At 61.6% G+C, this 55,732-nt stretch carries 58 protein-coding genes, 1 tRNA gene and 1 pseudogene (2 of these 60 running past the window's edge); 37 read left to right on the top strand and 23 right to left on the bottom strand.

Annotation, left to right across the window (positions count from 1 at the left end; all coding sequences use genetic code 11):
- On the top strand, position 1 holds a 1-nt sliver of the coding sequence (gene nusB, locus AC1DIJ_RS19970) for a transcription antitermination factor NusB (protein ID WP_112389598.1). It extends 482 nt beyond the left edge of the window; only 1 of the gene's 483 nt is visible here; the start codon falls outside the window, past its left edge; its stop codon straddles the left edge of the window (only 1 of its three bases is visible, at position 1).
- A 202-nt stretch (positions 2–203) separates the two neighbouring features.
- Positions 204–2,345, top strand: coding sequence for a sodium-translocating pyrophosphatase (locus AC1DIJ_RS19965; RefSeq protein ID WP_112389599.1), 2,142 nt, complete (start codon positions 204–206; stop codon positions 2,343–2,345).
- A gap of 78 nt (positions 2,346–2,423) precedes the next feature.
- On the opposite strand, the gene AC1DIJ_RS19960 is transcribed toward AC1DIJ_RS19965, so the two are convergent.
- Positions 2,424–2,948, bottom strand: a complete 525-nt coding sequence (locus AC1DIJ_RS19960) for an outer membrane protein assembly factor BamE (RefSeq protein WP_112389600.1) — start codon at positions 2,946–2,948, stop codon at positions 2,424–2,426.
- 191 nt (positions 2,949–3,139) lie between these two features.
- Between AC1DIJ_RS19960 and AC1DIJ_RS19955 the strand changes: the two are divergent.
- The 6 genes and pseudogenes from AC1DIJ_RS19955 (at position 3,140) to AC1DIJ_RS19930 (ending at position 7,583) form a co-directional block, all read left to right on the top strand.
- A pseudogene (locus tag AC1DIJ_RS19955) lies at positions 3,140–3,729 on the top strand (ubiquinol-cytochrome C chaperone family protein).
- Positions 3,730–3,739: 10 nt separating this feature from the next.
- Complete coding sequence (locus AC1DIJ_RS19950) at positions 3,740–4,294, top strand: DUF177 domain-containing protein (RefSeq protein ID WP_112389602.1); 555 nt, start codon at positions 3,740–3,742, stop codon at positions 4,292–4,294.
- Positions 4,295–4,395: 101 nt separating this feature from the next.
- A complete protein-coding gene (gene plsX / locus AC1DIJ_RS19945; protein WP_112389603.1) occupies positions 4,396–5,442 on the top strand; it encodes a phosphate acyltransferase PlsX in 1,047 nt (348 codons plus the stop codon).
- Positions 5,443–5,461: 19 nt separating this feature from the next.
- Complete coding sequence (locus AC1DIJ_RS19940; protein WP_112389604.1) at positions 5,462–6,433, top strand: beta-ketoacyl-ACP synthase III; 972 nt, start codon at positions 5,462–5,464, stop codon at positions 6,431–6,433.
- 110 nt (positions 6,434–6,543) lie between these two features.
- Entirely contained in the window at positions 6,544–6,882 is a 339-nt protein-coding gene (locus AC1DIJ_RS19935) for an integration host factor subunit alpha (RefSeq protein ID WP_112389605.1), read from the top strand.
- Positions 6,883–6,992: 110 nt separating this feature from the next.
- Positions 6,993–7,583 (top strand): MerR family transcriptional regulator, encoded by a 591-nt coding sequence (locus AC1DIJ_RS19930; protein ID WP_112389606.1) that lies wholly within the window; start codon positions 6,993–6,995, stop codon positions 7,581–7,583.
- Positions 7,584–7,645: 62 nt separating this feature from the next.
- Here the strand turns inward: AC1DIJ_RS19930 and AC1DIJ_RS19925 are convergent, their stop codons facing one another.
- Complete coding sequence (locus AC1DIJ_RS19925; protein WP_112389607.1) at positions 7,646–7,963, bottom strand: DUF1236 domain-containing protein; 318 nt, start codon at positions 7,961–7,963, stop codon at positions 7,646–7,648.
- 66 nt (positions 7,964–8,029) lie between these two features.
- Complete coding sequence (locus AC1DIJ_RS19920; protein WP_112389608.1) at positions 8,030–8,251, bottom strand: hypothetical protein; 222 nt, start codon at positions 8,249–8,251, stop codon at positions 8,030–8,032.
- Between the two features lie 306 nt (positions 8,252–8,557).
- On the opposite strand from AC1DIJ_RS19920, the gene bcsN reads away from it, so the two are divergent.
- The 21 genes from bcsN (at position 8,558) to AC1DIJ_RS19815 (ending at position 33,888) form a co-directional block, all read left to right on the top strand.
- Positions 8,558–9,559, top strand: coding sequence for a cellulose biosynthesis protein BcsN (bcsN, locus tag AC1DIJ_RS19915; protein ID WP_112389609.1), 1,002 nt, complete (start codon positions 8,558–8,560; stop codon positions 9,557–9,559).
- 52 nt (positions 9,560–9,611) lie between these two features.
- A complete protein-coding gene (bcsA, locus tag AC1DIJ_RS19910) occupies positions 9,612–11,807 on the top strand; it encodes a UDP-forming cellulose synthase catalytic subunit (RefSeq protein ID WP_112389610.1) in 2,196 nt (731 codons plus the stop codon).
- Positions 11,807–14,374 carry a cellulose biosynthesis cyclic di-GMP-binding regulatory protein BcsB gene (locus AC1DIJ_RS19905; RefSeq protein ID WP_112389611.1) on the top strand — a complete coding sequence of 856 codons (2,568 nt, stop codon included), beginning with the start codon at positions 11,807–11,809 and terminating at the stop codon, positions 14,372–14,374. The genes bcsA and AC1DIJ_RS19905 overlap by 1 nt, the downstream gene beginning before the upstream one ends.
- Entirely contained in the window at positions 14,371–15,417 is a 1,047-nt protein-coding gene (locus AC1DIJ_RS19900) for a glycosyl hydrolase family 8 (RefSeq protein ID WP_112389612.1), read from the top strand. The genes AC1DIJ_RS19905 and AC1DIJ_RS19900 overlap by 4 nt, the downstream gene beginning before the upstream one ends.
- Positions 15,414–17,840: a cellulose synthase gene (locus AC1DIJ_RS19895; protein ID WP_112389613.1), complete on the top strand. Its 2,427-nt coding sequence runs from the start codon at positions 15,414–15,416 to the stop codon at positions 17,838–17,840. The genes AC1DIJ_RS19900 and AC1DIJ_RS19895 overlap by 4 nt, the downstream gene beginning before the upstream one ends.
- Positions 17,841–17,895: 55 nt before the next feature.
- Complete coding sequence (locus tag AC1DIJ_RS19890) at positions 17,896–18,936, top strand: trans-3-hydroxy-L-proline dehydratase (RefSeq protein WP_112389614.1); 1,041 nt, start codon at positions 17,896–17,898, stop codon at positions 18,934–18,936.
- 96 nt (positions 18,937–19,032) lie between these two features.
- Positions 19,033–19,647 carry an HAD family hydrolase gene (locus AC1DIJ_RS19885; protein ID WP_477831530.1) on the top strand — a complete coding sequence of 205 codons (615 nt, stop codon included), beginning with the start codon at positions 19,033–19,035 and terminating at the stop codon, positions 19,645–19,647.
- A gap of 87 nt (positions 19,648–19,734) precedes the next feature.
- Positions 19,735–19,811, top strand: a tRNA-Pro gene (locus AC1DIJ_RS19880).
- Positions 19,812–20,227: 416 nt separating this feature from the next.
- Complete coding sequence (locus AC1DIJ_RS19875; protein ID WP_112389742.1) at positions 20,228–21,679, top strand: DUF3300 domain-containing protein; 1,452 nt, start codon at positions 20,228–20,230, stop codon at positions 21,677–21,679.
- A 24-nt stretch (positions 21,680–21,703) separates the two neighbouring features.
- Entirely contained in the window at positions 21,704–22,666 is a 963-nt protein-coding gene (locus AC1DIJ_RS19870; protein WP_112389616.1) for a DUF2950 domain-containing protein, read from the top strand.
- Positions 22,667–22,694: 28 nt separating this feature from the next.
- Positions 22,695–23,879, top strand: coding sequence for a hypothetical protein (locus AC1DIJ_RS19865; RefSeq protein WP_112389617.1), 1,185 nt, complete (start codon positions 22,695–22,697; stop codon positions 23,877–23,879).
- A 33-nt stretch (positions 23,880–23,912) separates the two neighbouring features.
- The gene (locus AC1DIJ_RS19860; protein ID WP_112389618.1) at positions 23,913–25,373 is read left to right on the top strand and encodes a lytic transglycosylase F; all 1,461 of its coding nucleotides are present in this window, start codon (positions 23,913–23,915) and stop codon (positions 25,371–25,373) included.
- A gap of 147 nt (positions 25,374–25,520) precedes the next feature.
- Entirely contained in the window at positions 25,521–26,501 is a 981-nt protein-coding gene (locus AC1DIJ_RS19855; protein ID WP_477831525.1) for a formylglycine-generating enzyme family protein, read from the top strand.
- A 122-nt stretch (positions 26,502–26,623) separates the two neighbouring features.
- Positions 26,624–28,477: a sensor histidine kinase gene (locus tag AC1DIJ_RS19850; protein WP_477831524.1), complete on the top strand. Its 1,854-nt coding sequence runs from the start codon at positions 26,624–26,626 to the stop codon at positions 28,475–28,477.
- 13 nt (positions 28,478–28,490) lie between these two features.
- Complete coding sequence (locus AC1DIJ_RS19845; RefSeq protein WP_112389619.1) at positions 28,491–29,105, top strand: response regulator transcription factor; 615 nt, start codon at positions 28,491–28,493, stop codon at positions 29,103–29,105.
- A gap of 108 nt (positions 29,106–29,213) precedes the next feature.
- Positions 29,214–29,561, top strand: coding sequence for a response regulator transcription factor (locus tag AC1DIJ_RS19840; RefSeq protein ID WP_442208821.1), 348 nt, complete (start codon positions 29,214–29,216; stop codon positions 29,559–29,561).
- A 249-nt stretch (positions 29,562–29,810) separates the two neighbouring features.
- On the top strand, positions 29,811–30,245 hold the full coding sequence (locus tag AC1DIJ_RS19835; RefSeq protein WP_442208820.1) for a YidH family protein: 435 nt from the start codon (positions 29,811–29,813) through the stop codon (positions 30,243–30,245).
- A gap of 21 nt (positions 30,246–30,266) precedes the next feature.
- Positions 30,267–31,136, top strand: a complete 870-nt coding sequence (locus AC1DIJ_RS19830) for a bile acid:sodium symporter family protein (RefSeq protein ID WP_112389621.1) — start codon at positions 30,267–30,269, stop codon at positions 31,134–31,136.
- Positions 31,137–31,181: 45 nt separating this feature from the next.
- Positions 31,182–31,562, top strand: a complete 381-nt coding sequence (locus AC1DIJ_RS19825) for a DUF1622 domain-containing protein (RefSeq protein ID WP_112389622.1) — start codon at positions 31,182–31,184, stop codon at positions 31,560–31,562.
- A 260-nt stretch (positions 31,563–31,822) separates the two neighbouring features.
- Positions 31,823–33,331: an arylsulfatase gene (locus AC1DIJ_RS19820; RefSeq protein WP_112389623.1), complete on the top strand. Its 1,509-nt coding sequence runs from the start codon at positions 31,823–31,825 to the stop codon at positions 33,329–33,331.
- Positions 33,332–33,666: 335 nt separating this feature from the next.
- The gene (locus AC1DIJ_RS19815; RefSeq protein WP_112389746.1) at positions 33,667–33,888 is read left to right on the top strand and encodes a hypothetical protein; all 222 of its coding nucleotides are present in this window, start codon (positions 33,667–33,669) and stop codon (positions 33,886–33,888) included.
- Between the two features lie 13 nt (positions 33,889–33,901).
- Here the strand turns inward: AC1DIJ_RS19815 and AC1DIJ_RS19810 are convergent, their stop codons facing one another.
- Complete coding sequence (locus AC1DIJ_RS19810) at positions 33,902–34,135, bottom strand: DUF982 domain-containing protein (RefSeq protein WP_112389624.1); 234 nt, start codon at positions 34,133–34,135, stop codon at positions 33,902–33,904.
- A 176-nt stretch (positions 34,136–34,311) separates the two neighbouring features.
- Here AC1DIJ_RS19810 and AC1DIJ_RS19805 point away from each other — a divergent pair, with 176 nt between their 5' ends.
- The gene (locus AC1DIJ_RS19805) at positions 34,312–34,524 is read left to right on the top strand and encodes a hypothetical protein (RefSeq protein WP_112389625.1); all 213 of its coding nucleotides are present in this window, start codon (positions 34,312–34,314) and stop codon (positions 34,522–34,524) included.
- 3 nt (positions 34,525–34,527) lie between these two features.
- On the opposite strand, the gene AC1DIJ_RS19800 is transcribed toward AC1DIJ_RS19805, so the two are convergent.
- The 6 genes from AC1DIJ_RS19800 to AC1DIJ_RS19775 form a co-directional block, all read right to left on the bottom strand.
- Positions 34,528–34,677: a hypothetical protein gene (locus tag AC1DIJ_RS19800; protein ID WP_477831523.1), complete on the bottom strand. Its 150-nt coding sequence runs from the start codon at positions 34,675–34,677 to the stop codon at positions 34,528–34,530.
- A 64-nt stretch (positions 34,678–34,741) separates the two neighbouring features.
- Positions 34,742–35,035, bottom strand: coding sequence for a helix-turn-helix domain-containing protein (locus AC1DIJ_RS19795; protein WP_477831522.1), 294 nt, complete (start codon positions 35,033–35,035; stop codon positions 34,742–34,744).
- A 31-nt stretch (positions 35,036–35,066) separates the two neighbouring features.
- Complete coding sequence (locus AC1DIJ_RS19790; RefSeq protein WP_112389627.1) at positions 35,067–36,320, bottom strand: O-antigen ligase family protein; 1,254 nt, start codon at positions 36,318–36,320, stop codon at positions 35,067–35,069.
- A complete protein-coding gene (locus AC1DIJ_RS19785; RefSeq protein WP_112389628.1) occupies positions 36,317–37,876 on the bottom strand; it encodes an undecaprenyl-phosphate glucose phosphotransferase in 1,560 nt (519 codons plus the stop codon). The genes AC1DIJ_RS19790 and AC1DIJ_RS19785 overlap by 4 nt, the downstream gene beginning before the upstream one ends.
- 66 nt (positions 37,877–37,942) lie before the next feature.
- Positions 37,943–39,106, bottom strand: coding sequence for a glycosyltransferase family 4 protein (locus tag AC1DIJ_RS19780; RefSeq protein ID WP_112389629.1), 1,164 nt, complete (start codon positions 39,104–39,106; stop codon positions 37,943–37,945).
- A 6-nt stretch (positions 39,107–39,112) separates the two neighbouring features.
- Positions 39,113–39,688, bottom strand: a complete 576-nt coding sequence (locus AC1DIJ_RS19775) for a polysaccharide biosynthesis/export family protein (protein ID WP_112389630.1) — start codon at positions 39,686–39,688, stop codon at positions 39,113–39,115.
- Between the two features lie 191 nt (positions 39,689–39,879).
- On the opposite strand from AC1DIJ_RS19775, the gene AC1DIJ_RS19770 reads away from it, so the two are divergent.
- Positions 39,880–42,027, top strand: coding sequence for an exopolysaccharide transport family protein (locus tag AC1DIJ_RS19770; protein WP_112389631.1), 2,148 nt, complete (start codon positions 39,880–39,882; stop codon positions 42,025–42,027).
- 3 nt (positions 42,028–42,030) lie between these two features.
- Here the strand turns inward: AC1DIJ_RS19770 and AC1DIJ_RS19765 are convergent, their stop codons facing one another.
- Positions 42,031–43,269, bottom strand: a complete 1,239-nt coding sequence (locus AC1DIJ_RS19765; RefSeq protein ID WP_112389632.1) for a GNAT family N-acetyltransferase — start codon at positions 43,267–43,269, stop codon at positions 42,031–42,033.
- Between the two features lie 121 nt (positions 43,270–43,390).
- Positions 43,391–43,600, bottom strand: a complete 210-nt coding sequence (locus AC1DIJ_RS19760) for a DUF2842 domain-containing protein (RefSeq protein WP_112389633.1) — start codon at positions 43,598–43,600, stop codon at positions 43,391–43,393.
- 113 nt (positions 43,601–43,713) lie between these two features.
- On the opposite strand from AC1DIJ_RS19760, the gene AC1DIJ_RS19755 reads away from it, so the two are divergent.
- Together AC1DIJ_RS19755 and AC1DIJ_RS19750 are read left to right on the top strand one after the other, a co-directional pair.
- Positions 43,714–44,817 (top strand): COX15/CtaA family protein, encoded by a 1,104-nt coding sequence (locus AC1DIJ_RS19755; RefSeq protein WP_112389634.1) that lies wholly within the window; start codon positions 43,714–43,716, stop codon positions 44,815–44,817.
- A gap of 159 nt (positions 44,818–44,976) precedes the next feature.
- On the top strand, positions 44,977–45,384 hold the full coding sequence (locus AC1DIJ_RS19750; protein WP_112389635.1) for a DoxX family protein: 408 nt from the start codon (positions 44,977–44,979) through the stop codon (positions 45,382–45,384).
- Between the two features lie 2 nt (positions 45,385–45,386).
- On the opposite strand, the gene AC1DIJ_RS19745 is transcribed toward AC1DIJ_RS19750, so the two are convergent.
- The 4 genes from AC1DIJ_RS19745 to AC1DIJ_RS19730 form a co-directional block, all read right to left on the bottom strand.
- Positions 45,387–46,172, bottom strand: coding sequence for a sulfite exporter TauE/SafE family protein (locus AC1DIJ_RS19745; protein WP_112389636.1), 786 nt, complete (start codon positions 46,170–46,172; stop codon positions 45,387–45,389).
- A 57-nt stretch (positions 46,173–46,229) separates the two neighbouring features.
- Positions 46,230–47,153: an N-acetyl-gamma-glutamyl-phosphate reductase gene (gene argC, locus AC1DIJ_RS19740; protein ID WP_112389637.1), complete on the bottom strand. Its 924-nt coding sequence runs from the start codon at positions 47,151–47,153 to the stop codon at positions 46,230–46,232.
- 80 nt (positions 47,154–47,233) lie between these two features.
- Entirely contained in the window at positions 47,234–48,187 is a 954-nt protein-coding gene (gene speB / locus AC1DIJ_RS19735; RefSeq protein WP_112389638.1) for an agmatinase, read from the bottom strand.
- Positions 48,177–48,545, bottom strand: coding sequence for an antibiotic biosynthesis monooxygenase family protein (locus AC1DIJ_RS19730; protein ID WP_112389639.1), 369 nt, complete (start codon positions 48,543–48,545; stop codon positions 48,177–48,179). Before AC1DIJ_RS19730 ends, speB begins: the two co-directional genes overlap by 11 nt.
- A 165-nt stretch (positions 48,546–48,710) precedes the next feature.
- Here AC1DIJ_RS19730 and AC1DIJ_RS19725 point away from each other — a divergent pair, with 165 nt between their 5' ends.
- Entirely contained in the window at positions 48,711–49,088 is a 378-nt protein-coding gene (locus AC1DIJ_RS19725; RefSeq protein WP_112389747.1) for a VOC family protein, read from the top strand.
- 55 nt (positions 49,089–49,143) lie between these two features.
- Here AC1DIJ_RS19725 and rpsI read toward each other — a convergent pair whose 3' ends face one another.
- The 3 genes from rpsI to AC1DIJ_RS19710 form a co-directional block, all read right to left on the bottom strand.
- Positions 49,144–49,611 carry a 30S ribosomal protein S9 gene (gene rpsI / locus AC1DIJ_RS19720; protein WP_112389640.1) on the bottom strand — a complete coding sequence of 156 codons (468 nt, stop codon included), beginning with the start codon at positions 49,609–49,611 and terminating at the stop codon, positions 49,144–49,146.
- 2 nt (positions 49,612–49,613) lie between these two features.
- Positions 49,614–50,078: a 50S ribosomal protein L13 gene (rplM, locus tag AC1DIJ_RS19715; RefSeq protein ID WP_112389641.1), complete on the bottom strand. Its 465-nt coding sequence runs from the start codon at positions 50,076–50,078 to the stop codon at positions 49,614–49,616.
- A 221-nt stretch (positions 50,079–50,299) separates the two neighbouring features.
- Entirely contained in the window at positions 50,300–50,731 is a 432-nt protein-coding gene (locus AC1DIJ_RS19710; protein ID WP_112389642.1) for a PaaI family thioesterase, read from the bottom strand.
- A gap of 74 nt (positions 50,732–50,805) precedes the next feature.
- On the opposite strand from AC1DIJ_RS19710, the gene AC1DIJ_RS19705 reads away from it, so the two are divergent.
- Positions 50,806–51,639: an enoyl-CoA hydratase gene (locus AC1DIJ_RS19705; protein WP_112389643.1), complete on the top strand. Its 834-nt coding sequence runs from the start codon at positions 50,806–50,808 to the stop codon at positions 51,637–51,639.
- Here AC1DIJ_RS19705 and AC1DIJ_RS19700 read toward each other — a convergent pair whose 3' ends face one another.
- Together AC1DIJ_RS19700 and AC1DIJ_RS19695 are read right to left on the bottom strand one after the other, a co-directional pair.
- Positions 51,640–52,476 carry an EamA family transporter gene (locus AC1DIJ_RS19700; RefSeq protein ID WP_112389644.1) on the bottom strand — a complete coding sequence of 279 codons (837 nt, stop codon included), beginning with the start codon at positions 52,474–52,476 and terminating at the stop codon, positions 51,640–51,642.
- 446 nt (positions 52,477–52,922) lie between these two features.
- Positions 52,923–53,246 carry a hypothetical protein gene (locus AC1DIJ_RS19695; protein WP_112389645.1) on the bottom strand — a complete coding sequence of 108 codons (324 nt, stop codon included), beginning with the start codon at positions 53,244–53,246 and terminating at the stop codon, positions 52,923–52,925.
- A gap of 95 nt (positions 53,247–53,341) precedes the next feature.
- On the opposite strand from AC1DIJ_RS19695, the gene AC1DIJ_RS19690 reads away from it, so the two are divergent.
- Positions 53,342–53,770 carry a CoA-binding protein gene (locus AC1DIJ_RS19690; RefSeq protein ID WP_112389646.1) on the top strand — a complete coding sequence of 143 codons (429 nt, stop codon included), beginning with the start codon at positions 53,342–53,344 and terminating at the stop codon, positions 53,768–53,770.
- Between the two features lie 103 nt (positions 53,771–53,873).
- On the top strand, positions 53,874–55,157 hold the full coding sequence (locus AC1DIJ_RS19685) for an O-acetylhomoserine aminocarboxypropyltransferase (protein WP_112389647.1): 1,284 nt from the start codon (positions 53,874–53,876) through the stop codon (positions 55,155–55,157).
- An 18-nt stretch (positions 55,158–55,175) separates the two neighbouring features.
- On the opposite strand, the gene AC1DIJ_RS19680 is transcribed toward AC1DIJ_RS19685, so the two are convergent.
- The gene (locus AC1DIJ_RS19680; RefSeq protein ID WP_112389648.1) at positions 55,176–55,496 is read right to left on the bottom strand and encodes a hypothetical protein; all 321 of its coding nucleotides are present in this window, start codon (positions 55,494–55,496) and stop codon (positions 55,176–55,178) included.
- 184 nt (positions 55,497–55,680) lie between these two features.
- On the bottom strand, positions 55,681–55,732 hold the 3' portion of the coding sequence (locus tag AC1DIJ_RS19675; protein WP_112389649.1) for a class I SAM-dependent methyltransferase. 794 nt of this gene lie beyond the right edge of the window; 52 of the gene's 846 nt are visible here — the last part of the coding sequence; its start codon lies beyond the right edge, outside the window; the stop codon is at positions 55,681–55,683.

Here is a 55,732-nt window from a genome sequence, read left to right as displayed (position 1 = left end):
AGCTTCTTTAACCTCCATCGGACCAAATCGCTCAATCCATTGTGCTGCAAGGGTTTTAGCCTCTGCGGTCTTGACGTCGTGTTTTCCACCAAGCAATCTCCGCACGCAAAGCTAGAGCGTTTCTGAGGAGAGAAGACGATTCGGCTGCGTTCGTGGTCGGGGCGGAGAAGTGCACCGGCAGCACTTTTGGAGGAAAGAGCGAAATGAACATTCTTTTATGCGTAATCGCATGCGGTCTGCTCTCGGTGGTCTACGCCATCTGGACGACCCGTTCGGTGCTGGCCGCCGATCAGGGTAATAGCCGCATGCAAGAAATCGCGGGCTATATCCGCGAAGGCGCACAGGCCTATCTCACGCGTCAGTACAAGGCGATTTCGGTCGTCGGTATCGTTGTTTTCATTGCAGCATGGCTGCTTCTCTCCGGGACGGCCGCGATCGGCTTTCTGATCGGCGCCGTGCTTTCAGGCGCTGCCGGTTTCATCGGCATGCACGTTTCCGTCCGCGCCAATGTGCGCACGGCTCAGGCCGCCTCCCACAGCCTCGCGGCTGGCCTCGATATCGCCTTCAAGTCCGGCGCCATCACGGGTATGCTCGTTGCCGGTCTCGCGCTGCTCGGCGTGTCGATCTATTATTACGTCCTGACAGGCATTCTCGGTCATGAATCCGGATCGCGCGAGGTCATCGATGCGCTTGTGTCGCTCGGCTTCGGTGCATCGCTGATCTCGATCTTCGCCCGTCTGGGCGGCGGCATCTTCACCAAGGGTGCTGACGTCGGCGGCGACCTCGTCGGTAAAGTGGAAGCGGGTATCCCGGAAGATGATCCGCGCAACCCGGCCACGATCGCCGATAACGTCGGCGACAATGTCGGTGACTGCGCAGGCATGGCGGCCGACCTGTTCGAGACCTATGCTGTCTCGGTCGTCGCCACCATGGTGCTTGCCGCCATTTTCTTTGCCGGGGCGCCCATCCTGCAGTCAGCGATGATCTATCCGCTGGCGATCTGCGGCGTCTGCATCATCACCTCGATCATCGGCACCTTCTTCGTCAAGCTCGGCTCGAACGGCTCGATCATGGGCGCTCTCTACAAGGGTCTGATCGTGACCGGCCTGCTGTCGATCGTCGGTCTCGGTATTGCCACATCACTGACAGTCGGCTGGGGTTCGCTCGGCACCGTTGCCGGGCATGAGATCACCGGCACGAACCTCTTCATCTGCGGTCTTGTCGGTCTTGTGGTCACGGCGTTGATCGTCGTTATCACCGAGTACTACACAGGCACAGGCAAGCGCCCGGTCGTCTCGATCGCCCAGGCATCGGTGACCGGTCACGGCACCAATGTCATCCAGGGCCTTGCGGTCTCGCTGGAATCGACAGCGCTTCCCGCCATCGTCATCGTTGGCGGTATCCTGGCAACCTACCAGTTCGGCGGCCTGTTCGGCACCGGTATTGCGGTCACCTCGATGCTCGGCCTTGCCGGCATGATCGTCGCGCTCGATGCCTTCGGTCCGGTCACCGACAACGCCGGTGGCATCGCCGAAATGGCGCATCTGCCGCCTGAAGTGCGCAAGTCGACCGACGCGCTCGACGCCGTCGGCAATACGACGAAGGCCGTCACCAAGGGCTACGCGATCGGTTCTGCCGGTCTCGGCGCGCTGGTGCTGTTCGCCGCCTATGCCAACGACCTGCAATACTTCGCCGCCCATGGCGACCAGTATCCGTATTTCGCAGGCATCGGCACGATCTCCTTCGATCTGTCGAACCCCTACGTTGTCGCCGGTCTGCTGTTCGGCGGCCTGATCCCGTATCTGTTCGGCGGTATCGCCATGACGGCCGTCGGGCGCGCGGCGGGCGCCATCGTCGAGGAAGTGCGCAAGCAGTTCCGCGAAAAGCCGGGCATCATGCAGGGCACGGAAAAGCCGGATTACGGCCGCGCCGTCGACCTTCTGACCAAAGCCGCAATCCGCGAGATGATCATCCCCTCGCTGCTGCCGGTTCTGGCGCCCATCGTCGTCTACTTCGGCGTTCTCCTGATCTCCGGCTCCAAAGCCTCGGCCTTTGCGGCGCTCGGCGCCTCTCTGCTCGGCGTGATCATCAACGGTCTCTTCGTCGCCATCTCGATGACTTCGGGCGGCGGCGCATGGGACAACGCCAAGAAGTCCTTCGAAGACGGCTTCGTCGACAAGGACGGCAACCGCCATATGAAGGGTTCGGAAGCCCACAAGGCATCCGTCACCGGCGATACCGTCGGCGATCCCTACAAGGACACCGCTGGTCCGGCCGTCAACCCGGCGATCAAGATCACCAATATCGTCGCACTTCTGCTGCTTGCGATCCTCGCCGGCATGTAAGGGGAGGCGATAGTCTGAAACGAAGAAACCCGCCGGAGCGATCCGGCGGGTTTCTTAATTGTTCATGCAATATCAGTCTTACTTGATGCTTGCCGGGTTCTGAGGATTGCCATCCGGTGTGCCGAACAGGCTCTTTGCCGCGCTGCCTGCGCCGCCCGAGAGAACCTGCTGCAGGAAGGTGAGTTCGCGGCCGCCGGTCGGCGTGACGCGCGAGATCGTGTCGAACACCTTGCCGTCCTGGAGCGTGTAGTTGGCGCGCCGCGCCACGACGCCGTCCTTGTCGAAATAGATGGCGAGAACTGTCTGGTCCACCACCTTCAGCTTCTGGAAGGCGACGGAGCGCGTGCGGCGCTGCGAGATATAATAAAAGACTTCGTTGTCGAAGGTAGCGGTCGTCGAAGGCGTGCCGAGCGAAAGCAGGACCTGCTCGCGGCTGGAACCCTCGGGAACGAGGTTGAGCGACTCCGCATCGACGACATAGCCGCCGTTCAGCACGGTGCCGGTCTGGCAACCCGTCAGTCCCGCTGAAGCAATCATGATCGCAATGGCCGCGCTGCTGAAGAACTTTACGTCAGACTTGAAATACCGTTTCTTCAACGACATCTACTCCCCTTGAGTATCGGTAGGCGGCTTTGGGCCATGCTTGAGCACCGCTGATGCAAAACCTTTGTGGCCTTTCCGGGGTCGAATTCTCCCAATTCGCCGCGTCGCAGCCCTGAAAGGGCGCTGTCCCGAAAGTGGCCACCTTCGGCATTGCAATTCGCGCCTGCTTCGGTAAACCAGCTTTCGAATTCATGCAACACGGCCTACGCAACTCCGCGTGAAGAATGAGGCATTTCCGGAAAAAACAATGATCTTCGGGCTCTTTCGTAAGAAAAACAACAATCAGGCGATCGTCGAACGGCAGTATTCGACGCTGACGGCTGCGGCCCGTATGCCCGAATTCTATGAGACGATGAATGTGCCCGACACGGTCATGGGCCGTTTCGAGATGCTGTCGCTGGTGATGATCCTGTTCTTCCGCCGCACCCGGGCATCGGGAACCAGCGGTCAAGAGATCGCCCAGGAAATCGTCGATGCCTTCTTTCAGGATATCGACTATTCGATCCGCGAGCTCGGTATCGGCGACAACAGCGTGCCGAAGCGCATGAAGAAACTCGCCGGCATGTTCTATGGGCGCCTCGAAGCCTATTCGAAGGCGATGGACGCAGGAAATGGCGAGGAGCTTGCCACGGCATTGTCTCGCAATATCCACCCGAAGACGGAAGCCCCGGCAGATATGAGCGCACTGAGCGGCTGGATGTTCAAGGCCGAAGCTGCTCTGTCCGGACAATCCGAAGACCAGATCGCCACCGGCTCGGCAACGCTGCCGGAAGCGGTCTGAGGAGGACGTAATGAAACATCAGGATGACGCCATTCCCTTTTCCTACCTCGTGAAGGTTGGCCATGTCTCGGCCAACCCCGTCGAGGTTCGCCTTGAGGCAGACGAGAAGGAGCGTAAGGCGCTGGCCGAAAGCTGGGATATCCTGGCGGTCGACGAAATGCGTGCCGAGCTGCAGATCAACCGCTGGAAAAAAGACGGCATCCGCGTCAAGGGCAGGGTGCGTGCCAAGATCGTTCAGGCCTGCGTCGTCACGCTCGAGCCGGTGCCCTCAGATATCGACGAGCAGTTCGAGCAGATCTTCGTGCCTGAAAATTCCAAGCTTGCCCGCCGCCCGGCCAATGATGCCGGCGAGATGGTACTGGACCCGGATGGTCCCGATCTGCCGGAAGCCTTCGTCGGCGACAGTATCGATGCAGGCGCCGTGGTGACCGAATTTGCCGCCCTGGCAATCGATCCCTATCCCCGCAAGGCTGGCATCGAGTTTTCCGGACACATCGAAGATGACGGCCAGAAGGACAAGAAGCCTTCGCCCTTCGCTGCGCTGAAAGACTGGAAGAAGGACTGAATACCCGTTGGGTATTTGACATATTTGAGTTGTAAGCGTTACGAAAACCGGTATTTTGGCCGAAATTTCGCCTCCCCGGCGAAAAGAAGGATCAGGGACGCGTGATTAGAATTTCTCTCGACCTCATGGGTGGCGACTTTGGTCCCCAGGTTGTCATCCCAGGTGCCGCAAAGGCATTGGAGCGGCATCCGGATATCTCCTTCGCTTTCTACGGGTTGAAAGAGCAGTGCGATCCGGTTCTGGCGAATTTTCCCAAACTCCGCGACAAGTCTGTTTTTCATGACTGCGAGCTTGCCGTCCGCATGGACGAGAAGCCCAGCCAGGCGCTGCGCCGCGGCCGCTATGTCTCGACAATGTGGCGGTCCATCGAGGCCGTAAAGACCGGTGAGGCCGATGTTGCGGTTTCGGCCGGCAATACCGGCGCGCTGATGGCGATGTCGAAATTCTGTCTGCGGACGATGGCCAATATCGAGCGTCCGGCGATTGCCGCGATCTGGCCGACGTTGCGCGGCGAAAGCATCGTTCTCGATGTGGGCGCCACGATCGGCGCGGACGCGCAGCAGCTGATGGATTTCGCTCTGATGGGCGGCGCCATGGCGCGTGCACTTTTCGATCTCGAACGTCCGACGGTCGGTCTGCTGAATGTCGGCGTTGAAGAGGTCAAGGGTCAGGACGAAGTCAAGGAAGCCGGCCGTCTGCTTCGCGAAGCGGGCATCGAGTCGCTCGAATATTCCGGCTTCGTCGAGGGCAACGATATCGGCAAGGGCACGGTCGACGTTGTCGTCACCGAGGGTTTCTCCGGCAATATCGCCCTGAAGACGGCGGAAGGCACCGCCAAGCAGATCAGCACGCTGCTGCGCGAGGCGATGTCGCGCACGCTGATGGCCAGGATCGGCTATCTGCTTGCCAAGAGCGCCTTCGATCTCCTCCGCGAGAAGATGGACCCGAGCAAGGTCAATGGCGGCGTGTTCCTCGGTCTCAACGGCATCGTCATCAAGAGCCATGGCGGCGCCAATGCCGAAGGCATCGCTGCCGCGATCGAAGTCGGTTACGACATGGCCAAGAATGGCCTCAATCAGAAAATAGAAAACGATCTTAAGAAATATCACGCCAAGCGGCTGCCCCCGATCGGGCCGGAAGCTGCGTGAGCGACGGGGTTTAGCAAGTATGATCCGTTCAGTGGTTCGCGGGTTCGGATCCGCACTTCCGAAACGCGTAATGACCAATCGTGACATTGAGGACGTTGTCGATACGTCGGACGAGTGGATCGTCCAGCGCACCGGCATCCGCCAGCGTTATGTTGCAGGCGAGGGCGAGACGACGTCGTCGCTCGGCGAGGCCGCAGCGCGTGCCGCGCTTGACAATGCAGGCCTGACGCCTGCCGACATCGATCTCATCATCTGTGCCACCTCGACGCCTGATAACACGTTTCCGGCGACCGCGGTGAACATCCAGAACCGTCTCGGCATGAGCCATGGCTTCGCTTTCGACGTTCAGGCTGTCTGCACCGGCTTTGTTTATGCGGTGACGACGGCGGACGCCTATATTCGCGGCGGTCTCGCCAAGCGCGTGCTGGTCATTGGCGCCGAAACCTTCTCCCGCATTCTCGACTGGAACGATCGCACCACCTGCGTTCTGTTCGGCGATGGTGCCGGCGCGATCGTGCTGGAGGCCTCTGAAGGCGAGGGCAAGACCTCGGACCGTGGCGTTCTGACCGCGCATCTTCGCTCTGACGGCTCCCACAAGGACAAGCTTTTCGTCGATGGCGGCCCGTCGAGCACCGGCACTGTCGGCAAACTGCGCATGGAAGGCCGCGAGGTCTTTAAATATGCTGTCGGCATGATCACCGACGTCATTACCGCAGCCTTCGAGGCGACCGGCACGACGTCTGACGATCTCGATTGGCTGGTCCCCCACCAGGCAAACCGGCGCATCATCGACGGTTCGGCCAAGAAGCTGAACATTGCCCCAGAAAAAGTCGTCGTTACCGTCGATCTCCATGGCAACACCTCGGCGGCTTCCATTCCGCTGGCGCTCGCCGTTGCGGCCGGTGACGGCCGTATCAAGAAGGGCGATCTGGTGATGCTGGAGGCCATGGGCGGCGGCTTCACATGGGGCGCTGTACTGCTGCGCTGGTAACGGCATAAATCGCGAAAAACTGGCGACGAACAAGAGCTTGACCGTAAGGCACAAGACAAATAGTCTTTGTTCGCTTTCATAAGATATTTTGTAGTTTGGGCGGGGAAACCATGACCGGAAAGACAGTGACGCGAGCAGACCTGGCGGAATCGGTTTTCCGGAAGGTAGGCCTCTCGCGAACGGAATCCGCCGAGCTTGTCGAAACCGTGATCGACGAGATCTGCAACGCCATCGTCCGCGGCGAGACCGTCAAGCTTTCGTCCTTCGCGACATTCCAGGTCCGCGACAAGAACGAGCGCATCGGCCGCAATCCGAAGACCGGCGAAGAAGTGCCGATTTCACCCCGCCGCGTCATGACCTTCAAGGCGTCAAACGTCCTGAAGACCCGGATTCTCAAGGCGCATACGCTTCGCAAGGTGAAGCAGAAGCCCGTCAATCCGGCCTCCTGAGCCCATCCCGGGCACTGTGCATAATCGATAAATCATTGATGTCATTGCCCGCGATCTGTGGGAACGCGAAGACGTGACTTGAATTCGACGCTTCAAACCGTTGAAATATGATGAGTCGCGGATTGGACCGCCACCGAGGTCGCGTAGGGAGTAGGACGTTGGACAAGAGCCCTGATGCTTTTCGAACCATCAGCGAAGTTGCGGATGACCTTGATCTGCCGCAGCACGTCTTGCGCTTCTGGGAAACCCGTTTTCCGCAGATAAAGCCGATGAAGCGCGGCGGTGGACGCCGCTATTATCGTCCTGAGGATGTTGATCTGCTGAAGGGCATCCGGCATCTGCTTTACGATCATGGCTATACGATCAAGGGTGTGCAGAAACTCCTGAAGACCAATGGCAACAAGTTCGTGGTCTCGGTCGCCCATGGCGATCTGGCGAGCGTCGAGGCGCTGGCTGCGAGTTCCAAGGATGGAGCAGGGGCCTCATCCGAGCCGCGGGTCAGCATGGCCGACGAGGATCAGCTGGTCGGGCGCGCCAAAGCCCCGATTACGCGCCGCTTCTTCAATTTCGTGAGCGGCGAGGACGAACAGGCCGACGTATCGATCGGCAAATCCAGCGTCGGCAAGGAAGATCGGGCCCTGCTTCAGGAAGCACTCTATGATCTGCTGGAATGCAAGCGCCTGCTCGATCAGGTCCGCTAATCATTTAGATCCACGGAAGTCTAAAGCGCGGAAGCATCTGCTCCCGCGCTTTTCTGTAGGCGCTATTCGAGAACCTGGATGACGCGGTGCGTCTGGGGCTCCACGATCACGCGGCGATCGTTGATCACCGTATAGGCATAGCCATCTGCATCCGGAACGGTGTGGACTTCGACGGTGTCAGGCAGAGTCGTGCCGACGACGACATCGCCGTCATAGACGACCGACGGCACCTGCTGCTCCATCACATAGGTGCGGACTTGTCCTGGAAGCACGATCGCGCCTGTCGGCGCGGGATCGGTGACGATGACAGTGCTCTGCGCGAACGCGGCAGAACTGACCGTCAGAAGTACGGCGGCCGTGGCCAGCATGGTCTTGCGCATGGTGTGAACTCCTTTTCCTACCCAGCTGAGATCAAAACGCCGCTGGATATTCGTTGTTCCCCACACTCAGCCCGCCGCTTGCTCCGCACGCACCATGTCCAGCAACGTGTCGTGGTCGTGAATGCCGTCGAAGTAGAAGCGGATCACATCGCGGGCGACCTGAAGCGCATCGACGCTCTGCTTGTTGAGGCGCCGTTCCGCAATGATGGCATCGAAGACGCCCTGCAGCACATCGACCTCGTCAGGGGCGACCGGATCGTGCATCGCGCGTTCTGTGATCGCGTTCATGGAAACCTCCGCATCTCCTCCTGCATATGTGTCAATGTGCGTGCGGCGGCGGCGCATTTCAACCAGCAAGCGCGGCAATGGTAATTGAGGCGTTACTAAAAAACATTATTCGCCCGCAGCTTGGCGCTGTCCGAAATCGCCAGGGTAACTTCTCTCCATGCGAAGTCTGCGTATCCCATTAATAAGTGATTAACCATAAGCGTCGTTTACTCCATCCTGAATGCGGGCGGCTCGTTGATTCGAGAAACCGTCGCGCGAATCTCCCCGTCTGGGGAACAGGAAAGACGATAACGGCGGCTCCCTGACATGCGTTTGCTGAATCTGATATCGATCGTTGCGGTCGCGGGCGTCATGTCCGGCTGTACCTCGACGAGCGGCAGCGTCAAGCAGCCGTCGGCGCCCGAGGCCGTGGCCAGCGAAAAGGCGCTTGTTCTGCCGCCGCCGGGTGGCCCGTCGATCGTCAGCGTCATCGAGACCAAGCGCGGAAACGGTGTCGAGCAGACGCTGGCGCTCTTCACCTCGTCTTCCGTTCCCGGTCAGAACTTTCTCAAGGTTCAGTTTCTCGGCGCCAGCGGTTCCAATCCGGATACCGGCGGCGTCGGCTACAAGATGCTCGGCGAAACCGCGATGTCGCGCGAAGCCTTTGGCGCGGTGCCCGGTGTCGCGATGGCACGCAACACGACATTCCTGCAAAACAGCTACGGACCGTTCTCCTACGCCTCCGGCCGCAGCCGCGGCGGCGATACCTGCATCTACGGCTGGCAGCAGATCCGGTCCAGCCATGCGGCGCATACCCAGGCGCGCAATTTCGGCATGATCCAGGTCAAGCTCCGGCTGTGTGACGCCCGCGCCAGCGAGCGGCAGCTGCTGGCCGTCATGTATGGCTATACGATCACCGGTACGCTGAACGGCGAGATCTGGAACCCTTACGGCGATGTCCGCGGCGCCGATCCGACGCTCGGCCGGACCGGCAGCCCGATCTATCCAGATGATGGCGGTTATCGCCAGATGTCGATGCCGCTGGGCTATGAGCCCGCACCACCGGCCGTCAACCGCGTTGCCGTGCGCCGCACCGTCGTGGCGGCTCAGCCGGCCACGGCACCGCAGACCGTGGTGCAGCAGCTGGCGCCGGTCGGGCCGCGCGTGCCGCTTCCGGATGCGCCGGCGCAGAGTTCACAGGTGGTCGTCCCGGGCGCTCCAGCGCAGCCTGCGGCTCCCGCACAACAATCCGCGCGGGCAGGCAGTGTCGCCGTCCCCTCGCCAGACTGCATAGGCGATGCGGCCATGACGGCCGCCTGCCGGAGATAGACGGGCATGCCCGGGCCATCAGGCCCGGTTTTGTTATTTCGAAGGGACGTCGATGCATAAGGCCCGAAGCATCCTCATATGGGCGGTTGTCTCGCTCTGCGTGATCGCATTGATCACTCTGCCGGTGAATCTGCAGACGCAGCTCATCGCCAGCATCACCGTGGTCACCATCATGGCGATCATCAAGGTGATGAAGGGCGAGGGGACATGGCGCCTGATCGCGCTCGCCTTCGGTACCTCTATCGTTCTGCGCTATGTCTATTGGCGCACGACGAACACCTTGCCGCCGGTCAACCAGCTCGAGAACTTCATTCCCGGTCTGCTTCTCTATCTGGCCGAAATGTATTCGGTCGCCATGCTGGCGCTCAGCCTCTTCATCGTCGCCACGCCGCTGCCGCCGCGCCCGTCGCGCGCTGCCCGCAATGACCGCCACCCGCATGTCGATGTCTTCGTGCCGTCCTATAACGAAGACGCGCATCTGCTGGCCAACACGCTAGCGGCCGCCAAGGCGATGGATTATCCGGCCGACAAGCTGCATGTCTGGCTGCTCGATGATGGTGGTACGCTGCAGAAGCGCAATTCCAACAAGCTCGTCGAAGCTCAAGCCGCCGCCGCGCGGCACAACGAGTTGAAGCAGCTCTGCGAAGACCTCGACGTCAAATACCTGACCCGCGAGCGCAACGAGCATGCCAAGGCCGGCAATCTGAACAATGGCATGAAGCACTCGACCGGCGAGCTGATCGCCGTCTTCGATGCCGACCACGCCCCGGCGCGCGACTTCCTGCTGGAAACGGTCGGCTATTTCGACGACGACCCGAAGCTCTTCCTGGTCCAGACGCCGCACTTCTTCATCAATCCGGATCCCCTCGAGCGCAACCTGCGCACCTTCGACAACATGCCGAGCGAGAACGAGATGTTCTACGGCATCATCCAGCGCGGCCTCGACAAGTGGAATGCCGCCTTCTTCTGCGGCTCTGCTGCGGTTCTCAGCCGCCGGGCGCTGGAAAGCCAGGGCGGCTTCTCCGGTATCAGCATCACCGAGGATTGCGAAACGGCGCTGGCGCTGCACGGCACCGGCTGGAACTCGATCTATGTCGACAAGCCGCTGATCGCCGGCCTGCAGCCTGCCACCTTCGCCAGCTTCATCGGCCAGCGCAGCCGCTGGGCGCAGGGCATGATGCAGATCCTGCGCTTCCGCTTCCCGCTCCTGAAGCGCGGCCTGACGATCCCGCAGCGCCTCTGCTACATGTCCTCGACGCTGTTCTGGCTCTTCCCGTTCCCGCGCACGATCTTTCTCTTCGCGCCGCTCTTCTACCTGTTCTTCGATCTCGAAATCTTCACCGCATCGGGCGGCGAGTTCCTAGCCTATACGCTGGCCTACATGCTCGTGAACCTGATGATGCAGAACTATCTCTATGGTTCGTTCCGCTGGCCATGGATTTCCGAGCTCTACGAGTATGTGCAGACCGTGCACCTGCTGCCCGCCGTCGTCTCGGTGATGCTCAATCCACGCAAGCCGACCTTCAAGGTGACGGCGAAGGACGAATCGATCGCCGTCAGCCGACTGTCGGAAATCAGCCGTCCGTTCTTCGTGATTTTCGCGGTGCAGATCATCGCGTTGATTATCACCATCTACCGCATCTATGCCGAGCCCTATAAGGCCGACGTGACGCTCGTCGTCGGCGGCTGGAACATCATCAACCTGATCATGGCCGGCTGTGCACTGGGCGTTGTCTCCGAGCGTGGCGAGCGTTCCTCGTCGCGGCGAGTGCGCGTCAACCGGCGCTGCGAACTCGGCGTCAACGGCAAATGGTACACCGCCTCGATCGAGGACGTTTCGGTCCATGGCGCTCGCCTGCATGTGTTCAACAAGCAGCTCGACCTGATGGCGATCGGCGCCGAAGGCGAGATCCGGTTCCGTCCCTATAGCGGCGCCGATCTCGAAACCTTGCCGCTCATCGTCCGCAACATCGAGCCCTCGGGCGATATCACCGCGGTCGGCTGCCAGTACATTCCGAAGAGCGCGCTCGATCACCGGCTGATCGCCGACCTGATGTTTGCCAATTCCGATCAGTGGACGCAGTTCCAGCAGGGCCGCCGCCGCAATCCGGGGCTGATCCGCGGCACCATCTGGTTCCTCGGCCTGTCGCTCTATCAGACGAGCCGCGGCCTGGTTTACTTCTTCCGCAGCATGCGGCCGGAGCGCGAACAGGCGCAGCAGCAGCAGACGGCAAAGGCGAACAGCTGATGAAGAAGCTTGCCGCTGCCTCCGCTCTGCTTCTCAGCGCCTCGGCGATCGCCTATGCGCAGACCGCCCAGGCGCCTGCACCTTTCGACATGTCCGGTGAACGCCCGACGGGGCTGCAGCCGATGGTGCCGCGGCTGACGCTTCCCGCCCAGCAGCCAGCCGCCATTCCGCCACAGCCGGCACCCGTTCCTGCGGCCCCTGTCTCCGCCGCACCCATCCCGGCAGCACCCTCGCAAGCCGCGCCAACGGCCGCCGTTCCGGCAACGCCGCCCGTCTTTTCGCAACCGGCCGCAGTGCCGGGACCTGTTCCGGCAGCGCCTGTTCCTGCTGTGCCGGTCAATGTCCAGCAACCCGCACCGCAGGCACCCGCAACGCAGCAAGCGGCAGCGCCGGATGCGGCCTCGGCTGCGCGTGCGGCCGGAAATGTCGTGCGTTACGTCGTACCGGCAGCAAAGTTCGGCCTTGAAGGCGAGTACGACCGCAAGTCCTGGACCGTCTATCTGACGCCGGAGCAGGCGGCTGCACCGGCAAAGTTCAATTTCGCCTATCAGAACTCGATCGTCGTCGCCCCCGAGGCCTCGCAGCTGACGGTGCTGATCAACAACCGGCCGGTCGGCCAGCAGCAGGTCGGCTCGCCCGACAGCCAGTCCTCCGTCAGTTTCGATGTGCCGCGCGGGCTGCTGCAGCCAGGCGCCAATCTCCTGACATTCGAGACCAATCAGCGCCACCGCACCGATTGCAGCATCCAGTCGACCTATGAGCTCTGGTCGAACATCGATCCGTCGCAGACCTATTTCAGCTTCGCCGGACAGGATGCCGCCAAACTTTCGAGCACCGACGCGATCCGCGCGATCGGCGTCGATGGTGCCGGCAAGACCGAATTCGACCTGCTGGTCCCGGCGCTTGAGCAGCCCGGCACCACCAAGCCGCTGCTGCGATTGACCCAGGGCCTCTCTGTGCTGAGCGGCATGCCGAACCAGACCTTCTCGTTCAGCACCGATCGCGTGCCTGCAGGTGGCGCCGGAAAGCTCAGTGTTCTCGTCGGGACGCCGGCCGAGCTTGCGCCTTACTTCCCGGCGCTGCCGCCAGCCGTTCAGGCTGCTCCGCTTGCCACCTTCGCCACCGATCCGCGGACCGGTGCGACGGTGCTCGTTATCAGCGGTCCGTCCTGGCCGGCAATCTCGGCGGCGATCGATACGATCGTGTCGCCGACCGACCGTTCGCCAGCGGTCCGCCGCGACGTACTGACGACGCAGCGATGGACGGCGCCGGATGCGCCGCTGCTGTTCGAGGATACCCGCCTCAGCTTCCAACAGCTCGGCGTCAAGACCACCGAATTCTCCGGCCGCCGGTTCAGGACCGATTTCAACGTCGCCGTTCCCGCCGATTTCTACGCCAATGCCTATGGCGAGGCGACGGTGCTGCTCGATGCCGCCTATACCGAGAATGTGCTGCCCGGCAGCCATATCGATATCTATGTGAACGGCAACATCGCCTCGACCGTGCCGATCACCTCGACCGGCGGCGGCATCCTGCGCCATCTGCCGATCCGCGTGACCATGCGGCACTTCAAGCCGGGCCTGAACGAGCTGGCGCTTGAGGCGATCCTGCAGACCAAGGACGATGCCGCCTGCGTGCCGGGCTCGACGGCCGCCAGCACGCCGCGTTTCGCCCTGTTCGACACCACCGAATTCCACATGCCGGATTTCGCCCGCGTCGGCCAGCGGCCCAATCTCGCGGCAATGGCGGGCACCGCCTATCCCTACGGGCGGCTGACCGGACCGATGCCGCTCTTCATCGACCGCGCCGATGCCGATACGCTGTCGGCGACCGCCACGCTGCTTGGTCAGATGGCAAGCGTCGCCGGTCACCCGATCGATATCGAAACCTCGGCGTCGCCAAGCACGATCGGCGATCGCGACGCGATCTTCATCGGCTCGATCTCGCAGCTTCCGGCGACCGCGCTGTCACAGGTCAACGTGGCGACCGCGAGCCAGGCCTCATGGCGCCCGGTGCCTGACACGCAGGCAGCGCAGACGGATACCAATGCAGCCTTCGATGAATGGCGCTCGAAAGTCAGCGGTGGCGCCTGGAGCGGTCAGGTGACCGCCTTCCAGGAGTGGATGCGCCGCAACTTCGATATCTCGCTGAGCTCGCTGCAATTCGTGCCCGGCGCGGAGGAAGTCTTCGCGCCGTCGAATGTGGCGACCATGATGGTCGCCCAGGGAGCGAGCCCCGAAGGCGGCGGCACCTGGACGCTGGTCACCGCACCATCCGCCAAGGATCTGCGCGAAGGCGCCGAAGCGCTGACCTCGCAGGCGAACTGGCCGCAAATCTCCGGCCATATCACCACCTATTCGTCGAAGACCGGCAAGGTCGAAAGCGTGCCGGTGACGCGCTTCGATTTCGTTCCCTCGCAGACCGGTACGATTGCCAACTACCGGCTGATTGCTGCCAATTGGCTGTCGACCAACATCCTGTCCTACGCCTTCCTCCTCGTCGTCCTGTCGATCCTGATCGGCGTTACGACATCGAGCATGCTCGGCAGGCTGGGACGCGGAAAATGAGGGCTCTCGCGGCACGGCTGATGGCAGGCGCCGTCGCGCTCACCGTGCTGTGGCAGCCGGTGGCCGCTCAGCAGGTGCTCGTCGCCCCGCAGGCCTGGGCCGCCTACAAGACGCAGTTCGTCGATCAGACCGGCCGCGTCATCGACAACGGCAACGGCAACATCAGCCATAGCGAAGGGCAGGGCTATGGCCTGCTGCTTTCCTATCTGGCGAACAGCCCGTCCGATTTCGAGCAGATCTGGTATTTCACCCGCACTGAACTGCTGCTGCGCAATGACGGGCTGGCAGTTTGGAAATGGGACCCTGCCTCCAAGCCGCATGTCACCGACACCAACAACGCGTCTGACGGCGATCTCTTGATCGCCTATGCCCTGGCACTGGCAGGCACGGCCTGGAACAAGCCTGATTATATCGAGGCCGCCGCCAAGATGGCGCATTCGCTGCTGACCGAGGCAGTCGTGCAATCGGGCGGGCGAACGCTGCTGATGCCGGGCGTCGAAGGCTTCATGCCGCCGGGCCGCAAGGATGGCCCGGTCATCAACCCGTCCTACTGGATCTATGAGGCCCTGCCGGTGATGGCGCTGCTGGCGCCATCCGATCAGTGGCAGAAACTGACGGATGACGGGCTGGCCCTGCTGCGCTCCATGCAGTTCGGCCCGCGCAAGCTGCCTGCCGAATGGGTGAGCCTGGCGCGCATGCCGGCCCCGGCTGAAGGCTTCGATGCCGAGTTTGCCTATAACTCGGTTCGCATCCCGCTTTATCTCGCCCGCGCCGGCATTGCCGACAAGGCGCTGCTCTCCCGGCTGCAGGAGGGGATGACCGTAGACGGTGCTCCGGCGACCATCGACCTGACGACAGGTAAACCGAAAGCCACGCTTTCCGATGCTGGTTATCGAATTGTTAACGATGTTGTGGCCTGTGTAGTGAATGGCACGAGGCTGCCAGAATCAGCCTTGCAGTTCTCGCCAGCGCTCTACTATCCGTCCACCCTCCAGCTGCTCGGGCTGGCCTTTGTCGGGGAGAAACATCCGGAGTGTCTGTGAAGTCCTCTCTCGTTGCAATTTCCGCCGCGGTCGTGGTGGCTGGTGTCATCACCGGCCTGAAAGACCGTGCGGCGCTTCAGCAACGTTTCGGGATGGGCGAAGAGGAGAAGGCTCCGAACCTGATGCTGATGGAGCGGATCAAGGGGCCGGATGCGCCGGCCGATCCGAAGATCGACGTCCAGGCAATCACCGATCGTCTGCAGGCCGCAGCACCCGTCCTCACGGCGCAGGCGCCAGCCCCAGTTGTCGTAACACCGCAGCCTCAGCCGCCCGCCAGCGCAGCGATGACGCCGGTCGAGACCGCCCAGCAGACGCCGCCGCAGCCCGTGCAGCAGCCGCAGACATCCGCACCGCAATCGCAGGCGCAGCCGAAGGTCGATGAAAGCGCGCTGCGCTATTTCGCCAGCCGCGGCGACAAGGTGCGTCTGCAGGCGGAAATCTCGCGTCTCCAGGCGCTCTATCCGAACTGGGTGCCGCCTGCCGATCCGCTCGCCGTTCCGCAAAGCGGCGACAGGCAGCTGGAGACCATGTGGCAGCTCTATTCCGAAGGCCGCTACGCGGAGCTTCGCAAGGCGATCGCCGACCGGCAGACGGCCGAAGCAGCCTGGCAGCCCCCCGCTGACCTGCTCGACCGCCTTGACGTCGCCGAAGCACGGGCCCGTCTGGTCAATGCCTCTGATCTCAAGCAATACGCGACGGTCATCGATATCGGCTCGGCGACCCCAAGTCTGTTGACCTGCAGCGATATCGACGTTCTCTGGCGCGTTGCCGAAGCCTTCGTCAGCAGCGACCGCCAGCAGCGCGGCGTCGATGCCTATAGCTACATCCTGAAGAACTGCACCAATCCGCAGGAGCGTCTGGCGACGATCCAGAAGGCGGCGTCCGTTCTGCCTTACCAGCCGATGCAGTCGCTGATCGCGCTCGAGCAGCCTGCCGTCAGCGGCGCCCGCGAATTCGATGCCATCCGTGATGATCTGGCCCGCCGTTTCCTCGCCGAAGGCAATGCCGACGACAAGCTGATGGTGGCGCCCGATTATATCTCCCGGGTCGAGCGGCTTGCCGAAGCGCAGGGCCAGCCGGCCGATGCGTTGTTGCTCGGCTGGTATCAGCTGCGCCGCCAGAATGCCGAGGACGCCGAGAAGTGGTTCCGCGCCGCCCGCACCAAGGAAGACAGCGCATCCGCGTCCGAAGGTCTGGCGCTGGCCCTCATCGACCGCAAGGCGCCGCAGGAAGCCGAAGACGTCATGTATAAATGGCGCACGGACTCCAAGGACGCCATGGACACCTATCTGGCCGCGACCGCCAACGTCATGGCGCTTCAGCCGCCCGCCAATCTCAGCGAGGACGTGCTGGGCCGCATGGCCGCCGAAATCATCGCCCAGAAATATGTCCCGACAGCCCAGCAGTTCGGCTGGTATGCGCGCTCGCTGAACCAGCCGCAGACGGCTGCCCGCTGGTTCGAGACGGCGCTGCGCTGGAAGCCGGATGACGAGCCGTCTGCCTACGGCCTGGCGATCACCCGCGAGCAGCTGAACGACCGCAAAGGCGTTGCCGAAGTGCAGCGTCTCTGGGCCGGTCATTCGCAGCGTATCGCAACGCTCGACGATACCTCGTCGCTGACGCCGAACACATCGCAACCGCTTCCGGGGCCCGGCCAGGCACCGCAGACCGGCGCTCCTGCCGCGGTCGCACCTGTTCCGCAACAGGCAGCACAGCCGGTGCAGCCCGTGCAGGCGCAGCCGCAACAATACCAGCAGTATCAGCCAGTCCAGCAATACCAGCAGCAGCCCGTTCAACAGCAGCAGCAGGCTGCACTTCGCCCGCGCCCGCGCGCCCCGGTCGCCGATTATGCCGAGCCGCAGCTGCAGACGCGCAATGTCGAACGCGGCGGCCGCCAGCCGCGCGGCTGCTCCACGACCGTTGACGCCGACATGCTGAACCCGGGCGATGCGCTGAACCGTGGTTGGTGCCTGATGGACCTCAACCGCCCGATGGAGGCGATCGGTGCCTTCGAAACGGCGCTGAAAAGCCCGGTGCGCCAGAACCGTGAAGACGCCGCCTATGGCCAGAGCCTTGCCTATCTGCGCGCCGGCCTTTCCAACAACGCCGCCGTAGCCGCAACCCGCGCACCGCAGAACCGCCAGCGCGCCGCCGAGCTCCAGGTCGCCATCCTCGCCGACCGGGCGCTTTCGGCCTATGGCGCCAAGCGCTACCGCGAGACGCTGATCTTCCTCGACCAGCGCGCCCAGCTGAAGCAGGAAACCATCGACCTGATGGTGCTGCGCGGCTACTGCTACCTGAACCTCAAGATGTATGGCGACGCCACGCGCGTCTTCGAGGCGGCGGCTGCGACCGGCAGCAAGGATGCCAATCGCGGCCTGGCCGATGTCCGCAACGCAACGCACCCCGATACCGTTTACTGACCTTGGCAATCGCGCCTGCCGCGGATAGACAGGTTCCGCAAGAGGGACTCGCGCGATGAGAACATCCAAGGTCATCCATGTCGTTACCTGCCATGCCGAAGGCGAGGTGGGGGATGTGATTGTCGGTGGCGTCGCGCCGCCGCCGGGCGAGACCGTCTGGGACCAGTCCCGCTTCATCGCCAGCGACGAGACGCTGCGCAACTTCGTGCTCAACGAGCCGCGCGGCGGCGTCTTCCGCCATGTGAACCTCCTGGTGCCGCCGAAGAACCCGAAGGCGCAGATGGGCTGGATCATCATGGAGCCGGCCGACACGCCGCCAATGTCCGGCTCGAACTCGATTTGCGTCTCCACCGTGCTTCTCGATACGGGTATCATCCCGATGCAGGAGCCGGAGACGAAGATGATCCTCGAGCCGCCGGCCGGCCTCATCGAGGTGACCGCTACCTGCCGCAACGGCAAGGCCGAGCGCATCAGCGTCAAGAACGTCGCCTCTTTCGCCGACAAGCTGGGTGCCAAGCTCGAGGTCGAGGGGCTCGGCACGCTTACCGTCGATACCGCCTATGGCGGCGACAGCTTCGTCATCGTCGATGCCCATGCGCTGGGTTTTGCGATCGCACCGCACGAGGCCCGCGATCTCGCCGAACTCGGCATGAAGATCACCAAAGCGGCCAACGAGCAGCTGGGTTTCGTCCACCCCGTCAACAGCGGCTGGGACCACATCTCCTTCTGCCAGTTCGCGGCCCCCGTCGTCGTCGAGAACGGCATCCTGACCGGCGCCAACGCCGTCGCCATCCGCCCCGGCAAGATCGACCGTTCGCCCACCGGCACCGGCTGCTCGGCCCGCATGGCGCTTCTGCATGCGAAGGGTCAGATGAAGGTCGGCGACAAATTCACCGGCCGCTCGATCATCGGCTCCGAGTTCCATTGCTCGATCGATTCCGAAGCCGATATCGGCGGCAAGCCCGGCATCGTGCCGATCATCTCCGGCCGCGCCTGGGTGACCGGAACGCAGCAGCTGATGCTCGATCCGTCCGATCCCTATCCGTCCGGATACCGCCTGTCCGATACCTGGCCGATGGAAAAGCAAAGCGGCTGAACCGCGCCAAGGCCCGCCACTCATTTAGCAGACAAGGAATACGCAGTGCCCAATTCCAATATCTTCGGCAAAGACTATGACGCCTTCCTGTTTGACATGGACGGCACGCTGGTGAATTCGATCGCCGTCGTGGAGCGCGTCTGGGGCGACTGGGCAAAGCGCCACGGCCTGGAGCCGGAGGTCTTCATGAAGACGGTGCATGGCGTGCGCGCCTCCGACACCGTCCGCAATCTCGGCCTGCCGGGCGTCGATCCGTTCCATGAGGCCAAGCTGCTGCTGGATGCCGAGATGGAGGATGTCGAAGGCATCATCGAGATACCCGGCGCCATCGATTTCGTGAAAAGCCTTCCCGAGGACCGCTGGGCGATCGTGACGTCCGCCCCCGCCGAGCTCGCCTTCAAGCGCCTGAAGGCCGCCGGCATTCCGCTGCCGAAGGTGATGGTCACGGGCGAAGAAGTCTCGGCCGGGAAGCCGAGCCCGGAATGCTACATCCTCGGCGCCAAGCGCCTCGGCGTCGATCCGGCCCGCTGCCTGGTGTTCGAAGATGCCGTCGCAGGGATCCTCGCAGGCGAGGCGGCCGGTGCCGATGTCGTGGTCATCACCACCACCCACGCAACGCCGTTCGAAACACCGCACGCCGAAACCGATAGCTACGTGGATTACCGCGCCGAAGCCAAGCCGGGCGCACTCGTCCTCTCGACGGCAAAATAAGGTCGCGGCTTTTTGCAGCTGGAGATCCTTTTTCCACTTGCATTCAAGCCGTCGAAAAACTAAACGATGCAAGCCGTTTAGGCAGGTCGGGGCGTAGCGCAGCCCGGTAGCGCACTTGACTGGGGGTCAAGGGGTCGCAGGTTCAAGTCCTGTCGCCCCGACCATTTAAATCCTTGAAAACCCTAGTCAAAACACGGATAAGCCCTTGAGGGGCTTATCTGTTTTCAGGGACGTTACGTGTCCAAATTGGCGCTACGTGACGCAATGTCCCGAAAAGTCCCGAACAAAAGTTACCTCGCTTATATGCTTTATTGTCAGCGCGGCCCGGCTGATTCCTGTTCTGATCAGCTTTTCTATTACGCAAGCGACTTCTTGCGCGAAACGCCGGCATCAAGCCGTCCCTGACTGCGGCAGTAGTTGGCCCTTGGTCCAACTATACTTCGCCTGACCGCGGATCGAATATGGCCGCCTCGGCGAGGCCCCGCTCTCCAGCCTCAGCGGCACTCGCCACAATCCGGCATCGAGCGCAGTGCCGCGCATCGTCGCTGAACGGGTCTCGACCGACAAGGGGATGTCCGAAATGCCGCGGATCTACGAACTTCGCCTCGCAACGGCGGTTGCGCTCCTGCTGACCTTCAGCGGACTTCCGTTCGTCCCCGGAGCGCCGCAGAGTGCGCGGGCGCAGCAGACCGCGGCCGCCGACGCGTCGGCAGACACGGACGATGCCGCGGAGCCGTTGACGGATGACGAGCTCGCGGTGCTGGTCGCGCGTATCGCGCTCTATCTCGACGATCTCGTTGCCTTGGTGACGTCCGCCTCGCTCTATCCGCTGCAGATCGTCGAAGCGCAGCGCTATCTCGATGATGCCAAGAAGGATACGAAGCTGAAACCCAAGGATACTTGGGACGGTAGCGTGATCTCGCTTTTGAACTACCCCGATATCGTCAAGATGATGAGCGACGATCTCGATTGGACGCAATCGCTTGGCGAGGCCCTGGCCAACCAGCAGAAAGATGTCCTCATCGCCATCCAGCAATTGCGCGACAAGGCGGTGGCCGACGGCATCATCAAGACCGACGACAAGATCAAGGTGGTCCAGGAAAACGACAACGTCGTCATCCAGTCGGCAAGCCCCGAGAAGATCTACGTCCCGCAATATGCGCCAGAGATGCTGTACGAGCCGGATTACGCGCCGCAGCCGATCAGCTACTACCCCGACTATTATCCGAACTATACATATCCGACCGCGCCCTTCTTCGCCGCCGCCGTAACCGGCGCGATCTGGGCGGCAGCGGTCGATTGGGACGACTGGGGTGTATGGGGCGGCCGCTGGCGCGGCGATGTCGATATCGACTGTGACCACTGCTTCAACAACATCAACGGCAAGGTCAATTTCAACGATATCGACTGGAAGAACGTCGATCGCAGCAAGATCAAGTTCGACCGCGACCAGTTCAACAAGATCGACCGCAACTCCATCAAGAACAGCATCAAGGCGAGCGACCGCAACAGCATCAAGGCCAAGGCGAATGCCATCGGAAACAGCCGCAATACGGCAATCCGCAACAAGGCCGGCAATGTCAGCGTCAAGGACATCCGCAACAGCAAGATCGATGCGGACCGGATCAATCGCGACAAGATCAACCGCGACATGGCGTCGAAGCTCGGCAACAAGCCGGGTCAGGGCATTGCCGGGCGCACGCCGTCGGCCAGGCCTGCGGGCAATCTGGCGGGCAAGGCCAGTTTCGACCGCCCGGCAGGAAAGCCGAGGCCCGCGGCGCGCCTCGACAACCGCCCGAAGAAGCCATCCGCTCTCGGCCATGTCGATAATGGCAGACGGGCACAGATGCAGTCCGAACGGGGCCGGTTGGCCATGGGCGGTGGGAGCAGGCCCAGCTTCGGAGGCGGTAACCGCGGCGGCGGGCATGCGATCGGCGCTGGCGGCGGCCGGGGAGGTGGACATGCGATCGGACGCGGCGGTGGCGGCGGACATCGCTCCGTTCCCCATCGCGGCGGCGGACGCCGCCGGTAACCCCTCGAGCAAAGGAAGACAGTCATGATCACGACAGTCCGCACCATGATCCTGAGCTCGGTCTTTACCGTCGCTCTTGCCGGCTTTGCAGCATTTCCGGCGGCCTTAAATGCCGCCGAGCCAACCGAAGGAGCGGTCATCGCAGGCTTTGCATCGCAGACCGACCCGCCGGCATTCGACACGCCTGAAGCCGCCGTCGATGCCTTCAAGGCAGCGCTCGCCGCCGACGATTTCGACAAGTTGGCCAGCCTGCTCGGCCTCGATGCCGCCAAGGCCAAGGCGGGCGAGGGCGTCATGGACACATATGCCGAGATCCGTGACGGCGTGAAGAAGCAGCTTACGGTGCACGACGTCGATGGCGCCAAAATCCTGGATATCGGCGACAGGCTCTGGCCGCTGCCGTTCCCTGTCGTCAAGGGCGAAGACGGCAAATGGTCCTTCGATACCTATGCCGGCTTCGAGGAGATCATCAACCGCCGCGTCGGCGAAAACGAGCTGCAGGCGATCGCCACCATGCGCGCCTATGTCGATGCGCAGAAGGAATATGCCGCCGAAGACCATGATGGCGACGGCGTTCTCGAATATGCGCAGCGGCTGATCAGCAGCGATGGCAAGACGGATGGCCTCTACTGGTCTCCCGATCTCGGTGCCGGCGAAAGTCCCGCGGGCGCGGCCTTCGAGACCGATGCGGCTCTCAGGAAGGCGAAGGCCGGGGCGGGATATTTCGGTTACCACTACCGCATCCTGACGGCGCAGGGGCCGAACATTGCCGGCGGCAAGTTCGACTACATCATCAACGGCAACATGATCGCCGGTTTCGGGCTGATCGCCTGGCCGATCCGCTACGACGAGACGGGTGTCCATACCTTCATGGTGAATGCCAATGGCACGGTCTATCAGGTCGACCTGGGCAAGAACACCGACGCGATCGCCGCAGGGATCAGGACCTTCAATCCAGACGACAACTGGGAAGTGACCGACGACTAGAACCGCTCGCGCGGACGAGGGGATTTGCATGGACGATACGCATGCGGGCGCTCCCCGGTCGAAGGAGTTTCTCGCGTCCCATGGCGGACCTTTCTACGAGCTGCAGCGCCGGCTGAAGCTTTTGCACGACCATGCGCTGATGTCCGGCCGCCGCGCGGTGCTTTTCATCGGGATAGCCTGGGGCGGGCCGTTTCTTCTTGGGCTGCCGCAAAGCCTTTCCATCGACACATCAGGCGGTCTGACCTACCTCACGGATGTCAGTGTCTGGGCGCGGTTTGTCATCGCCATCGGAGCCTTCGTGCTGGCCGAGCAGCAGGTCGAGCAGCGGTTGCAGGAGGAACTCCGCCATGTGCTTTCCGCACCGGTCATCGCGCCATCGTCTTTCGCTGGTGCTGCCGATGCGGTCAATGACGCGCTGCGGCGACGGAATTCGAACGTCGCAGAGATCGTCTGCCTGCTGATCGCCATCATCGCCGCCTGCGTCGTGCTCCGGCATCAATATGTCACAGACAAGCCGTCATGGGCGGTGATGACCGCACCGGCGGGCAACGTGGTTACGCTTGCGGGATGGTGGTCGATAGCCGTCAGCATTCCATTGTTCTGGTTCCTTGTGACCCGCGGGCTGTGGCGGCATCTTGTCTGGTCTCTGCTGTTGCGCCGCCTGTCGTGGCTCGAGCTGCGGCTGGTCGCCACGCATCCGGATGGCAAGGGCGGGATAGGCTTTCTGGCAGATTACCCAAGCGCCTACGTGACATCCGTTTTCGGCGTCAGCTGCGCCGTTGCAGCGACGCTGGCGCAGAACCTGCTGCAGGAGACGGCGACGCTGACGAATATCTCCATTCTGATGGTGGTCTGGCTGGTCATCATCCTTGGCCTGTTCGCCTTTCCGCTATCGGCCTTCTCCAGACCGCTGCTTGAACTCAAGAAGGTGTCGATGGCTCGCCTCAGTGCCCAGGCCACCCAGTATCACCGGATGGCCGAGCGCAAGCTCACCGGCAGCAATGCCGTTGCAGCGAGCGGAACCGAACCGGAGGATGTCACCGATCCGACCAAGCAATACGAGCTGACGCGCAAGCTTTCGCCAATGCTTTTGAGCCACGCCGCACTTCTGCCCGTCTCCGCGGCGGCGCTGCTGCCTTTTGCAATTCTCGCTTCGACACGCGTGCCGTTCAAGGAAGTCCTCTCGCTCGTCAAGAAGCTTCTGCTGCTTTGACGCGCCACGATCGCTCAGGGATTCGAGGTCAAGATGTTCAACTTCTTCATAGGTTGCCTGTTTGCGGCGAGCGTTCTGGTCGCAGCACCCTTGGCATATTCGCAGGCGAATTCCGGCGCGCGTGCGCCATCGATCCTTCCGAAGGCCAGTACGGATGATCTCGACGGAATGACCAAGCGGCGGCTGGTCAGGATTCTGGTGCCCTTCAGCAAGACCATCTATTTCCTCGACAAGGGGCGTCAGTTCGGCACCGCGGTCGAATTCGGCACCGCGCTGGAAGAGGAACTGAACAAGGGGAAGACGAAGGAGATCGATCGCATCCGTGTTGCCTTCATCCCCACCAGCCGCGATCGCCTGATGCCTGCGTTGATCGAAGGGCAGGGCGATATCGTCATGGCCAATCTCACCATCACGCCGAAGCGGCTGGAACAGGTGGATTTCAGTGCGCCGATCTACACCAAGGCCAGCGAGGTTCTGGTGTCTGGGCCTTCCGCACCTGCCGTCGGGAGCATCGATGATCTTGCCGGAAAGGAGATCGCCGTTCGCCAGACCAGCAGCTACTACGAGCATCTGATCGCCACAAATGACAGGTTACGCCGGGAGGGCAAACAGGAGATCGTCATCAAGCCGATCGACGAGAATCTTGAGGACGAGGACCTGATGGAGATGGTCAATGCCGGACTGCTGCCATGGACGATCGTCGATCAGTACAAGGCGGACATCTGGTCGAAGGTTTTCACGGACGTGACTGTTCATCCCGATATCGCGGTGTCGACGGACGGCCAGACCGCATGGGCGCTTCGCAAGAACAGTCCGCAGCTCAAAGCAGTGCTCGACAAGTTTGCCGAGACCCACAAGGTGGGCACGGCTTTCGGCAACATGCTGCGGACGCGCTACTTCAAAGACGACAAGATGCTGAAGAGGGCCTATTCCCCTGCCGACATCGAGCGGTTTCAGACGCTTGTCGAAGTCTTCAGGAAATACGGTGGCGAATACTCGTTCGACTATCTGATGCTGGTCGCCCAGGGCTATCAGGAATCGCAGCTTGACCAGTCCAGGCGCAGCCCGCGCGGCGCGGTCGGCATCATGCAGCTTCTTCCTGCGACCGCCGCGGCAAAGGAAGTCGGCATCAAGGACATCGCGAAAAGCGAGGACCGCAATGTCGAAGCGGGCGCAAAGTATCTGCGCCACCTTGTCGAGGTCTATATCAACGATCCCGGCATCACCGCCAAGGATCGTCAGCTCATGGCCTTTGCCGCCTATAATGCCGGACCGGGAAACCTCCGCAAGTTCCGGATGAAGGCCTCAGAGCTGGGGCTGGATCCAAACGTCTGGTTTGGCAATGTTGAGAACGGCGCAGCCGCTATCGTCGGCCGGGAAACGGTTCAGTATGTCAGCAATATCTACAAATACTACGTGGCGTATAGCTTGCTGCAGGACCGTATGGCCTTCGATCGGCGTTCTGCCGGTGCCGGCGACGTACCTAAGAACTGAAGGCCGGGATCAATCGTCATCCTGCCGGAACCGGCATCGGCTGTCCGTATGGCAGTTGGCCTTGGGTCCAATAGAAGCGCACTTTGAAACGTGGCAGAGTCGGCACACGCAGGCATTCGAATTCACCGGCGAAGCGCGAGGCGAACCATGAATGTAAGGTCGGCAGATATCGTCCAGCCAGCACAGGAAGGCGCTCCCGCCGGCATGGTCTTCTTGCCCGGTTCGACTTACGTGATGGGTTCCGATGACCACTATCCCGAAGAGGCTCCAGCGCATCCGGTGACGGTCGATGGCTTTTGGATCGACGAGGCTCCCGTCACCAACCGGCAGTTCCCGACTTTCGTCAATTCGACAGGGCACATTACGTTCGCCGAGAAACGGCCGCTCGCCGAAGATTATCCGGGCGCCGATCCGGCCAACCTCAGGGCGGGGTCACTGGTCTTTACGCCGCCCGATCACCCGGTTCAGAGCCGGGACATCAGGCAATGGTGGGTGTTCACGTTCGGAGCAAACTGGCGCCATCCCCTCGGCCGCAAAAGCAGCATCGGCACGATTCTCGATCATCCGGTGGTTCATATCGCCTATAGCGACGCACTGGCATTCGCACGCTGGGCTGGCAAGGAGCTGCCGACGGAGGCGGAATGGGAACTGGCCGCGCGCGGCGGGCTCGACGGTGCGGAATTCGCCTGGGGCGATGAACTCGCGCCCGGTGGCGTTCACATGGCCAATACCTGGCAAGGCATGTTCCCCCACGAGAACCTGGAAGAGGACGGGTTCGCCCGGACGTCGCCGATCAAGACCTATCCCGCCAACGGCTACGGGATTTACGACATGATTGGAAATGTATGGGAATGGACGGTCGATTTCTGGACGACACAACATACGCAGCCCGCTGCCAAGCCGTGCTGCATCCCCATAAACCCGCGGGGCACGGATGCCGGCGGCAGCATCGATCCCCGTCAGGCAGAGCTGCATATTCCCCGACGCGTTCTCAAGGGCGGCTCTCATCTCTGCGCACCAAGCTACTGCCGCCGTTACAGGCCGGCCGCTCGCCACGCGCAGGAGATCGATACAACGACCAGCCATGTCGGCTTCCGTTGCGTGCGGCGGACGGGGCAGAACGGCTGAGATAGCTGGCACGCTTACGGCGATGTTTACGCTAACATTTACCGTAACGTACTTGTGGCCCCGCCTGCTGATGCAATGGTCCTTGCATGGTGGGATCACTGGTCTTCGACGGCCCTCAAACGATGTTTGCAAGATTTCGTTCGCGGCTGGTTGCCGCGGCTATCCTGCTTTTCGGCTTGCATTTTACCGGCCCTTCCCTGGCTGAGCAGGCGCCGGCGCCCGTCAAGCGTATCCTCATCCTCTACGAGAACCAGGCTAYACTTCCTGCCGTCGTCCAGGTTGCCGCCGGATTGCGGGAAAGCATGCTCGCCAACATGCCGATCGGCATCGAGGTCTATAGCGAGTATCTCGATACGGACCGGTTTCCCGACCCGGCAAACGTCACTCGCATCGCGGGCTATCTTGCAAGCAAATACGCAGCGACGAAGTTTGATGTGGTGATCGCCGGCGGGCCGGGCGCGCTGCAGTTCGCACTCGACCATCGCGCCACCATCGGCAACAATGCGCCCATCGTATTTGGTGCCGTCAGCGACGTGTCGCTCCGAACCCGGACGTTGCCTGTGGATGTGAAAGGCGTGGTCAGCCATTTCGACGTCCGCAAGACCATAGACCTTGCGCTGACACTTCAGCCCGATGCCAAGGAGATCGTCGTCATGACCGGCTCGTCCGGCTTCGACAAGAACTGGCAGGCGACGGCCAGGGAGGCGCTGACCGACAGCTACAAAGAGGTACCCGTCAATTACCGAAGCGGCCTGACGATCGATGGCTTCAAGGCTACCGCTGGCAGTCTCCCCCGAAACGTCATCCTGATGGTCCTGAACATTTTCGAGGATGCCGATGGCCGCAAGTTCTATCCCCGCGATGCGACGCAGGCGATAGCCTCGGTTTCCAAGGCTCCCGCATACAGCGTCTACAGTTCCCATTTCGGCGCGGGTGTTGTGGCGGGATATGTCGGGACATTCGAGGATATCGGCAAGGAAATGGGAGCCACCGCAGCCAGGCTCGTTGCCGGCGACATGTCCGGACCGCAAACACATCTTGTCAAGGATGGACCGCTGGTCGACTGGGAGCGGATCAAGCACTGGGGGATCGATCCGAAGCTGATACCCGGCGATGCACAGATCCTCAATTACGAGATGTCGCCCTGGGAAAAGTATCGGGTCGAAATCCTGACGATGCTCGCGGTGATCCTTCTCCAGGCCGCCACCATCGCCGCGCTCTTCCTGCAGCGGCGGCGCCAGCTTCGGCTTCAGGCAGAGCTCAATCTGGAACGGTTGGAGCTCGCATATCTTTCCCGGACCTCGCAGCTCGGCGAATTGTCGGGCGCGCTTGCTCATGAACTCAATCAACCCCTGACGTCGATCCTCTCCAATGCGGAGTCCGGTGCCCGTCTTCTGGAGAATGAGCCGATCGATATCGGCGAGCTTCGCGACATTCTGAACGATATCGTCCTGGACAACCGGCGCGCGGCAACCGTTATCACCCAGCTGCGACGGTTGATGATCAGGGGCGAAACGACCCTGGAGCGAATGGACTTGAACTACGCGGTGACGACCACGCTGGCACTGGCGCGCAGCGAACTGCTTGCGCGTCAAACCCAGGTCGACCTGCTGCAGGATATGCCGGATGTGCCGATCTGCGGGAACCTGCCGCAGCTTCAACAGGTTCTGCTCAACCTTTTTCTCAATGCCACGGACGCGATGGCGCATCTGCCGCCAGCGCAGCGTGAGATTGCAATTCAGACCAAGAAGCGCGATGATGGCACGTGCGAGTTGACCGTGACAGATCACGGTATAGGCATTGCCTCCGGCCGTCATGGCGAGATCTTCAAGCCTTTTGTCAGCACCAAGAAGTCGAGCCTCGGGCTCGGGCTGGCTATCTGTAGATCGATCGTACAGGCCCACGGGGGGACCCTGCAGTTCGATGAGAACTTCGAAAAGGGCGCGCGGGCGGTACTCGTCCTGCCGTCTGCATAGAGGGGAAAGCACGATGAGCGATACGGCAGCAGTGACCGTCTTTCTGATCGATGACGACGAAGCGGTCCTCAAGGCCCTGAAGCGTCTTTTGGGCGCGTTCGGGCATCACGTCGAGGCGCATACCAGCGCCGAAGCGTTTCTCAAGCAGCACGATCCAGAGGTCCCGGGATGCGCGATCGTCGATCTCGGCCTGCCCGGCATGGACGGGTTGGCGGTGCAGGAGCTTCTTCTGGCGGAAAGCGTGGAGCGGCCCATCATCTTCCTGACCGGGCAGGCGGATATCCCCGCCACGGTCCGGGCGATGAAGGCGGGCGCGATCGATTTCCTGACCAAGCCGGTGAATGCGGCGTCGCTGATGGCGGCCGTCGCCACGGCAATCGAGCGCGATGCCGGCGCGCGGCAAGCCGGAGAGGAGCGGCGGCAGATCGAACAGCGGATCGCCTCGCTGACCGCCCGCGAGCGCGAGGTCCTCACCTGTGTCGTTGCCGGGCGTTTGAACAAGCAGATTGCCGCAGAGCTCGGCACGGTCGAGAAGACGATCAAAGTTCATCGCGGCCGCATGATGGAAAAGATGGGCGTCCGCACGGTTGCCGATCTCGTGCGGATGTCGGCGACAGCACACCATTGACGCGAAGTCGCCTCGGTCTGCGCGAGCTGATTGGTATTGGACTGAAGGCCAATTCCTGATGGCAGGCGCATGCTGTAAGACAGCGTCATGGAGAGCGCAAAACTCAGAGTGGCTATCGTGGACGACGACGAGGTCGTGCGCCGCGCCCTGCGCCGGATGATTGCTTCCCTGTCCTTCGATCCTGTCGAATTTTCGGCGGGCGAAACCTTTCTCGCCGCTCTGCTGACGACGACGTTCTCCTGTGCGTTGATCGACATGCACATGCCGGGCCTGAACGGCATCGATATCGTCCTGCGGATGCGGCAGGACGGACATCTGGTTCCGGCGATCATCATCACCGGCGGCGACGTTCCAAAGATGCGCGAACGCTGTCTGAGAGCCGGGGCCGCAAATTACCTGGTAAAGCCCGTTGAGCGCGAGACGGTGTCGCGCGCGATCAGGCTGATATTGAACTGATCCGCTGCCAAGCGACTCTACCTCCTTGCTCCGGCAGACTTTCATGCCGCATTCACCCGCCCCGTCATCTCGCTGCTGCTATCGCAATTTCGGATTCTTCGCGAGCGCCGCCTGCACGCGCCATCCGGCACTATTGGACCTAAGGCCAATTACGGCGGTCATTCGCGATGGTGTAGTTGATACCGTGCCAGTTCGCCGTTCACCGGCCAGCCGGCAGGCTCCAATCTGACGGTTGTCAGGGGATGGAAGATGAACGAGGCCGAGACCTCCACAGAACTGTCATCGCGACGTACGGGCATGTCGTTCCAGCGCACGCGGATGAGCGCCGACCGGACGCTGATGTCGGTCATCCGCACATCGCTTTCGCTGATTGGCTTCGGTTTCACGATCTTCCAGTTCTTCGCCAAGCTGAAGGCCGCCGGCACACTCGAAAGCGGCTCGCCCAAAAATTTCGGCCTGGCGCTGGTGGGGCTCGGGGTGGGCATGCTGATCGTCGGGATCGTCTATCATCTCCAGTTCATGTCCGGTTTGCGGGGCCTGAGGCACGACATGGTGGCCGATGGCCTCATCCACGGCGAGAGCCGCTTCCCTGTCTCGTTCACCATGATCATCGCCGTGCTTCTGCTGATGACCGGCGTGCTGGCGATTGCCGGCATGACCTTCGGAGCGGGACCGTTTGGCTGACAGTCGAAAGGAAACGCAAGCGTGACCCTTGCTCAGATCATCCCCCTCGTTCTGACGGCCAGCATCTTCCTCAACGTATTGGCGCTCGGCCTCGCTGCCAATCTCGAAGATGCTACCTATCTGTTCCGGCGGCCATGGCTTCTACTGCGCGCCGTCCTGTCAATGAATGTCTTGATGGTGCTCATCGTCGTCGCTTGCGCTTCCATCTTCGATCTGACCTTTCCGGTGAAAGTCGTGCTGCTGGCACTGGCAGTCTCGCCGGTGCCGCCGCTTTTGCCGACCAAGGAACGCAAGCATGGGGCGACCCGGTCCTATGCCGTTGGCCTTCTGGTTTCGGCAGTGCTTCTCTCCCTTGTATTCATCCCCTCGTCGATCGAATGGATCGGGCAATATTTCGGCCGGGAGACGCATGTTTCGGCATCCGATATCGCGCCTGTGATCCTGATTTCGGCGATCGTCCCGCTGGCCCTTGGCATCCTCGTTCACCGGCTGATGCCGGATCTCGCGGAGAGACTTGTCCGCCCGGTGTCTCTGCTGTCGATGATCCTCCTGGTGCTCGGCGCCTTGCCCATCCTCTTCACGATGTCCGGCGCGATCTGGACGACGATCGTCAACGGTTCGCTGATCGCGCTCGCATGCTTCACGCTGATCGGGCTTGCTGTCGGGCACATCCTGGGTGGCCCCGATCCCGGTAATCGCACGGCACTTGCGCTCGCCACATGCAGCCGCCATCCGGGCATGGCGCTGACGATCGCCTCGCTGAATTTTCCGGATCAGAAGGCGGCGTTCATGGCTGTCGTCATCTTGCATCTGATCGTCGGAGCGCTGGTTTCCATCCCCTATCTGCGCTGGCGCATTAGCCGCGATCGGGTGGCATGGACGCCGCCGTGACATCGGTGGTGAACCGCGTGAAACGCTTTTCAGCAGGAGACGGCAATGGAAGAATGGCTTGTCTACCTCACCGAGCGCGCTGTCGTTCTCATCAATGGCGCTGCTCTTGTCGTCGTTGTCTACGGCACGCTTGAAGCTTTCGTTGCGGCGATCAGGATCATCGTGGCCGGGCGGCTGTCAGAGGAGGAACGCAGTCTCGTCTGGCTGACGTTCGGCCGCTGGCTGGTTGCCGGTCTCAGCTTCCAGCTCGCGGCTGACATCGTCGAAACGTCGATCTCGCCGAGCTGGGAGGAGATCGGGCGCTTCGCGGCAATCGCGGTTATCCGGACGTTCCTCAATTTCTTCATAAATCGGGATATGGGCGAGCTTCGCGAGCGTCGGAAGGAAACCGCGCGGGAGCGTCACGCGGCCGCCGCCCCGGAATAACCGAAGGCCAGCCAGGCTGAATTTCCGGCGCCGGATCGAGACGTTCCGGCGGCAGATGCCTGTTGCCGCATGATGGCTGCGACGGCAGCCCTTAGCCGATGTTTGCGCAGCCTTAGGTGGACCAAGGTCCAACTGGACGAGCACCGGTTCGCAGAGCAGTTTTCCCCCCGCAAGCACATTTCGGCGACGCCCTGCGCGCAGTCCAATCAAGAATTGGCACGGCACACCGACTGTACCTCATCGGAAAAAGGAACTCAGAAATGGCGACCAAGAAACCGAACGTTCTAATCATGTGGGGAGACGATATCGGACAGTCGAACCTCAGTTGCTACACCAGGGGCCTGATGGGCTACAAGACGCCCAATATCGACCGCCTTGCAAGCGAAGGCATGATCTTTACGGACTCCTATGCGGAGCAGAGTTGCACGGCGGGCCGTGCCGCCTTCATAACCGGCCAGTGCGGTCTGCGGACCGGCCTGACTAAGGTCGGCCTTCCCGGCGCTGAACTGGGCCTCAAGGCCGAAGACATCACCATTGCTCAAGCCCTCAAGCCGCTCGGCTACCGGACCGGGCAATTCGGCAAGAACCATCTGGGCGACCGCGACGAACATCTGCCGACGGTGCACGGCTTCGATGAGTTCTTTGGCAACCTCTACCACCTCAACGCCGAGGAGGAGCCCGAAGAAGTCGATTACCCGAACGCGAAGGACTTCCCCGAGTTCAGGAAGAAATATGGTCCCCGCGGCGTCCTGCATTGCTGGGCGGATGGAAAAGGCGGTCAGAAGATCGAGAATACCGGCCCGCTGACGAAGAAGCGCATGGAGACCTGCGACGACGAATTCCTGGCGGCGGCCAAGAAATTCATCAAAGCTGCCCACGACGCTGGCGAGCCGTTCTTCGTCTGGTTCAACACGTCACACATGCATGCGTGGACGCATGTCAAGCCGGAGAGCCGCGGGCAGTCCGGACGTTGGCAGTCGGAATACCATGACGTGATGATCGATCACGACAAGTGCATCGGCGAGATGCTCGACTTCATCGACAAGCTCGGAATCGCGGACAATACATTCGTGCAGTACAGCACAGACAACGGTCCGCACATGAACACCTGGCCGGATGCGGGCATGACGCCGTTCCGGTCCGAAAAGAACACAAGCTGGGAAGGCGCCTATCGCGTTCCATGCATGGTTCGTTTTCCGGGCCATATCAAGGCCGGGTCGGTCTCGAACGGGATCATCAGCCATCAGGACTGGTTTCCAACCATCCTTGCCATAGCCGGCGAGTCCGATATCAAGGAAAAGCTGAAGAAGGGCCACAAGGTCGGCAATACGACATTCAAGGTCCATCTCGACGGCCACAACCTGCTGCCCTACCTGACAGGCAAAGAGGCCGAGAGCCCGCGCAAGGGCTTCATCTACTTCACCGATGACGGCGACGTCGCCGCCTTGCGATACGACAACTGGAAAATGATGTTCATGGAACAGCGTGTCGAGACGACGCTCAAAATATGGCTGGAACCGTTCGTCGTGCTGCGCACGCCGTATATTTTCAATCTGCGGATGGATCCATACGAACGCGCGATACAGACCTCCAATACGTTCTACGATTGGATGTTCCGGCACATCTATCTGCTTGTGCCGGCCCAGGCAGGCGTAGCGGAATTCCTGTCATCGTTCAAAGAGTTTCCGCCCCGGCAGAAATCTGCGAGCTTCAGCCTGGATCAGGTGCTCGAAAAGATGACGGATGCATCGGCCAGCGGTGGGCATTGAAGCTCTGACGCCAGGCTGTATAGCGCTGGAAAGATGAAAGAAAGCGTGCCCCGGTCGACAAGGCCGGGGCACATCCGCCTTAACGAGAAGGCACCGGTATACTGTGTTTGGATCGGCATAGGATGGGCAACTGGCGCCTCAAGTCGAGATCAAGGCGGCGAGGCTTGCCTTCCGCGCGACGCTTTCGTCACGGTAGTCCGCCGTATTCTTCTTTATAGCATCCGCGCCAACCCCACCAAATTTGGCCGTGGCGAATTGTGAATAGTCCTCGCCTTTTCTCCGCTGCGGGCCGTATTCTTCCACCCATGCGCCATGGCGGCGTGCTGGGGACGGCCATGACCGATCGCAGATTTGATGACAGTCCACGCGGGCAGCTTGCCGAGGCGTTTCAGGCCTTGTCCGAGGCGGCGGTGCGCGCGGGCTGGGGTGAGGGCGATGTGGCGCGGGCGCTGTGCGAGCTTGCCGAGGAATATCTGATCGAGATCAGCGGCAAGGCGATCACCGATGGCGCCCTGCATCCGCGTCTGGCGGACGTGATCCCGATCCGCAAACATTAAAGCGTGATCGGCACTATTCCAGCAGTCCTGCCGAGCGAACGGCGGTGATGAAGGACAGTCGCGCCTTTCCGGCGCTGATCAGCCCATCGAGCGCGTCGAGGCAATGCTGCATGGCGATGCGGTATTCGCGGCCGCGCTTGCCCGGCCAGCGCTTCAGGAATTCGACAGCCTCCCAGGCGGTGGAAATGATAAGGCCCGCGGTTGCGGATTTGACGCGGACGGGGGAGGGGAAATTTCTCTGACTCATGACACGATCTTCGATACTGAACGGAACCTGCCAGCAAACGCCCGCCCACTGGCTTTGTTCCCGATAAATTTCCGGCAGTTGCAAAGCGTGAGATCGGCGCGCATAGTGAGCGTGTTCCCGATCCATTCGTGCCGTTGCGGATGTCCCGCATCAGGCCTTCATGAAGTGCTGCTGCGATGCTCGCCACACCCATCCATCCGCGCGACCTGCCGTTGTTTTCGGAGGATCTCGACGTGATCTCGAACATTCTGGATGAAGTCTGCGAAAATCGCGGCGTTGGCCGCCGCACGCAGGAAGCCGAGCGCCTTGGCGCCGTGATGATCCAGCTCTACCGTCAGGGCGTCAGGGACGGCGCAAAGCTCGCCGCCCTGACCAAGGCCTACCTCTGAAGATTACTTCTGCTCGACGGAAACGCCGTTCTGGCCGATGCTGAGCTCGACGCCCTCAGGCTTGCTTTCTTCACGGTAAATATAGGCGCCCAGGCCGACGACGACGACCAGCAGAGCGCCGATGACGAAATAAAGTCCATTGCTACGATTCAAGATGTTTTCCCTCAACGCGTTGATTGCGCGGCGGAAAACGTATGAGAACGGGTTTGGTTCCGTCTCAGTCGTCGTTGGTGGCGTTAAGCTCGTCCGGCCTCAGCCCGTCATCGCCGTTCGGGCGGGCTTTCAGCCGCACGCCGGGGCCGCCTTCGTCGTGATTGCCGCTGGCGATGAAGACGATTCCGGCAGCTTCGAGCGCATGCTTGGCGGCGAGAAACGCCTGCGGTTCACCCGTGCCGGTGCCATGTTCGAGAGCGGAGACCGTCTGCGTCGAGAGCCCGGCGGCACCGGCCAGTTCCTCGATGCTCATGCCGGTCATGGCGCGCGCGCCGCGTATCTGTGTTCCTGTGAYCATCAGAGGAATTGTAGCGCGGATGGCGCGCTTCTCAAGTGGCGCGGGCCACGGTATCGCCAGACAATTCACGCTGGTAGCGGTGCTCCAGAGCTGAACATCCCCAAACGATCCCGAACAGCAGATAGACGTGGCGCCAGTGGTCGATGTCGATGACGTTGCCGATCGTTGCGTGGCCGATGACGCAGATCCAGGCGATCATCAGGAAGGGCTGCCAGGGGCGGTCCTTCAACAGATTCTTGAAGCCGAGATAGATGGTCCAGATCAGCATCGACACATAGGTGACGAAGCCGAGCCAGCCGTATGTTGTCAGGCATTTCAGCCAGATATTGTGCTCGTCTTCTGGAAAGATCGTGCCGAACACCATCGGGCCGATGCCGAAGGGTCGTTCCATCATCATCTGGAAGCCGATCCGATGGCGGTCGAACCGGCCGAGATATTCGCCGTCATATTGCTGGACGAGCTGCGCGCGGGTGCTGAAGAGGTCGGCGACCTGCGGGATCTGCAGGGCGATCACCAAGGCGGCGACCATCAGGATGACGGCGGTCATCGACATCAGCAGGATCTTCAGCCGGAAGGCGCCGGTGCGCTCTTTCAGCAGCATCACGAAGATCAGGATGACGATCGTCAAGAGGAACAGCCCCCAGGCGGCGCGCGAAAAAGACAGGAAGACGCCGAGCGCCAGGATCAGCAACGCGAAGGCGCGGATCGGTGAGCTCAAGAGGCTGCGCGTCAGCATCCCGTGCACAAGATAGAGGGAAGGGGCGACGAGGAAGGGGCCGAAGACGTTCGGATCCTGGAAGGCGCCCTTGGCGCGGTCGTAGAGGGTGAACACCTCGGAGCCGGGAAAGGCGTGAAAATAGCCGAGAATGCCGAGCGCCGAGGTGATGACGGCGGCAAAGACCCAGGCGTCGAAGATCAGCAAAAGGCGCTTGGCATTGTCCTCGATGATCGCCGCATAGAAGACGGAGGTCAGCGCCAGGAAGGTGGAGACCGCCACATACATCGGCCCGCCGGTCATGTCCTTCATCTGCGTCAGCGACAGCATGCCGCCGACATTGAAGGTGAGGAGCAGGGCGAGCAAGATACCGCTGTAGCGCGATATGCGAAGGCCGAGGATGAACCAGATGCCGGTCAGCCCGGCCATCCAGAGTTCATAGGGCGCCGGCTCGTCGATGACGAAGCCCGAGAGGAACACGCCGAAGGCAACCATCGCGGAGCCGATCAGCCGCAGCGTCACGCGCTGCGGGTCGGAGACGCGCGCGTATGTCGCCTCGATCGCGCTCAATAGGCGTTTTCCGTGTTCAGCAGCCGGATCGGCGTCAGGAACAGGATCTTCAGGTCGAACCAGAGCGACCAGTTCTCGATATAGTAGAGATCGTAGGCCGTGCGGAACTTGATCTTGTCGTCGTTGTCGACTTCGCCGCGCCAGCCGTTGATCTGCGCCCAGCCGGTGACGCCGGGCTTGACGCGGTGGCGGGCGAAATAGCCTTCGACGACATCGCCGAAGGCGCGGTCGCGGGCCTGGGCGAGAACGGCGTGGGGGCGTGGGCCGACCAGCGACAACTCGCCGCGCAGCACGTTGAACAGTTGCGGCAGTTCGTCGATCGACGATTTGCGGATGAAGCGGCCGACAGGGGTGACGCGCGGGTCGCCCTTGGTGACGGCGGCCTTCGCCGTCGGATCGCTCAGATGCGTGTACATCGAACGGAATTTGAAGACGTTGATGATCTCGTTGTTGAAGCCGTGGCGCTTCTGCATGAAGAACACGGGGCCCTTCGAGGTCAGCTTGATGGCGATCGCCGTGGCGACCATCACCGGCCAGAGCAAGAGCAGCGCCAGCGATGCGAAGAACAGGTCGAAACCGCGCTTGGCAACCGAATCCCAATCCTGGATCGGTTTCTTGAAGATATCGAGCATCGGCACGGTGCCGACATGCGAATAGGCGCGCGGGCGGAAGCGCAAGCGGTTGGCATGGGCGGCAAGGCGGATATCGACGGGCAGCACCCAGAGCTTCTTCAAGAGCTGCAGGATGCGCGCTTCGGCGCTGAGCGGCAGGGCGATGATCAGCATGTCGATGCGTGTTAGGCGCACGAACTCAACGAGTTCGGCGACGGTGCCGAGCTTCGGATAACCGGCGACCATGATCGGCGAGCGCTTTTCGCCGCGGTCGTCGAAGATGCCGCAGATGCGGATATCGTTGTCGGGTTGCAGCTCGAGCAGGCGGATCAGGTCTTTCGCCGGATCGCCGCCGCCGACGATCACGGCGCGCCGTTCCATGACGCCGTTGCGCGCCCAGTTCCGGATACCGTAGGCAACGAGGAATCGGGTACCGATGAGAAAGAGACCGGAAAGCGAGAACCAGGCCAGATGGATCTGGATCTGCGTCAGCGATACATCGCGCACCAGCGCGAAGATCAGAGCCGTGACGATGAAGGCTGCGCCCCAGGACAGGAAGATCCGCGGCAGCAGCCGGACGCGCGAGCGCAGCGCCGGGATCGAATAGGTATCGCTGATCTGCAGGCTGATGACCGCAAGAGCCGCTGCCACAAAGGACATGGCCACGCGTGCGCCGAAACTTTCGCTGCCGTCGCCCGGCCAGATCAGGAATGCCAGCAGTCCGATCAGGAATTGCGAGGCGAATTCGAACAGGCGGAACTGGCCGATGATGATCGAAGGCGAATGTGTGCCTTCGCGGAACTGCTCGGCGATCTGCAGCGCATAGGCGTTGATGGTCGCGGCCTCGTCCGGCTTTTCATCGCCGTCGCCACGCACATTGATGTCCGAAACCCGCTTTCGCAGCGTATCGACGTCGAACTGATCGTTCTTTTCTGCCTTGTTCATGAGGCTACCGCCGCTCGTTGATACGAACGGCTTAACACCAAGCCCCTAAGAAAGATTTACGAGATCTTATATATTTGCCGGCTGCGGCGTCATACCCACGAGCTCGTAGTATAGTTTCAGAACATCTTTGGCCATCACAGGTGCGGAGAAAACCGCCTTCACGGCGTCTGCCGACGGCATGGTTTGCCGCCCCCATCCGGGCTTGGCGATTGCTTCCGCCATCACCCGCGCCAGATCACCGGCGTCGCCTGGCGCCACCAGCGCCCTGCTGTCCTTGCCGAGCACCTCAGGGATGCCGCCGACACGGCTGGCGATGACGGTCTTGCCGGCGCCGAGTGCCTCGAGAACGATATAGGGCATGGCTTCGGCGCGGGAGGGGACGACGACATTGTCGGACATGGTGAAGGCGTCCTGCACCCGCATCGCCGGCAGCATGCTGATGCGTTTTCCGAGCCCGCGCTCGACCATCATGTCGCGGTATTTGTCGCGGTCAGGGCCATCGCCGATCATCAGCGCCGAGAGCGGCCGCCCGGCCAGACGCTCCGTCCTGGCAAAGGCATCCACAAAAAGATCGGGACCCTTAAGGTCCCTGAGCATGCCGATGTAGATGAACTGGACGGCGTCGGATCGGGTCGGGATCACCTGGAAGTCGCGCTCCCCGATGCCGTTATAGATCAGCCGCGTCTTGGTCTTCGGCTTGCCGACCTTCTTCATGTAGGTGTCGCGCTCGTATTCGCAGATGAAGACGAGCGCGTCGGTCAGATATTCCTGCAGCCGCTCCATCTTGAGCACGAATTGCCCGAGGAGCGAGGTGCGGGAATAATGCAGGCTTCCGCCATGGGCGGTATAGAGGCGGGCTACGCGATACCTGTTCACCCGCAGGGCTGAGCCAACGAGCCGCGCGAGCACACCGCCTTTGGCGCCGTGTCCGTGCAGCACATCAGGCCGCAAACTTTTAATCGTCTTGTATGTATCCCAGATAACAGGGATATCCGAGATGCCGGGGGCGCGGCGGATCGGCACGCGCGTCAGCCCCAGCGAAAGATAGGGACGGATGTCGTCGAACAGCCGGTCCTCGTGCTCGCCGCCGGTCGAACTGTCGCAGAGAATGCCGACCTCGTGACCGGCCTTGCTGTGCTCCTCGACGAGATCGCGGACATGGCGAAAAATGCCACCGATCGGTGACCTGAAGCAGTGGATGATGCGGAGAGGCCGTTGTTCGTCTGCCATATGCGATCAGAACAGCCGTTCGCGGACGTAGATGGTGTCGCCGGCAATGATGGCGGACGAGATGTTGACGCGGCCGGTGATGACTTGGCCGTTGATCTTGCGTGTCACGTCGACGCTGGCCTGATTGGCGCGGGAAGAGAAGCCGCCGGCCACCGCAATGGCGTTCTGCACGGTCAGGCCTGGAACATAGGCATATTGGCCGGGCTGGCCGACTTCACCCATGACGTAGATGGAACGGTAGCGGTCGACATCGATGGTGACGTCAGGATCGCGTAGATAACCCTGCTTGAGCTTGGCGGCAAGCTGGCCGGAAAGCTGCTGCAGCGTGCGGCCGCGGGCAGGGACCTGACCGACGAGCGGGAAGGCGACATAGCCTGCCTGATCGACCGTGTAGCTGTTGGTCATGCTCGGCTGATCGAAGACGGTGATCCGCAGCCGGTCGCCGCTATCCAGCGTATAGGGCTGAATCGTCGCCTGCTGGAAAGCCTTCGGCGCCGGCTTATAGGTGTTGCAGCCGCTCAGTACCGCGGTCATCGCGGCAAGGCTCAGGGCCAGAAACATCTTGGGCTTTGCGAAAGGCATTCGACTGTGCTCACAGGAAACGAACTTGGTCCCTGCCGTTATCAATCCGTTAGGGTTAATGCCCGGTAAAAATTTGCAGGATTTTTTGGAAGACGGCAGGTTTAGGCGCCTTACTTGCCCAGCCGGTAATTAACGCTTGGGTTACTATAGTCGTTTACCCTTCGCCACACCTTTGTTCTTGGAGTGCGAGTATGTCCGGCGTAACGGGTAATCAGGATGTCGATATCGATCTTGGCCAGCTTGTCCGTGCGGTATGGGAACGGCGGCTCAAGGTCGTCGCGATCACGCTGGTCGGGGCAGGGGTCGCTTTCGCCGGCGCCAAGATGATTGCGCCGAAATACCGCGGCGAAACGCGGTTGCTGATCGAACAGCGCGCACCGGCCTTCGCCAACACCCAGTCTGCCGATGCCAATGCCGGGCCGCTGCTGGACGAACTGAACATCGCCAGCCAGGTGCAGCTGCTGCAATCGGCCGATCTGATCAAGAAGGTCATTAACAGCGAGAAGCTTTACGAGCTCCCCGAATTCGACGAGGCCGCCAACGGCTCGGCGCTGACCGATATCCTGATTGCGCTGCATCTGAAGAAGAACCCGGCCGAGAACCCGCCGGAAGAGCGCGTCATCGATGCGTTCACGGAGCGCCTGCAGGTCTTCCAGGTGCCGGGCTCCCGCGTCATCGGCATCAATTTCACTTCCAAGGATCCGAAGCTCGCCGCCCGCATCCCCAATGCGATGGCCTCCGTCTATCTCGCCACCCAGAGCGGTGCGAAGCTCGATTCCAACTCCGAAGCGACCCGCTGGCTGGAGCCCGAGATCGAAAGCCTGCGTCAGAAGGTCAGCGATGCCGAGCAGAAGGTTGCCGAATACCGCTCGGTATATGGCTTGCTGCCCACCAATGGCGGCAGCAATTTCCCGACCCAGCAGCTGAACGATATTTCCGCGGAGCTGACGCGCGTCCGTGGCGAGAAGGCCAATGCCGAGGCCCGCGCACAGGCCGTCCGCAATGCTCTGTCGTCGGGCGCACCGTCCGATACGCTGCCGGATATCATGGCATCGCAGTCGATGCAGCGGCTGAAGGGCACTGAGTCCGGCCTACAGTCGCAGATTTCCGATCTCAGCACATCGCTGCTCAACAACCACCCGCGGCTTCGCAGCCTGCGGGCACAGCTCGCCGACATCAAGACGCAGATCCGCCAGGAGACGCAGAAGATCCTGACCAGCATCGAGAACGAATCGAAGGTCGCCGATCTTCGTGCCGCCGAGCTCGAGCGCCAGTCCACTACGCTTCAGCAGAATAGCGCCAAGGCCGGTGAAGACGAAGTCGGCCTCAATGCCCTGCAGCGCGAAGCCAATGCCCAGCGCCAGCTGCTCGAGACCTATCTCGTCCGCTACCGCGAAGCCGCCTCGCGCGCCGACAGCAATTCAAGCCCGGCCGATGCCCGCGTCGTTTCCAAGGCTGTCCAGCCGGTCGATCCCTATTTCCCGAAGGTCGTGCCGATCGTCATCGTCGCCACTTTCGCAACGCTGATCCTCACCTCGATCTTCATCATGCTGGCAGAGCTTTTCAGCGGCCGCGCACTGCGTCCTGTCGGTGCATCCGCCGTCCCGGCCGCCCGGACCGAAGACGAGCCGCTCACCGTTGCCGCGCCGATCAAGTCCAAGCGCGCGGCAGCGCCGAGCATGCTGTCTGCACACGAGGACGACGTGGTTGTCGAAGAGCCGGCAGAAACCGTAGAGCCCGCTGACGACAACGAGTTCTCGATCGGCTCCGTTGCCGAATACCTGACCAGCAGCCGCGCGCCGCTGGCAATCGCCATATCACCCGTTGGTGACGATGGATCTGCTGCCACTGTTGCACTGGCCCGCAAGCTCTCGGCGTCCGGCCAGCGCACCATTCTGGTTGATATGACCGGCTCCGGTTATCCGACGGTTCTAATGGCCGAAGATCTGGAAGCGCCCGGTGTGACCGATCTGCTTTGCGGCGTTGCCGCTTTCGGCGATACGATCCACCGCGACCGCGCCTCGGACGCCCATCTCATTCCGCAGGGCACCAGCGATGTGCGCCAGGCCATGCGCGGCGCCGACCGGCTCTCGCTGCTACTGGATGCGCTGATGTCGGCTTATGATATCGTCGTCGTCGAATGCGGCGCGGCCGATGTGGCAGGCGTCTCGCGCCTGACCCGCAGCAAGGATGTCGAAATCATCCTGTCGATGCCCGAAGTGTTGGAGGACGAGTTCGTCCATGCCATGACGGAGTTCGAAAAGGCCGGCTATCAGCGCGTCGTGCTGATGTCGGGCGGGGAAGCCGCCGAGCCTGATGTTGCCCGCCACGCGGCGTGACGGTCAGACACCGATCCTGGCGCGAACGCGCTGGGCGGCACGATAGAAACCCGGCCGGGCCTTGATGAAGGCCTTGCTTCTGGTGATGGCGCGATGCGCCGCGCCGGCGATAGATCCCTTCAGTGACAGCGGCAGAACCGCATCATAATGGCTGGTTTCGACAGGCGCCCAGGAACGCTTGTAGGTCTGGTCTCCAAGGCCGAAGTCGAAGAGCGATACGCCCTTGACCTGCAGCCCCGATATCATCTGCCAATAGAGAAATTCACCGGGGCTCGAATCCGGCACCAGGCTCTCATCGATCGCGCCGAACTGGCAGATAATGTGATCACCCTTGCGCGAGATGCCTGAAACCGCGGCAATCTTGCCGGCAAGCTCGCCTTTCAGCCGCAGCGCATGCATTTCCAGGCCGTAGTCGCCGCCGTCGCGAATATCGATAAGGCCGTGCAGGAAGGCTTTCGTCTCAGCATCGGCAAAAACGTCCGGCAGACCGAGAGTGCGGAAGCGTTCCGCCTTTTGCTTGAAGAACAGGTCGAGCAGCGCGTGCTGTTCGCCAAGCGTGCCCCCATCCACATAGTCGAACCCGCCGACGGCCTCCAGCCGCTTCGACTGGACGCGGAACTTTTTGCGGCGGCTCTTGGCATTCACCTGCTTCAGCGTTGCCTCGAAATTGTCGAGCAGCGGCAGCTGATAGGCATGGTTCTGGTTTTGCACCATCGGCAGCAGGCCGAGCGGGTTTCGCCGCCCGCGCCATTCTAGCGGAATGTTCTGCAGCAGCAGAAGATCGGCCTTGCCCTGCAGCGCCTGTTTCAGGATTTCGGCAAAGCGCTGGGGATCAAGGTCTTCAAAGGCTTCCAGGAAATGTTCGGAAAACAGGCCGGTGTTGATATTGCTGTGATCGGCGCCGATGAAGCGGGCGATCCGGACGCCGTGGCTGCTATCGATCTCGACCGGCAGAATGAAGACAACCTTGCCATGCGTGCTGCCTTTCAGGATCGCCAGCGGCCGCTTATAGGCGCGCACCCAGGAGCGGCACCATTCATAGCCCTGATGCAGAGAGGTGAGGTGGTCCTTCTCCAGCGTCCGCCAATCGCGCTCCAGCGGCTCCATCGCATCGTGGACGCTTACATCCAGTTCGGTGATCGCCAGCTTGGCGCTGAGCGACCTGAGCCGCGAAATGCCGGCATCGGCCTTGCCTGCGTCGTCGAGCGGCTGCTGGTCGGCATCGAGCTTCTGGGTCCGCACGGGAATTCTCCGGTCAAGATTGCTTGCCAGAGGATATAGCGCTGCGGAGCCTATCGAGGATTTAAACGCCGGCCGTGGCGCGCGCTTTTCCGCCGATCACGGTTATCTGCGCGTTAATGCGCTATTGCTGCCTCGGCCCGGCCATCCACTTGATGATCAGCATGGCGGGAAGCACCCAGAGCATGCCGGTCAGCGCGAAATAGAGCAGGTGGCCCCACCACGGCGCCTCGCCAAGCGTGGCGACGGCGATCGTATTCGCGATCAGCGCATAGGCGAGCACGAGGACGATGATCAGGATCGTGCCGATGAATTTGCGCAGGCGAACGGGCATATCAGTTCAATCTTCCGGGTTGCTTGGACAGCGCGACGGCATGCCGCAAAGGTTCGGGGCTTGTTTTGCATGAGCCGCTGGGGCAAATCAACTGCCGTAACGAAGGAGCAATCATGGCCGTCGCGAATATGACCACCGAGCAGACAATCCGGGGCGAAGTCCGCAAGCAGGATCGCGACCGCCGCGCATTGCGCATCTGGCTGGGTTTCGTGCTGCTGGCGCTCTTCTGTCTGGTGCTGGTCGGCGGCGCCACGCGGCTGACCAATTCCGGCTTGTCGATCACCGAATGGAAGCCGATCCATGGCGTCATCCCGCCGCTGAATGCCACGGAATGGGACGAGGAATTCAAGCTCTACCAGCGTATTCCCGAATTCCAGCAGCTGAACAGCGACATGACGGTCGAGGAGTTCAAGGGCATCTTTTGGTGGGAGTGGGCGCACCGGCTGATTGCCCGCGGCATCGGCGTCATCTTCGGCCTGCCGCTTCTCTATTTCTGGATCACCGGCAAGGTGGAGCGCCGCCTGCGCTGGCCGCTTGCGGGTATTCTGGCGCTCGGCGGTCTGCAGGGCTTCATCGGCTGGTGGATGGTGTCCTCCGGTCTCTCCGTGCGCACCGATGTCAGCCAATATCGCCTTGCGACCCATCTGGTCATGGCCTGTCTGATCTTTGCCTCCTGCATGTGGATCATGCGGGGGCTCTCGCCGCATTCCGATGATGCAGCGCCGACGCAGAGCTCCAGACGCTGGGCGGCCGTGATCGCCATTTTCGCGCTGTTCCAGATCTATCTCGGCGCGCTCGTTGCCGGTCTGGATGCAGGTTTCACCTACAATACATGGCCGCTGATGGATGGTTCCGTCGTTCCGGGCGATCTGCTGATCCAGCAGCCTGCCTGGATCAACTTCTTCGAAAACCCGAAGACCGTTCAGTTCATCCACCGCGTCGGCGCCTACACGCTGTTTGCGCTGACGCTGATCAACATGGTGATCGCGCTGCGCGCCGCACCGGCAACAACGCATGCGCGCCGCGCCGTCGTGCTCTTCGCGCTGGTGACCATCCAGGCGGCGATCGGCATCACCACGCTGCTGCTGCACGTGCCGCTGCATTGGGGCCTGCTGCATCAGGGCGGCGCGCTCGTAGTCTTCGGCTTCGCCGTTGCCAACTGGCGCGGCTATTACGGCGAGTTCTCGCGGCAGACCATGATCGCCGAACGCGACTGACGCCTATTCGTGTCCGCATGTTTCAAGCCGCGGTGCAGATGCTCCGCGGCTTTTTCGGTTTTGCCGGAAAATTCGCATGCGTCATTGTCGGCAACCCTCGCCACCATCCGTCCTTGTGGCATAGTTCACACGGCTTCGGCCGCAAAAGAGGGTAGGACAATGGGTAAGACAATCGCAATTCTTGTGGCACGGCTGATTTTCGGCGGCCTGTTCGTCATGGCGGCAAGCTTCAAATTCATGGATATGGGAGCGACCGCCGGTTATATTGCCGCCGCAGGTTTTCCGCTGCCGCTGTTGCTCTCCTGGATCGCCGCCTTCTTCGAGGTCGGGCTTGCTGTCGCACTGCTGAGCGGCGCCTTCTTCAGCGAGGCGGCGCTTGCTGCCGGCGTCTATGTGATCTTCCTTGCTTTCGCGTTCCACGGTCCGAACCGCTGGGAAGGCAACCAGGCCGAATTCGGCTTCTTCGTCGATCACTTCACATTTCTTGCTGGGCTGCTGTTTGCCTTTGCGCATGGCCCGGGCGAAAAGCTGAGCGTCAACCTTGGCCTGTTGCGCAGGCCTGCCTGACGTTAGCGCAGGATGCCGTCCAGCGCAGGCATGCCGAAGATCGCCGATGCAGCGATCAGCAGATAGCAGGTCAGGCGGAAGGTGCTTTCTTTCGCCAGGCCGAAAAGCTTTGAACCGCCGTAGAGGCCAGCCGCATAGGCCGGAAGAATGACGATCGTCAGCGCAAATACCGCCTGCACGAACAGGCCGCCTACGTAGTAGCTGATCGTCGTGAAGATGCTGGAGATCGAGAAGTAGAAGATGACGTTGGCGCGGACGCGCTGAAAGTTGCTCTTGCCCCCGAGCCAGTAGGCGACGACGGGCGGCCCGCCGAGCTGGGCCGCACCGCTGAAGAGCCCGGCAAGCAGGCCGACGCCGGAACTCAGCGGTGCCGACGGCTCGCCGTGATAGCGCCAGCCGGAGACCAGAAGCGCCAGCAGGCAGATTGCCGTGCCGCAGATGATCCAGCGCAGCACCAGCGGATCCATTAGCGTCAGCACGACCGTTCCCGCTGGAACCCCAAGTACCGCACCCGCCGCCATGACGAAGACCTCGCGCCGGTTCGAATTGCGCCAGGCATCCGGGATCATGCCGAGGGTCGCCAGGCCGTCGATCACCAACAGCACCGGCGAGATCAGTTTCGGCCCGACGATCGCGCCGCCAAGCGGAATAAAGATCAGCGCCGCCCCGAAACCGGAAAAGCCGCGCGCCAGTCCGGCAATGAAGGCGAACGCTATCAGCGCGTGGACGCCATGGTCCGGCAGCGCGGATGAAAGCCAGGAGGAGAGAGCGTCGAAGGAGAGGAGCATGGTGGCCTGGACATATGCGGAGGGAGGCGGCCGCGCCAGGCGCGGCCACCCGCCAAATCACGCGCCGATCATCAGGTCCATGTTCTGCACGGCAGCACCCGAGGCACCCTTGCCGAGATTGTCATAGACGGCGACCAGCAGCGCCTGTGCATTCGCATCATTGGCGAACACATGAAGGCGCATACGGTTGGTGTCGTTGTAGATCTCGGGGTTGAGATCCGGCGTCCGTTCGGTGTTCTCGAACGGCGCCACTTCGACGACACCCTTGATACCGGCAAAATAGTCGGCGATCGCCGCATGGATTTCAGCGCCGGTCGGCACTTTTTCCAGATGTGACAGCTGCAAGGGCACGGTGACGACCATGCCCTGCGCGAAATTACCGACGACGGGCTGGAAGAACGGCACGCGGCCGAGCTTGGCATAGCGCTGCAGCTCCGGCAGGTGCTTGTGCTTGAAGCTCAGGCCGTAGGGCATGTATTCAGGCGCATCTTCACCCTTGGCGACATAATCCTCGATCATCGTCCGGCCGCCGCCGCTGTAACCCGAGATGCCGTTGACGGTGACAGGGTAATCAGCGGGCACCAGACCGCCTTCGATGAGCGGACGCAGCATGGCGATCGGACCCTGCGGCCAGCAGCCCGGATTGGCGACGCGCTTGGCCGAGGTGATGACGCCGGCCTGATCCTTGCTGAGTTCGGCAAAGCCATAGGCCCAGCCCTCGGCAACGCGATGCGCCGTCGAGGCGTCGATCACCTTGGTCGTGTCGTTCTCGATCAGGCTGACGCTTTCCTTGGCGGCATCGTCAGGCAGGCAGAGGATCGCGACATCGGCCTTGTTCAGAAGCTCGGCGCGGACAGCCTTGTCCTTGCGGCTTTCGCCCGGGATCGACAGCAGCTCGATATCGCGGCGGCCAGCCAGGCGCTCGCGGATCTGCAGACCCGTCGTACCAGCTTCGCCATCGATGAATATCTTCGCTGCCATGATAATCCTGCGCTTTCAATGAGTTCCGGACCGTTCCGGAAACAGTTTGCCATGAAGTTGAATCAGTTTGATAACAGCCGTCATTTGGCGGCTGCGCGCCTCTCTGCGTGAAGGCCCAGCATATACATCGCGACCGTCGCTCCCGCAATGGCGGTGACATCGGCATGATCATAGGGCGGTGATACCTCGACGACATCGGCGCCGCGAATATCGAGCTGATGCAACCGCTGCAGAACGGAGAGGATTTTGGCGCTCGACGGGCCACCCGCAACCGGCGTGCCGGTGCCGGGTGCGAAGGCCGGATCGAGGCAATCGATATCGAAGGTCAGATAGGCGGGGGCACCCTTGGTGTGCGAAATGATCGTCGAGGCGATGTCCGAGGCGCTCATGTCCTCGACCTGATGGCCGTAGAGGATCTGGATACCGCAATCATCAGGCGCATGGGTGCGGATGCCGATCTGGATCGAACGGTCGGGATCGATGATGCCGTCGCGCACCGCGCGGGCGACGAAGGAGCCGTGGTCGATGCGCCCGGCATCGTCGAGCCAGGTGTCCTGATGCGCGTCAAACTGGACCAGCGCCAGCGGTCCATGCTTGGCCGCATGCGCCTTGAGGATCGGCCAGGTCACGTAATGATCGCCGCCGAGCGTCAGCATGAAGACGCCGCTGTCGAGGATCGTCTGCGCCTGCCGCTCGATCGCCGCCGGCGTCTCCTGGTGATTGCCGTAGTCGAGCAGGCAGTCGCCGTAATCGATGACCGCCATGTCGGTGAAGAGATCGCGGTTGAACGGATATTGAGGATCGTTGTCGAAGATGGCCGAAGCCCGGCGGATCGCCTGCGGTCCGAAGCGCGTGCCCGGGCGGTTGGAGACCGCGGCATCGAAAGGCACGCCCCAGACGGCAACGTCGACGCCCGCAAGATCCTTGGTGAAGCGGCGGCGCATGAAGGAGAGCGCGCCGGCAAAGGTTGGATCGCTCGCTGCCGATGTCAGGCTGGTCGCGGTAAAGGCGTGGTCGATCGTCTTATTGGCCATTGGGGCTCTCTTCCTCCGGGGCGGTGAATTCATAGGCGCGTTCGACGCGCGCGATGCGAACCTTGTATTGCCTGTACCAGCGATCACGGCCGATCCGCTGGGCCGCGAGGTGGCTGGCGACCTGTTTCCACGCCTTCAGGCTTTCCTCGTCGGCCCAATAAGAATTGGTGATGCCGAAGCCATCCGCATCCCGCGCGCTCTCGGCCCCGAGACAGCCCGGCTGCTGCAGCGCAAGCTCGGCCATGCGATCGGCCATCGCCTCATATCCCTGATCGCCCGCAGTGCGGATCGAGGAAAAGGTGACGACGTAATAGGGCGGCTGCGGGGTCTCGGCAAAGGGTGAGGGCGGGGTTGGCATGGCAATTCCTCTTCGGGAAAAGGCCTAGGCGAGGATTCAGCCGATTGCAAGTGAGAGGCGGCGGGCCTGCCGCCGCCATGGCTGGCGAGTCGCACCTCGTGTGCGTTGACTTCATCCATCGCTTCAAAGAAGCTTGGTTCAACCGAAGAGGAGAGACTGATGGGCATGTTCGATCACGTATCGATCGGAGTGAAGGATCTCGAGAGATCGCGCCAGTTCTACGATGCGTTGCTGGCGCCGCTCGGCTATGAGCGGCTGTCGAATTTCGATGGCACGGTGGGCTATGGCGCCGACAAGCCTGCTTTCTGGGTCAGTCAGGTGGCGCGCCCGGTTCCCGCCGATCGCGGCTCGGGCCTGCATTTCTGCTTCACGGCACCCAGCGAAGAAGCCGTGAATGCGTTCTATGCTGCCGGCGTGGCGAACGGCGGCGAAGATAACGGCACACCGGGGATTCGCCCGGACTACGGCCAGTTCTACTATGCGGCCTTCATCATCGATCCGGATGGCTACCGGCTCGAGGCATTCTTCTTCAAGCCTGAATAAACAAAAAGGCCGGGCAAAAGCCCGGCCTTTCCGCAAAGCAATGTCCAGAAAGCGATTAACGCTTCGAGAACTGGAAGGAACGGCGAGCCTTGGCCTTACCGTACTTCTTACGCTCGACGACGCGGCTGTCGCGGGTCAGGAAGCCACCCTTCTTCAGGACCGGACGCAGGCCCGGCTCGAAGTAGGTGAGGGCCTTGGAGAGACCGTGACGAACGGCACCGGCCTGGCCGGAAAGACCGCCGCCTGCAACCGTTGCGATGATGTCGAACTGGCCGTCGCGGGCGGCAGCGAAGATCGGCTGGCGCAGGATCATCTGCAGAACCGGACGTGCAAAGTATTCGGTGAATTCCTTGCCGTTGACGATGATCTTGCCGGAGCCGGCCTTGAGCCATACGCGGGCGACAGCGTTCTTGCGCTTGCCGGTCGCGTAGGAACGGCCAAGCGAGTCGACCTTACGGACGTGAACCGGAGCAGCTGCTTCGGAAGACGTGCCGAGATCCTTCAGGGAGGAGAGGTCAGCCATTCTTAGGCGCTCCTTACATTCTTTTTGTTCAGCTTGGCGACGTCGAGAACGACGGGCTGCTGTGCTTCGTGAGGATGGTTGGAACCAGCGTAAACGCGCAGGTTCTTCATCTGGCGGCGACCGAGCGGTCCGCGCGGAACCATGCGCTCAACAGCCTTCTCGAGAACGCGCTCCGGGAAGCGGCCTTCGATGATCTGGCGAGCAGTACGTTCCTTGATGCCGCCGGCATAGCCGGTGTGCCAGTAGTAAACCTTGTCGGAATACTTCTTGCCGGTGAAGACGACCTTGTCGGCATTGATGACGATGACGTTGTCGCCGTCGTCAACGTGAGGCGTGAAGGTTGCCTTGTGCTTGCCGCGCAGACGCATAGCGATTACGGAAGCGAGACGGCCAACGACAAGCCCTTCGGCGTCGATGATGACCCACTTCTTCTCCACCTCTGCAGGCTTCTGGGAGAAAGTTGCCATAGTAGTTACTCTCTTTTGGATCCCTTATGCCCGAAGGCGAAGGGCGTTTCTTGTTGCTTGGTTTGGTGTCCGGAGACAGCCAAAAAGAAAGCAGCCCGGAAAGGCTGCGTTCTGGCGGTGTGTATAAAGGCAACCCTTTCCCGGGTCAACATCGCGCAATCGGCTGTCTGAAAAAATAGACAAGCAATATCAATGCGATAGGTATATGGTATTATGATACCTCATATTTCCCGGGGTGGAATCGAGTAAGTGGCGGTGGCGTGCGCGATCAATTCGCTCTCATCGCGCTGAAATATCGATGCCTCGATCACTGCCAGACGCCTGCCGAGCTTGAGAATCCGGCAGGTGCAGAAGGTGGGTTCCAGCTTCGGGAATCTGAGGAAATTGATGTTGAGATTCGTGGTGACGGCGAGCGCCACGGGGCCGATATGCGAGAGCACTGCTACATAGGCGGTGACATCCGCCAAGGTGAAGAGCGCCGGTCCTGAAATCGTGCCGCCGGGCCGCAGATGCCGTTCGGCCGGGTCGAGCCGCATCGAAGCCTTGCCGGGCGCGATGTCGATCACCTTGAGCACCCGCCCGTCCGTATGGATCTGCGGAAAGTCCGTCTCCAGAAAACGGTGGACCTCGTCGATCGTCATGACCGGTTGCATCTGTTCACCTCGAAATTGCCGGCAGGCTGTGGCAGAACATCTAGCACGAAAGATGATTGCAGGGAGTTAGACCAATGGCCGAAGTCGTTTCCTTCCGGAAAGATCCAGACAAGGCGGGCGGGGCTGCGCTGGTGCTGCGCGAGCTGAATGACGGGGTTCTCAGGCTCACCCTGAACAATCCGCCCGCCAATGCGTTGTCGATCGCCGTCATGGAAACGCTGATGGGCGAGTTGCAGGCCGCCGGCGAGGATTCGTCGGTGCGCGTCGTCATCATCGCCTCTACCGGCAACATCTTCTCTGCCGGGCACGACCTGAAGGAGCTGACGGCGCATCGCGCCGATGCCGATGATGGCGTTGCCTTCTTCGAGGAGAGCTTTGCGCTTGCCGCGGATCTGATGCTGGAAATCACCCGCCTGCCGAAACCGGTGATCGCCGAGATCGACGGTCTGGCGACCGCCGCCGGCTGCCAGCTGGTCGCGTCCTGTGATCTGGCGATCTGCACCGACACCGCGACTTTCTGCACGCCGGGCGTCAATATCGGCCTGTTCTGCTCGACGCCGATGGTCGCAATATCGCGCGCCGCGCATCGCAAGCAGGCGATGGAAATGCTGCTGACCGGCGAGACCATCGACGCCTCGACCGCCAAGGACTTCGGCCTCGTCAACCGCATCGTGCCGAAACAGTACCTGACGCAGGTGGTGACGAAATACGCCTCCGTCATCGCCTCGAAGTCACCGGAAGCGATCCGCATCGGCAAGGAAGCCTTCTATCGCCAGCTCGAAATGCCGGTCGAGGAAGCCTACACTTTCGCCGCCGAAGTCATGGTCGACAGCATGCTGACGGCCGACGCGGAAGAAGGAATCGACGCCTTTCTCGGCAAGCGCATGCCTGTCTGGCCGGAGGAGTGACTACCCCAGCTTCAAGATCAGCCCGCCCATGGCAATGATCACGCCGGCGAGGTAGCGCCAGGGGCTGGCGCGCTCTTTCAGCACGACGACCGAGATCACCAGCGCAAAGAGGATCGAGGTTTCGCGCAGCGCGGCGACGGTCGCGACCGGGGCTTTGGTCATAGCCCAGAGCGCCAGTCCATAGGAGGCGATCGAGCCCGAGCCGCCAATCAGGCCGCGCCACCAGTGAACGCGCACGTGGATGGCGACCACGCGGGCGCCGCGGCGCGAGATCGCCCAGGCAAACAAGAGCACCGGCGGCAGCAGCGACATCCACAGCGTATAGGAGATCGCATTGCCGGATATCCGTGCGCCGATGCCATCGACATAGGTGTAGGTGGCGATCACGCAGGCATTGATAAGGGCCAGCATGATGGCGTGGCGGCTGCCGTGTCTGGCTTCGAAGGCGAGCGTCAGGATGCCGGCGCAAATCGTCATCGTTCCGATCAGTGCGCCGCCTGACAGCGTTTCGCCGAGCACGAAGCTGCTTGTGGCGGCGATCAGCAGAGGTGCGCAACCGCGCATCAGCGGATAGACGAGCCCGATGTCACCGGCCCGATAGGCACCGGCAACCAGCTGGAAATAGGCAAATTGCAGGATGGCGGAGACGCCGATGAACGGCCAGGCCGCAGCATTCGGCAGCGGCAAAAATGCCAGGAAGGGAAGTGCAGCGACAGCGCCGCCTGCAGAGATCAATGCCGCGTCGAGCGACTTGTCGGTGCCAGCCTTGATGATGGCGTTCCATGTCGCGTGGAGAAGGGCGCCGAAGAGAACCAGAAGAATGACGTCGAGGGGCAAGATCGCAAACCGGAGCGGGGAGGCGGGAGAACATCAGCGGTATGAGCTTCGCCACGCCGAAAATCAATGCGCCCGGATTATTTTGCAACCTGACGCTATGATTATCACCGGGAACGGTGCCGCAGGCGAGCAGATTGCGTCTTGAATGGACCCGCCCTGCGTGCACTCCCGATGCGTTTATTTTGATTCCCGCCACTCAACTGTGAGGTGTCTCTAATATATGCGGGAACGAAGCTGGCTTAAAGAAAAAACAAAAAGTGAACATCGCCTTGCGGTCTATTTCACCATTTAGTTATCTTGCTGAAATATAGAGATTATTCTATTACTTTGGTATGCCGTAGATTGTGCGCCCATAGGGTGCATTTCGGCACAATCGATGCGGAAAGGCGCGAGTAGGCGTGCGCCTTTCCTAACTGTGAGAACGGTTTCCAACACGCATCGATACGTTACAATGAGTGGTTCGGAACAAGAAATGTCCCGTCCAGGTTGTCGATGTTCTGGCAGTTGAGGACCGGGCAGGACCGGTCGTCACGCGTCGGGATGTTTTTCCATTCGGCATACTCATTGGCGTCGCAGAAGCGGCTGTTGCGCACGAACCGGTCATAGAGCGGCAGTCCGCGCGGTGAGGTCCAGCGGAAGATCACGGCGCCCTGATTGTGGATGGCGGCGCGCGCGCTCTGGCAGGTCATCGACAGCGGATTGAGACGCGAGATCGCGAAGGACGGCGAGGCCGCCAGCACGATCGCAATTGTCAGCACAAGTTTTTTCATGGGCCATTCCTCCTTGGAACCCGTATGGCTATATATACGCCTGAAAGAACTGCAGGTTTCAACCGGGTGAAAAAATGGCTGCGGGGGATGGGCCGATGGATCATGATCATTACAGCGATGTCTACATCGCCGAAATTCTGAATTCGGTGAAGACGATTGCGCTGACCGGCGCTTCGCCGAACCCGGCGCGCCCGAGCAATGGCGTGATGGGTTATCTCCTGTCACGCGGCTACGAGGTAATCCCGGTCAATCCGGGGCAGGCGGGCAAGACGATCCATGGGCAGATGGTCTACGGCAGGCTCGAGGATATTCCTGTTCCCGTCGATATGGTCGATGTGTTCCGCGCCTCCGAATATCTGCAGGAGGTGGTGACCGAAACTCTGGCGCTGGCCGTTCGCCCGCGAGTGATCTGGGCGCAGCTCGGCGTGCGCGACGACGATGCAGCCCGCCGCGCCGAGGCCGGCGGCATCAAGGTGGTGATGGACCGCTGCCCGGCAATCGAAATTCCGCGGCTTGCCGGATAGCGAACGGATTTTCCACATTTCTCCCGACGGTTGAAACGTCAGGCGATTAACATTTGCGCCGCCTTGGCTATGCTGCCGCCATTCAACGCAATGGGAGGACGGCATGGCAACGAACAATCCAGGCTTCAACACACTGGCAATCCACGCGGGCGCGCAGCCCGATCCGGCGACTGGTGCCCGTGCCACGCCGATCTACCAGACCACGGCCTACGTCTTCAACGACGCCGATCACGCCGCCGCACTCTTCGGCCTGCAGGCATTCGGCAACATCTATACCCGCATCATGAACCCGACTCAGGCGGTGCTCGAAGAGCGCGTCGCAGCACTTGAGGGCGGCACCGCCGCACTCGCTGTCGCATCCGGTCATGCCGCGCAGATGATCGTTTTCCACACGATCATGCGCCCGGGCGACAATTTCGTCGCCGCCAAGCGCCTCTATGGCGGCTCGATCAACCAGTTCGGCCATGCCTTCGATAATTTCGGCTGGCAGGTCCGCTGGGGCGATGTCGAGGATCCGGCGAGCTTCGAGAAGCATATCGACGGCAACACCCGCGCGATCTTCATCGAAAGCCTGGCAAATCCGGGCGGTACCTTCGTCGATATCGCTGCGATTGCGGAAGTGGCGCACAGACACGGCCTGCCGCTGATCGTCGACAACACGATGGCGTCGCCTTATCTCATCCGCCCGATCGAACACGGCGCCGATATCGTCATTCATTCGCTCACCAAGTTCCTTGGCGGTCATGGCAATTCGATGGGCGGCATCATCGTCGATGGCGGCACGTTCGACTGGTCGAAATCCGGCAATTATCCGATGCTGTCCAGCCCGCGCCCGGAATATAACGGCGTCGTGCTGCACTCGACCTTCGGCAATTTCGCCTTCGCAATCGCTTGCCGCGTACTTGGCCTGCGCGACCTTGGCCCGGCAATTGCGCCCTTCAACGCATTCCTGATTCTGACCGGCATCGAAACGCTGCCGCTGCGTATGCAGCGCCACAGCGACAATGCCATCGCGGTCGCCAAATGGCTGAAGGCGCACAGCAAGGTGGCGTGGGTCAATTATGCCGGTCTCGATGATGATCCGAACCACGCATTGCAGCAGCGCTATTCGCCGAAGGGCGCCGGATCGGTCTTCACCTTCGGCATCAAGGGCGGATACGAGGCGGGCAAGACCTTCGTCGAAGGGCTGGAGCTCTTCTCGCATCTCGCCAATATCGGCGACACCCGCTCGCTGGTGATCCACCCGGCCTCGACGACGCACCGCCAGCTGACCGATGAACAGCGCATCGCCGCCGGCGCCGGTCCTGATGTCGTGCGTCTCTCCGTCGGTATCGAGGACGTCAAGGACATCATCGCCGATCTCGAGCAGTCGCTCGCCAAGATCTGATGATGCGCTGCCGCGGCGCTATCGCGACTGGCAGATGCCGGTGAGCGAGATGGCGTCGCGGCTGTCGATGACCATGTGCAGTGTGCGCATCATGTCGGCTGCCATCAGCAGTGCTCTCGCCAGGTCGCTGGGTGGCTGCTGGCCGGCCGAGGTAGCGATCTTCAGGAGATCGAACACGGTGTCGTAGCTTCCGTTGCTCGGAATCCCGACAAGCTGGCGCATTTCGCGTATTGTGCTTACGGATCGAAGGATGAAGCGCCGCGCATCATCCGGCCCAAGTGTCTGGACCTCGCTGGCAGCCCTCGTCACCTCCGCGATGAACTCGTTCGTCCCGGACATGCATGCCTCGTGATTTTTCTGCTGTTCCAGCGCACGAACGCGAAAGGGGCCCGCCACGCCCTACCACGGCGAACCCCTTTTCGCATCGAGCGGCCCCCAGCCCCTCAAGATGAGCTAATCATAAATTAGCTCTGCCGTCGCGTGACACCGGCGTGACGCCGGCATATTGGCGCGGCAGCCCATCTCAGCGTCTCATGATCACCACTTCCAGATACTCGCTCGGAACCACCATGGTA

The organism is Rhizobium sp. 10N427 (assembly GCF_056394605.1).
This window is presented reverse-complemented; position numbering and strand designations above follow the sequence as displayed.

Bases quoted from the DNA above. Each gene is read 5' to 3' on its own strand.
- AC1DIJ_RS19965 (WP_112389599.1), top strand. From the start codon at position 204: ATGAACATTCTTTTATGCGTAATCGCATGCGGTCTGCTCTCGGTGGTC.
- AC1DIJ_RS19960 (WP_112389600.1), bottom strand. From the start codon at position 2,948: ATGTCGTTGAAGAAACGGTATTTCAAGTCTGACGTAAAGTTCTTCAGC.
- AC1DIJ_RS19950 (WP_112389602.1), top strand. From the start codon at position 3,740: ATGAAACATCAGGATGACGCCATTCCCTTTTCCTACCTCGTGAAGGTT.
- AC1DIJ_RS19940 (WP_112389604.1), top strand. From the start codon at position 5,462: ATGATCCGTTCAGTGGTTCGCGGGTTCGGATCCGCACTTCCGAAACGC.
- AC1DIJ_RS19935 (WP_112389605.1), top strand. From the start codon at position 6,544: ATGACCGGAAAGACAGTGACGCGAGCAGACCTGGCGGAATCGGTTTTC.
- AC1DIJ_RS19930 (WP_112389606.1), top strand. From the start codon at position 6,993: ATGAGTCGCGGATTGGACCGCCACCGAGGTCGCGTAGGGAGTAGGACG.
- AC1DIJ_RS19925 (WP_112389607.1), bottom strand. From the start codon at position 7,963: ATGCGCAAGACCATGCTGGCCACGGCCGCCGTACTTCTGACGGTCAGT.
- AC1DIJ_RS19920 (WP_112389608.1), bottom strand. From the start codon at position 8,251: ATGAACGCGATCACAGAACGCGCGATGCACGATCCGGTCGCCCCTGAC.
- bcsN (WP_112389609.1), top strand. From the start codon at position 8,558: ATGCGTTTGCTGAATCTGATATCGATCGTTGCGGTCGCGGGCGTCATG.
- bcsA (WP_112389610.1), top strand. From the start codon at position 9,612: ATGCATAAGGCCCGAAGCATCCTCATATGGGCGGTTGTCTCGCTCTGC.
- AC1DIJ_RS19905 (WP_112389611.1), top strand. From the start codon at position 11,807: ATGAAGAAGCTTGCCGCTGCCTCCGCTCTGCTTCTCAGCGCCTCGGCG.
- AC1DIJ_RS19900 (WP_112389612.1), top strand. From the start codon at position 14,371: ATGAGGGCTCTCGCGGCACGGCTGATGGCAGGCGCCGTCGCGCTCACC.
- AC1DIJ_RS19890 (WP_112389614.1), top strand. From the start codon at position 17,896: ATGAGAACATCCAAGGTCATCCATGTCGTTACCTGCCATGCCGAAGGC.
- AC1DIJ_RS19885 (WP_477831530.1), top strand. From the start codon at position 19,033: ATGGACGGCACGCTGGTGAATTCGATCGCCGTCGTGGAGCGCGTCTGG.
- AC1DIJ_RS19875 (WP_112389742.1), top strand. From the start codon at position 20,228: ATGCCGCGGATCTACGAACTTCGCCTCGCAACGGCGGTTGCGCTCCTG.
- AC1DIJ_RS19870 (WP_112389616.1), top strand. From the start codon at position 21,704: ATGATCACGACAGTCCGCACCATGATCCTGAGCTCGGTCTTTACCGTC.
- AC1DIJ_RS19865 (WP_112389617.1), top strand. From the start codon at position 22,695: ATGGACGATACGCATGCGGGCGCTCCCCGGTCGAAGGAGTTTCTCGCG.
- AC1DIJ_RS19860 (WP_112389618.1), top strand. From the start codon at position 23,913: ATGTTCAACTTCTTCATAGGTTGCCTGTTTGCGGCGAGCGTTCTGGTC.
- AC1DIJ_RS19855 (WP_477831525.1), top strand. From the start codon at position 25,521: ATGAATGTAAGGTCGGCAGATATCGTCCAGCCAGCACAGGAAGGCGCT.
- AC1DIJ_RS19845 (WP_112389619.1), top strand. From the start codon at position 28,491: ATGAGCGATACGGCAGCAGTGACCGTCTTTCTGATCGATGACGACGAA.
- AC1DIJ_RS19835 (WP_442208820.1), top strand. From the start codon at position 29,811: ATGAACGAGGCCGAGACCTCCACAGAACTGTCATCGCGACGTACGGGC.
- AC1DIJ_RS19825 (WP_112389622.1), top strand. From the start codon at position 31,182: ATGGAAGAATGGCTTGTCTACCTCACCGAGCGCGCTGTCGTTCTCATC.
- AC1DIJ_RS19820 (WP_112389623.1), top strand. From the start codon at position 31,823: ATGGCGACCAAGAAACCGAACGTTCTAATCATGTGGGGAGACGATATC.
- AC1DIJ_RS19815 (WP_112389746.1), top strand. From the start codon at position 33,667: ATGACCGATCGCAGATTTGATGACAGTCCACGCGGGCAGCTTGCCGAG.
- AC1DIJ_RS19810 (WP_112389624.1), bottom strand. From the start codon at position 34,135: ATGAGTCAGAGAAATTTCCCCTCCCCCGTCCGCGTCAAATCCGCAACC.
- AC1DIJ_RS19805 (WP_112389625.1), top strand. From the start codon at position 34,312: ATGCTCGCCACACCCATCCATCCGCGCGACCTGCCGTTGTTTTCGGAG.
- AC1DIJ_RS19785 (WP_112389628.1), bottom strand. From the start codon at position 37,876: ATGAACAAGGCAGAAAAGAACGATCAGTTCGACGTCGATACGCTGCGA.
- AC1DIJ_RS19780 (WP_112389629.1), bottom strand. From the start codon at position 39,106: ATGGCAGACGAACAACGGCCTCTCCGCATCATCCACTGCTTCAGGTCA.
- AC1DIJ_RS19775 (WP_112389630.1), bottom strand. From the start codon at position 39,688: ATGCCTTTCGCAAAGCCCAAGATGTTTCTGGCCCTGAGCCTTGCCGCG.
- AC1DIJ_RS19770 (WP_112389631.1), top strand. From the start codon at position 39,880: ATGTCCGGCGTAACGGGTAATCAGGATGTCGATATCGATCTTGGCCAG.
- AC1DIJ_RS19760 (WP_112389633.1), bottom strand. From the start codon at position 43,600: ATGCCCGTTCGCCTGCGCAAATTCATCGGCACGATCCTGATCATCGTC.
- AC1DIJ_RS19755 (WP_112389634.1), top strand. From the start codon at position 43,714: ATGGCCGTCGCGAATATGACCACCGAGCAGACAATCCGGGGCGAAGTC.
- AC1DIJ_RS19750 (WP_112389635.1), top strand. From the start codon at position 44,977: ATGGGTAAGACAATCGCAATTCTTGTGGCACGGCTGATTTTCGGCGGC.
- AC1DIJ_RS19745 (WP_112389636.1), bottom strand. From the start codon at position 46,172: ATGCTCCTCTCCTTCGACGCTCTCTCCTCCTGGCTTTCATCCGCGCTG.
- argC (WP_112389637.1), bottom strand. From the start codon at position 47,153: ATGGCAGCGAAGATATTCATCGATGGCGAAGCTGGTACGACGGGTCTG.
- speB (WP_112389638.1), bottom strand. From the start codon at position 48,187: ATGGCCAATAAGACGATCGACCACGCCTTTACCGCGACCAGCCTGACA.
- AC1DIJ_RS19730 (WP_112389639.1), bottom strand. From the start codon at position 48,545: ATGCCAACCCCGCCCTCACCCTTTGCCGAGACCCCGCAGCCGCCCTAT.
- AC1DIJ_RS19725 (WP_112389747.1), top strand. From the start codon at position 48,711: ATGTTCGATCACGTATCGATCGGAGTGAAGGATCTCGAGAGATCGCGC.
- rpsI (WP_112389640.1), bottom strand. From the start codon at position 49,611: ATGGCTGACCTCTCCTCCCTGAAGGATCTCGGCACGTCTTCCGAAGCA.
- rplM (WP_112389641.1), bottom strand. From the start codon at position 50,078: ATGGCAACTTTCTCCCAGAAGCCTGCAGAGGTGGAGAAGAAGTGGGTC.
- AC1DIJ_RS19710 (WP_112389642.1), bottom strand. From the start codon at position 50,731: ATGCAACCGGTCATGACGATCGACGAGGTCCACCGTTTTCTGGAGACG.
- AC1DIJ_RS19705 (WP_112389643.1), top strand. From the start codon at position 50,806: ATGGCCGAAGTCGTTTCCTTCCGGAAAGATCCAGACAAGGCGGGCGGG.
- AC1DIJ_RS19695 (WP_112389645.1), bottom strand. From the start codon at position 53,246: ATGAAAAAACTTGTGCTGACAATTGCGATCGTGCTGGCGGCCTCGCCG.
- AC1DIJ_RS19690 (WP_112389646.1), top strand. From the start codon at position 53,342: ATGGATCATGATCATTACAGCGATGTCTACATCGCCGAAATTCTGAAT.
- AC1DIJ_RS19685 (WP_112389647.1), top strand. From the start codon at position 53,874: ATGGCAACGAACAATCCAGGCTTCAACACACTGGCAATCCACGCGGGC.
- AC1DIJ_RS19680 (WP_112389648.1), bottom strand. From the start codon at position 55,496: ATGTCCGGGACGAACGAGTTCATCGCGGAGGTGACGAGGGCTGCCAGC.